51 protein-coding genes, 4 tRNA genes and 1 riboswitch (2 of these 56 cut by a window edge) are annotated in these 57671 nt (G+C 59.3%); of the genes, 17 read left to right on the top strand and 38 right to left on the bottom strand.

What is annotated here, in order from left to right; translation table 11 throughout:
• The 3 genes from AC1RP7_RS11165 to AC1RP7_RS11155 form a co-directional block, all read right to left on the bottom strand.
• Positions 1-710, bottom strand: partial view of an ATP-binding protein gene (locus AC1RP7_RS11165; RefSeq protein WP_493181146.1) — the 5' portion only. Its footprint begins 637 nt before the window's first position; 710 of the gene's 1347 nt are visible here — the first part of the coding sequence; it begins with the start codon at positions 708-710; its stop codon lies off the left edge, out of view.
• Positions 707-1384 carry a response regulator transcription factor gene (locus AC1RP7_RS11160; protein ID WP_057713638.1) on the bottom strand — a complete coding sequence of 226 codons (678 nt, stop codon included), beginning with the start codon at positions 1382-1384 and terminating at the stop codon, positions 707-709. Before AC1RP7_RS11160 ends, AC1RP7_RS11165 begins: the two co-directional genes overlap by 4 nt.
• Before the next feature lie 120 nt (positions 1385-1504).
• Positions 1505-2107, bottom strand: a complete 603-nt coding sequence (locus AC1RP7_RS11155; protein ID WP_057713637.1) for a hypothetical protein — start codon at positions 2105-2107, stop codon at positions 1505-1507.
• 233 nt (positions 2108-2340) lie between these two features.
• Here AC1RP7_RS11155 and AC1RP7_RS11150 point away from each other — a divergent pair, with 233 nt between their 5' ends.
• Positions 2341-3066, top strand: coding sequence for a 4'-phosphopantetheinyl transferase family protein (locus AC1RP7_RS11150; RefSeq protein WP_198530231.1), 726 nt, complete (start codon positions 2341-2343; stop codon positions 3064-3066).
• Between the two features lie 108 nt (positions 3067-3174).
• Here the strand turns inward: AC1RP7_RS11150 and AC1RP7_RS11145 are convergent, their stop codons facing one another.
• Entirely contained in the window at positions 3175-4785 is a 1611-nt protein-coding gene (locus tag AC1RP7_RS11145) for an ATP-binding protein (RefSeq protein ID WP_057713636.1), read from the bottom strand.
• Positions 4782-5504, bottom strand: coding sequence for a response regulator (locus AC1RP7_RS11140; protein WP_008051517.1), 723 nt, complete (start codon positions 5502-5504; stop codon positions 4782-4784). Before AC1RP7_RS11140 ends, AC1RP7_RS11145 begins: the two co-directional genes overlap by 4 nt.
• A gap of 738 nt (positions 5505-6242) precedes the next feature.
• On the opposite strand from AC1RP7_RS11140, the gene AC1RP7_RS11135 reads away from it, so the two are divergent.
• Positions 6243-9137, top strand: a complete 2895-nt coding sequence (locus AC1RP7_RS11135) for a ribonucleoside-diphosphate reductase subunit alpha (RefSeq protein WP_057713635.1) — start codon at positions 6243-6245, stop codon at positions 9135-9137.
• 181 nt (positions 9138-9318) lie between these two features.
• On the opposite strand, the gene flgE is transcribed toward AC1RP7_RS11135, so the two are convergent.
• The 6 genes from flgE to AC1RP7_RS11105 all read right to left on the bottom strand — a co-directional run bounded on the left by flgE (position 9319) and on the right by AC1RP7_RS11105 (position 14443).
• Positions 9319-10650, bottom strand: a complete 1332-nt coding sequence (gene flgE, locus AC1RP7_RS11130) for a flagellar hook protein FlgE (RefSeq protein WP_057713634.1) — start codon at positions 10648-10650, stop codon at positions 9319-9321.
• A 31-nt stretch (positions 10651-10681) separates the two neighbouring features.
• Positions 10682-11404, bottom strand: coding sequence for a flagellar hook assembly protein FlgD (flgD, locus tag AC1RP7_RS11125; protein WP_057713633.1), 723 nt, complete (start codon positions 11402-11404; stop codon positions 10682-10684).
• Positions 11405-11419: 15 nt separating this feature from the next.
• Positions 11420-11863, bottom strand: a complete 444-nt coding sequence (flgC, locus tag AC1RP7_RS11120; protein WP_057713632.1) for a flagellar basal body rod protein FlgC — start codon at positions 11861-11863, stop codon at positions 11420-11422.
• A 3-nt stretch (positions 11864-11866) separates the two neighbouring features.
• A complete protein-coding gene (flgB, locus tag AC1RP7_RS11115; RefSeq protein WP_008051530.1) occupies positions 11867-12274 on the bottom strand; it encodes a flagellar basal body rod protein FlgB in 408 nt (135 codons plus the stop codon).
• A gap of 363 nt (positions 12275-12637) precedes the next feature.
• Positions 12638-13465, bottom strand: coding sequence for a protein-glutamate O-methyltransferase CheR (gene cheR, locus AC1RP7_RS11110; protein ID WP_057713631.1), 828 nt, complete (start codon positions 13463-13465; stop codon positions 12638-12640).
• A gap of 45 nt (positions 13466-13510) precedes the next feature.
• Positions 13511-14443, bottom strand: a complete 933-nt coding sequence (locus AC1RP7_RS11105; protein WP_090457304.1) for a chemotaxis protein CheV — start codon at positions 14441-14443, stop codon at positions 13511-13513.
• 82 nt (positions 14444-14525) lie between these two features.
• Between AC1RP7_RS11105 and flgA the strand changes: the two genes are divergently transcribed.
• From flgA to AC1RP7_RS11085, 4 genes are all read left to right on the top strand, one after another.
• On the top strand, positions 14526-15284 hold the full coding sequence (gene flgA, locus AC1RP7_RS11100) for a flagellar basal body P-ring formation chaperone FlgA (RefSeq protein WP_493181148.1): 759 nt from the start codon (positions 14526-14528) through the stop codon (positions 15282-15284).
• A gap of 167 nt (positions 15285-15451) precedes the next feature.
• Positions 15452-15778: a flagellar biosynthesis anti-sigma factor FlgM gene (gene flgM / locus AC1RP7_RS11095; RefSeq protein ID WP_057713629.1), complete on the top strand. Its 327-nt coding sequence runs from the start codon at positions 15452-15454 to the stop codon at positions 15776-15778.
• 48 nt (positions 15779-15826) lie between these two features.
• Positions 15827-16294, top strand: coding sequence for a flagella synthesis protein FlgN (locus AC1RP7_RS11090; RefSeq protein WP_057713628.1), 468 nt, complete (start codon positions 15827-15829; stop codon positions 16292-16294).
• Positions 16295-16386: 92 nt separating this feature from the next.
• On the top strand, positions 16387-17133 hold the full coding sequence (locus AC1RP7_RS11085; RefSeq protein ID WP_057713627.1) for a flagellar brake protein: 747 nt from the start codon (positions 16387-16389) through the stop codon (positions 17131-17133).
• Positions 17134-17196: 63 nt separating this feature from the next.
• Here the strand turns inward: AC1RP7_RS11085 and AC1RP7_RS11080 are convergent, their stop codons facing one another.
• The 4 genes from AC1RP7_RS11080 to AC1RP7_RS11065 all read right to left on the bottom strand — a co-directional run bounded on the left by AC1RP7_RS11080 (position 17197) and on the right by AC1RP7_RS11065 (position 22389).
• Positions 17197-18579 carry an MFS transporter gene (locus AC1RP7_RS11080; protein WP_493181149.1) on the bottom strand — a complete coding sequence of 461 codons (1383 nt, stop codon included), beginning with the start codon at positions 18577-18579 and terminating at the stop codon, positions 17197-17199.
• A 70-nt stretch (positions 18580-18649) separates the two neighbouring features.
• Positions 18650-19894, bottom strand: a complete 1245-nt coding sequence (locus AC1RP7_RS11075; RefSeq protein ID WP_493181321.1) for a glutamine synthetase family protein — start codon at positions 19892-19894, stop codon at positions 18650-18652.
• 201 nt (positions 19895-20095) lie between these two features.
• The gene (locus tag AC1RP7_RS11070) at positions 20096-20788 is read right to left on the bottom strand and encodes a sensor histidine kinase (RefSeq protein WP_150812138.1); all 693 of its coding nucleotides are present in this window, start codon (positions 20786-20788) and stop codon (positions 20096-20098) included.
• Positions 20785-22389 (bottom strand): tetratricopeptide repeat-containing response regulator, encoded by a 1605-nt coding sequence (locus AC1RP7_RS11065; protein ID WP_218494343.1) that lies wholly within the window; start codon positions 22387-22389, stop codon positions 20785-20787. Before AC1RP7_RS11065 ends, AC1RP7_RS11070 begins: the two co-directional genes overlap by 4 nt.
• Before the next feature lie 609 nt (positions 22390-22998).
• On the opposite strand from AC1RP7_RS11065, the gene AC1RP7_RS11060 reads away from it, so the two are divergent.
• Together AC1RP7_RS11060 and AC1RP7_RS11055 are read left to right on the top strand one after the other, a co-directional pair.
• Positions 22999-23265 carry a hypothetical protein gene (locus AC1RP7_RS11060; RefSeq protein WP_218494342.1) on the top strand — a complete coding sequence of 89 codons (267 nt, stop codon included), beginning with the start codon at positions 22999-23001 and terminating at the stop codon, positions 23263-23265.
• Positions 23262-23975, top strand: a complete 714-nt coding sequence (locus AC1RP7_RS11055; protein WP_218494341.1) for a response regulator transcription factor — start codon at positions 23262-23264, stop codon at positions 23973-23975. Before AC1RP7_RS11060 ends, AC1RP7_RS11055 begins: the two co-directional genes overlap by 4 nt.
• A gap of 318 nt (positions 23976-24293) precedes the next feature.
• Here AC1RP7_RS11055 and AC1RP7_RS11050 read toward each other — a convergent pair.
• Positions 24294-24370, bottom strand: a tRNA-Arg gene (locus AC1RP7_RS11050).
• A 290-nt stretch (positions 24371-24660) separates the two neighbouring features.
• On the opposite strand from AC1RP7_RS11050, the gene AC1RP7_RS11045 reads away from it, so the two are divergent.
• Both AC1RP7_RS11045 and AC1RP7_RS11040 read left to right on the top strand, forming a co-directional pair.
• Positions 24661-24894, top strand: coding sequence for a hypothetical protein (locus tag AC1RP7_RS11045; protein ID WP_218494340.1), 234 nt, complete (start codon positions 24661-24663; stop codon positions 24892-24894).
• A 23-nt stretch (positions 24895-24917) separates the two neighbouring features.
• Positions 24918-25097: a PA3371 family protein gene (locus tag AC1RP7_RS11040; protein WP_057713619.1), complete on the top strand. Its 180-nt coding sequence runs from the start codon at positions 24918-24920 to the stop codon at positions 25095-25097.
• 97 nt (positions 25098-25194) lie between these two features.
• On the opposite strand, the gene AC1RP7_RS11035 is transcribed toward AC1RP7_RS11040, so the two are convergent.
• Entirely contained in the window at positions 25195-25401 is a 207-nt protein-coding gene (locus AC1RP7_RS11035) for a hypothetical protein (protein WP_079246716.1), read from the bottom strand.
• 110 nt (positions 25402-25511) lie between these two features.
• On the opposite strand from AC1RP7_RS11035, the gene AC1RP7_RS11030 reads away from it, so the two are divergent.
• Complete coding sequence (locus tag AC1RP7_RS11030; RefSeq protein WP_008066583.1) at positions 25512-25838, top strand: Arc family DNA-binding protein; 327 nt, start codon at positions 25512-25514, stop codon at positions 25836-25838.
• A gap of 101 nt (positions 25839-25939) precedes the next feature.
• On the opposite strand, the gene mgtE is transcribed toward AC1RP7_RS11030, so the two are convergent.
• Complete coding sequence (gene mgtE, locus AC1RP7_RS11025; protein WP_007971042.1) at positions 25940-27382, bottom strand: magnesium transporter; 1443 nt, start codon at positions 27380-27382, stop codon at positions 25940-25942.
• Between the two features lie 321 nt (positions 27383-27703).
• Here mgtE and AC1RP7_RS11020 point away from each other — a divergent pair, with 321 nt between their 5' ends.
• The gene (locus AC1RP7_RS11020; RefSeq protein WP_493181150.1) at positions 27704-28222 is read left to right on the top strand and encodes a cell envelope protein SmpA; all 519 of its coding nucleotides are present in this window, start codon (positions 27704-27706) and stop codon (positions 28220-28222) included.
• Positions 28223-28246: 24 nt separating this feature from the next.
• Here AC1RP7_RS11020 and AC1RP7_RS11015 read toward each other — a convergent pair.
• From AC1RP7_RS11015 to ltaE, 7 genes are all read right to left on the bottom strand, one after another.
• Positions 28247-28323, bottom strand: a tRNA-Arg gene (locus tag AC1RP7_RS11015).
• Between the two features lie 72 nt (positions 28324-28395).
• A tRNA-Arg gene (locus AC1RP7_RS11010) sits at positions 28396-28472 on the bottom strand.
• A 107-nt stretch (positions 28473-28579) separates the two neighbouring features.
• Positions 28580-28670: transfer RNA gene (locus tag AC1RP7_RS11005), tRNA-Ser, on the bottom strand.
• A 62-nt stretch (positions 28671-28732) separates the two neighbouring features.
• Complete coding sequence (gene csrA / locus AC1RP7_RS11000) at positions 28733-28921, bottom strand: carbon storage regulator CsrA (RefSeq protein WP_002554426.1); 189 nt, start codon at positions 28919-28921, stop codon at positions 28733-28735.
• A 188-nt stretch (positions 28922-29109) separates the two neighbouring features.
• Positions 29110-30351 carry an aspartate kinase gene (locus tag AC1RP7_RS10995; protein ID WP_007971040.1) on the bottom strand — a complete coding sequence of 414 codons (1242 nt, stop codon included), beginning with the start codon at positions 30349-30351 and terminating at the stop codon, positions 29110-29112.
• A 91-nt stretch (positions 30352-30442) separates the two neighbouring features.
• Positions 30443-33064, bottom strand: a complete 2622-nt coding sequence (alaS, locus tag AC1RP7_RS10990; protein ID WP_057713617.1) for an alanine--tRNA ligase — start codon at positions 33062-33064, stop codon at positions 30443-30445.
• A 146-nt stretch (positions 33065-33210) separates the two neighbouring features.
• Complete coding sequence (ltaE, locus tag AC1RP7_RS10985; RefSeq protein WP_218494338.1) at positions 33211-34215, bottom strand: low-specificity L-threonine aldolase; 1005 nt, start codon at positions 34213-34215, stop codon at positions 33211-33213.
• Between the two features lie 196 nt (positions 34216-34411).
• A riboswitch (FMN riboswitch) is annotated at positions 34412-34582 on the top strand.
• Positions 34583-34685: 103 nt separating this feature from the next.
• Between ltaE and AC1RP7_RS10980 the strand changes: the two genes are divergently transcribed.
• A complete protein-coding gene (locus AC1RP7_RS10980; protein WP_057713615.1) occupies positions 34686-35195 on the top strand; it encodes a 6,7-dimethyl-8-ribityllumazine synthase in 510 nt (169 codons plus the stop codon).
• A gap of 130 nt (positions 35196-35325) precedes the next feature.
• On the opposite strand, the gene astE is transcribed toward AC1RP7_RS10980, so the two are convergent.
• From astE to AC1RP7_RS10945, 7 genes are all read right to left on the bottom strand, one after another.
• Entirely contained in the window at positions 35326-36336 is a 1011-nt protein-coding gene (astE, locus tag AC1RP7_RS10975; RefSeq protein WP_489339095.1) for a succinylglutamate desuccinylase, read from the bottom strand.
• 12 nt (positions 36337-36348) lie between these two features.
• The gene (locus tag AC1RP7_RS10970; protein WP_090457332.1) at positions 36349-36639 is read right to left on the bottom strand and encodes a topoisomerase II; all 291 of its coding nucleotides are present in this window, start codon (positions 36637-36639) and stop codon (positions 36349-36351) included.
• A 61-nt stretch (positions 36640-36700) separates the two neighbouring features.
• Complete coding sequence (gene astB / locus AC1RP7_RS10965; protein WP_057713613.1) at positions 36701-38047, bottom strand: N-succinylarginine dihydrolase; 1347 nt, start codon at positions 38045-38047, stop codon at positions 36701-36703.
• A 162-nt stretch (positions 38048-38209) separates the two neighbouring features.
• Entirely contained in the window at positions 38210-39679 is a 1470-nt protein-coding gene (gene astD / locus AC1RP7_RS10960) for a succinylglutamate-semialdehyde dehydrogenase (protein WP_198530256.1), read from the bottom strand.
• Entirely contained in the window at positions 39676-40701 is a 1026-nt protein-coding gene (astA, locus tag AC1RP7_RS10955) for an arginine N-succinyltransferase (RefSeq protein WP_057713611.1), read from the bottom strand. The genes astD and astA overlap by 4 nt, the downstream gene beginning before the upstream one ends.
• Positions 40702-40780: 79 nt before the next feature.
• The gene (gene aruF / locus AC1RP7_RS10950) at positions 40781-41800 is read right to left on the bottom strand and encodes an arginine/ornithine succinyltransferase subunit alpha (protein ID WP_046042322.1); all 1020 of its coding nucleotides are present in this window, start codon (positions 41798-41800) and stop codon (positions 40781-40783) included.
• A 206-nt stretch (positions 41801-42006) separates the two neighbouring features.
• Positions 42007-43227, bottom strand: coding sequence for an aspartate aminotransferase family protein (locus AC1RP7_RS10945; protein WP_057713610.1), 1221 nt, complete (start codon positions 43225-43227; stop codon positions 42007-42009).
• Between the two features lie 313 nt (positions 43228-43540).
• Between AC1RP7_RS10945 and AC1RP7_RS10940 the strand changes: the two genes are divergently transcribed.
• Positions 43541-48568 (top strand): dermonecrotic toxin domain-containing protein, encoded by a 5028-nt coding sequence (locus tag AC1RP7_RS10940; protein WP_493181154.1) that lies wholly within the window; start codon positions 43541-43543, stop codon positions 48566-48568.
• Between the two features lie 17 nt (positions 48569-48585).
• Here AC1RP7_RS10940 and argR read toward each other — a convergent pair whose 3' ends face one another.
• From argR to acs, 6 genes are all read right to left on the bottom strand, one after another.
• Positions 48586-49566, bottom strand: coding sequence for a transcriptional regulator ArgR (gene argR, locus AC1RP7_RS10935; protein WP_057713608.1), 981 nt, complete (start codon positions 49564-49566; stop codon positions 48586-48588).
• A 248-nt stretch (positions 49567-49814) separates the two neighbouring features.
• Positions 49815-50579, bottom strand: coding sequence for an ABC transporter ATP-binding protein (locus tag AC1RP7_RS10930; protein WP_057713607.1), 765 nt, complete (start codon positions 50577-50579; stop codon positions 49815-49817).
• A 36-nt stretch (positions 50580-50615) separates the two neighbouring features.
• Positions 50616-51314 (bottom strand): ABC transporter permease, encoded by a 699-nt coding sequence (locus AC1RP7_RS10925; protein WP_056724135.1) that lies wholly within the window; start codon positions 51312-51314, stop codon positions 50616-50618.
• Positions 51311-52000, bottom strand: coding sequence for an ABC transporter permease (locus tag AC1RP7_RS10920; RefSeq protein ID WP_015096506.1), 690 nt, complete (start codon positions 51998-52000; stop codon positions 51311-51313). Before AC1RP7_RS10920 ends, AC1RP7_RS10925 begins: the two co-directional genes overlap by 4 nt.
• A 91-nt stretch (positions 52001-52091) precedes the next feature.
• Positions 52092-52868, bottom strand: a complete 777-nt coding sequence (locus tag AC1RP7_RS10915; protein WP_056724133.1) for an ABC transporter substrate-binding protein — start codon at positions 52866-52868, stop codon at positions 52092-52094.
• A gap of 703 nt (positions 52869-53571) precedes the next feature.
• A complete protein-coding gene (gene acs / locus AC1RP7_RS10910; protein ID WP_057713605.1) occupies positions 53572-55527 on the bottom strand; it encodes an acetate--CoA ligase in 1956 nt (651 codons plus the stop codon).
• Between the two features lie 454 nt (positions 55528-55981).
• Here acs and AC1RP7_RS10905 point away from each other — a divergent pair, with 454 nt between their 5' ends.
• The 3 genes from AC1RP7_RS10905 to AC1RP7_RS10895 all read left to right on the top strand — a co-directional run.
• Positions 55982-56245, top strand: coding sequence for a DUF2790 domain-containing protein (locus AC1RP7_RS10905; RefSeq protein ID WP_057713604.1), 264 nt, complete (start codon positions 55982-55984; stop codon positions 56243-56245).
• Between the two features lie 189 nt (positions 56246-56434).
• Positions 56435-56788 (top strand): hypothetical protein, encoded by a 354-nt coding sequence (locus AC1RP7_RS10900; protein WP_154947570.1) that lies wholly within the window; start codon positions 56435-56437, stop codon positions 56786-56788.
• A gap of 526 nt (positions 56789-57314) precedes the next feature.
• Positions 57315-57671, top strand: the 5' portion of a protein-coding gene (locus AC1RP7_RS10895; protein ID WP_057713602.1) for a ribonucleotide-diphosphate reductase subunit beta. Its footprint extends 891 nt past the window's final position; only the first 357 of its 1248 coding nucleotides appear in the window; it begins with the start codon at positions 57315-57317; its stop codon lies beyond the right edge, outside the window.

Here is a 57671-nt window from a genome sequence, read left to right as displayed (position 1 = left end):
CTGCGCTGCTCACGCTCACTATGCAGCAAACGGTTGAGGGAACCGGTCAGGCGCAGCAACTCCCGGGGATGTTCCTCACTGAGGCTTTCGCGGGTGCCACCTTCGATCTGGTCCAGTTCCTGGCTCAAGCGCCGCAATGCCTGCAAGCCCCAGGTCAGGCCGATCCACAGCAACGCCAGCAGCACCAGCAGTGCCGCGCCAAAACCCAGATAGAGATTTTCCCGCAGACCTTCGAGGGTCAGTTCGTACTCGCGAACCGGCTGCAACGCCACGATGCTGAAGGCTGCACTTTTGCCACCGAGCAACTTGACCTCGACGTCGTAGACGAAGAACTCCTGGCCATTGGCTTCGCGGATCCGCGCAAACTCGCTGCCACGTCCGTCGTAGCGCGGCTTGTAGTTGATGCGTTCTTCCTGGGTCGCCTTCGAACGCCAGACCAGTTGCCCTTCACGGTCATAGATATAGCCGAGCAATCGGCTGTCGGTGAGATTGAAGCGCTCGTCGGGCAATTGCGCTGGCATCTGCAGGCTGTTGTTCTCCACCCGGGCGGCCGAGATCAGCGTGGTCACGTCGGATGCCAGACGCTGCTCGATGGAGTCCTGCAGCGCCAGGCTGAAGGCACCCTGCATCGCAGGCAGCAACGCCAGCATGAACAACACCGCCAACAGCGTGGCGGCGAGCATCAAGCGTATGCGCAGCGAACGGATCAAGTGCAACGCTCGTTGAACAGGTAGCCCAGGCCGCGCACGGTGTCGATCGGTTTGAACCCGCCCGGCCCCTCCAGTTTGCGGCGCAGACGGCCGACCAGCACCTCGATCACATTCGGATCACGCTCGTCGTCATCCGGGTAGAGCTGTTCCATCAAGCGATCCTTGGGCACCACTTGCTGATGGTGACGCATCAGGTATTCGAGAATGCGGTACTCATACGCAGTCAGTGCCAACGGCTGATCGTCGAGGGACGCCTGCTTGCGGTTCAGATCCAGCAGTAACGGGCCAGCGACGATGGTCGACTGGGTGAAACCGCTGGAGCGTCGCAGCAAGGCATTCAGGCGGGCCTCCAGTTCTTCGAACTGAAACGGCTTGACCAGATAATCATCGGCGCCGGCGGCCAGGCCTTCGACCTTGTCCTGCCAGTTACCGCGCGCGGTGAGGATCAGGATCGGGAAGGTTTTGCCACTTGAGCGCAACTGCCGGATCAGGTCGAGCCCGCTAATGCCCGGCAGACCGAGGTCGATCACCGCCAGGTCAAAGTTGAACTGGGCTGTCTGGTACAGCGCCTCCTCGGCGTTGGCCACGGACTCGACCACGTGGCCGCTCTCCGTCAGGCGGGTTTGCAGGTGATGACGCAGCAGCGCTTCATCTTCGACGACCAGCAATTTCATATTGCTCTCCCGGGCAAATCAACATCTCCATAGGCGCAACGTCGCACCTCAAGAGCTAACATGGCAACGCCGGATCAGTCACTCGGGCTGATCCGGCGCAGGCCGTTCACGAAACGCTTGTCAGAAAGCGTAGTTGGCGGACAGGTAAGTCTGGGCACTGCTGGTCAGGTCCAGCGAACCCTGCTTGCTGCCGCCGCGCTCACTCATCTCGGTGCTGGCGTTGCTGCGCAGGTAACGGTAACCCAGTTCAACCGAGGTGTTTTGCGAAACCTGTTGCAGCACCCCCACCTGGCCACCGATGGCGTAGCCGATATCACTGTCGCGGCTGAAGCCTGGCGACTCCTGAGTCATTTTGGTCAGGCCGGCCGTGGCGCCACCGAACAGCCTGGTGCTAGCGCCCACCGGGTAGAACAGATCGTAGCTACCCAGGAGATTTTCCTGACGCAGTTTAATGCCGTTGTGCGAGCCCGACACATTGTCGTAAGTGGCGTAGTAGCGGCCCTTGGTGTTTTGCTGGCCCAGACGAACACCCCAGGTGGTGTCCTTGCCGATTACGCCATCGGCGTTCGGGTGATTGAGGTTGTCGTTCAGGGCGTGGGATTTTTTAACCTTGTCGCTGGTCTGTCCAAGAGTAAGGCTGGCGAAGTTGTCGTCGGACGCGAAAGCTGCGGTGCTTGCGCTCAGAACCGTGAATGCCAGAAGCAGTTTTTTGAATCCAGTCATTGGGGAGTTTCCTCATGTGCCGATTGTTTTTTGGGTACGAGGCAAGGTTACGCACCGCGCCCTGAACTCCCCCTGAACGCACCCTGAACCTGGGCTGAACCGACCCGCCCCGAATATTTCGACACGTTTCAGCAGCAGATCCGACCATGCAATGGAAAAGGCGGGCACCGACTACCAACTCGTCAGAAGCTTTGCACTACCCAGCCTCAGGCCAACCCGGCAAAATGCCAGATATGAACTCAACCCCCGCCCTGCCCGTCTGCTGCACGCCCCTCGATGACCATTGGCCGCTGCCGTTTGCGCTGCCCGATACGGTCCTGCTGAGTACTCATTTCGATAGCGCCCGACTGGACAGCGATGACTTCCAGCGCAGCGCTGTCGAAGCGCCGGCGAGCATCCAGCGCTCGGTGGCCAAACGGCAGGCGGAATTTCTCGCCGGGCGAGTGTGTGCCCGGGCCGCGTTACAGCGACTGGAAGGCTTGAGTTTCATTCCGGCCATCGGTGAAGACCGGGCACCGGTCTGGCCTGCTCATATCACTGGTTCGATCACCCACAGCACTGGCCGGGCCGCAGCGATCGTGGCGAACAAAAGCCATTGGCGCGGCTTGGGCATGGACCTGGAAAACCTGCTCAATGCCGAACGGGCCGAACGCCTGGCCGGGGAAATCCTCAATCCGCCGGAACTACAGCGCATGGCGGCCGGTGATCACGATCAACGGGCATTGCTGGTCACCCTGACGTTCTCGGTCAAGGAAAGCCTGTTCAAGGCGCTCTATCCGATCGTTCAGCAACGCTTTTATTTCGAACACGCCGAAGTGCTGGAGTGGCGTGAGTCGGGTGAGGTGCGGTTGCGATTGCTCACTGATCTGTCCAGCGAATGGCGCAATGGCACCGAGCTGGATGCGCAGTTCGGGGTCAAGGACGGGCAGTTGCTGAGTCTGGTCAGCATCAAGGCATGAAGTATTTGGTGCCTGTCAGGCCGCCATCGCGAGCAAGCTCGCTCCCATAGGGGATCCAGTGTGGGAGCGAGCTTGTTCGCGATGGGGCCGCAACAGACAACACAAGGCTCAACGCTTCTCCTGATTGCGCGGCCAGCTCAGACTGAAGCACGCCCCGCCCAGGCTCTTGCTCTTGCCGATCAACGCGCGCCCGCCATGCCAATGGATGATGCGCCGCACAATGGACAGGCCTAACCCATGGCCTCCAGACGCGCGGGTACGGCTGTCGTCGAGACGCAGGAACGGCGTAAAGATCTTCTCCCACGCCGACTCCGGCACACCCGGCCCGTCATCCTCGATATCCACTCGGCATCGCTGCTGCCCCACTTGATAGCTGATGGTTACCCGTGATTGCGCGTGGCGCATGGCATTAGTCACCAGATTCTGGATCGCCCGATGCAGATAGCGCGGTTCAGCCTCGACCCAGGCGTCGTCGTTATCGGCAGCCGATAGACACAAGCCCCGTTGCACCGTGACGTCGGCGCGCAACGGCGCCAGTTCTTCGATCACCTGATCGACCAAGGCATCCAGATCGATCCGCTGAAAGTTCAGTGCCGGCGAGCCCTGCTCCAACCGCGCGTAAGTCAGCATCTCGTCCACCAGCCGGTCGAGGTCCTCGATGTCGTGGTCCATGCCTTGGCAGTATTTTTCCAGGGCTTGCGGTGTGGTGGCCGAGCCGATCATCTCCAGGCCAAAGCGCAGGCGTGCCACCGGCGTGCGCAATTCGTGGGACACCGCACGCACCAGTTCGCGTTGGATCGCCAGCAACTGCTGCAAGTGTTCGGCCATGCCGTTGAACGCCGAGGCCAGCCGTCCCACCGAGTCCGCGCCGCGCGCCGGCACACGGGTTTCCAGGCTGCCTTTGGCAATGCGCGTGGCGGCGGCTTCCAGTCCACGCAAGCGTCGCTCCAGCTGACGCACCAACAGATAGACGATCAAACCGATCAGCGTCAGGCCCAGCGCGGCGATCAACACCAACCACTCCGGCGGATAAGGATTCATCTGATACAAAGGGCCGATTTCCAGGACCCACGGCGTGCCCACCATACCGGCAAATACCCGGATCGAATCCCCCCCCTTGCCCAGCGCCATCACCGTATCGCCCTCGGATACCCGACGGCTCTGGTCTTCATCCATGTCCGCCTCGTCAACCGTGACCAGGCGCAGATCGAAGCCGAAACCCTTGCTTTCCTTCAATTGCGCCAGGCGCAAGGGTTGGTCGGCGACCGGGGTGCGCACCAGTTCATCGGTCAACAGGTAGATGGTCGCCCGGGCCAGTTGCTCGCTGATCTGCTGCACTTCCCCGGTGAGCATCAACTGTTCCTTGTCGCTGACCAGCTTGTAGACCTTCGCTGCGTGCGGCCCGGTCTGTTCCACCAGTGCCTGACCGCGCAACACACGGGTGCGCTGGGTCAGGTCGAGATCGGTCTCGGCAAAAGTTTTCAGCGCCAGTGGAATCCCCAGCAGCCGCTCCCACACCAACAAGGCCCGATGTCGTTCGGTCTGGTTCATCGGTTGCAGGTTGTCGGCCATCAGCGAGAACGTGCCGTGGGCCAGGCGCTCGCGGTATTGCTCGCTGCGCACCTCATTCAGCAGGTGCAACGCCAGCACACCGAGCACCGCCACCAGAATCAGCGCGGCGCACATGCCGCCATAGATACGCAGGAAGATCGAGTTCACAGGGACGGATCTACGCAAGCCTCGGGAACGAACAGATAGCCTTTGCTGCGCACGGTCTTGATCAGCCGTGGATGCTCCGGGTCATCGCCGATCTTCGGGCGGATGCGCGAGATGCGCACATCGATGGAGCGGTCCTGACCGTCATAGCCAATGCCCCGCAGCGCGGTGAAGATCTCTTCCCGGGAGAGGATACGCCCGGCATTGGCCACCAGTAGCCAGAGCAGGTCGAATTCGGCGCTGGTCAGCTCGATGCCGTTGCCCTGCAGCCAGGCTTCGCGCAAGGCGTTATCGACGATCAGCGGGCCGAACTGTAGACGCCGCTGTTTTTCCGGGGCGACTTCGGGCGTTTCGCTACGGCGCAGCAGCGCCTGGATGCGCGCCAGCAGCAGGCGCGGGCGTACCGGTTTGCAGACGTAGTCGTCAGCCCCCAGGTCCAGGCCGAGAATCTGGTCAGTGTCATCGGTGCGGGCAGTGAGCATCAGGATCGGGCCGTCATATCGGGCGCGGACCTTGCGGCAAATGCTCAGGCCATCTTCACCGGGGAGCATCAGGTCGAGGATCACCAGGTCCGGTTGTTCCTTGATGATGCGATTCGCAGCGAGCGCACCATTGCCTTCGATCGATACACGCAAGCCATTGGCTTCCAGGTAATCGCGGGTCAGTTCGGCCAGTCGCTGGTCGTCCTCCACAATCAATACCTGCCAGGCTTCTTGCTCCACGGGTGACCTCTGCTTGCCAAAAACACTAATAAGGAAGGATCCGCCCCTCTTTTTGTAATGATTCGGGGGGATAAATATGTATACACACTGGGCCGATTGTATAAACGCCGCCCGTCGAGAACACAAGCGGGTAAATGCGTTCGGACAACAGGGTTTTTTGTGATAGGGTTCGCGCCCTTAAAAATCCGCCCGAGCGTTTTCGATGGTTGAAAATCGCTGAAAAAAGGTCCGGTCCAGCAGCGTCGCGGCCTACACGCCGGTTACCTCTTTCACACACAATTTACGCACAGGTTTATCCACAGGCAGTACGTTGCAATCGCCCCCCAAAACGCATTATCTTGTACCCCGGCGCTAAAAAACCCCTAGATGTAGGGTTTTGCGCGAAAAACCAAACACAAACCAGACACCAATTTCAAGCGCTTTTATTGCCTCTGTCCGGTTGAACCATACGTATTTTTGAAAGACCAAACCGCGCGTGCGGATGGCTACTGTATTTCGGCCCCGAGTGGTCAAAACGGTACGGGTGTTGCAGTCCCAACTGTCACCCTCAAAGGACTCCGGTCTCAGGCCCAAGGCGTGAGACCAAAGACTTCGGCATGGAAGCGGCGCCCTATAGCCCCCTTCCTACTGTCCCGAAGTTGTTATGCCCGGCGCTCGCCGGTTGTAGTGCTTCAGGACGGAACGGTGGGCACCGTGATGGTGCCCAAACAAACATAGAGAATGTGGAGACACCCCCCCATGCAAACCGACACAACTCGCGAGAACCCGCAGGGCACCTTGCCGCAGGCCGCTGATTCGAATTCGGATCTGTCCGCCACCGCGCCAGGCCAACTGCGTGTGATCAAGCGTAACGGCACTGTCGTTCCCTACACCGATGACAAAATCACCGTCGCCATCACCAAAGCGTTTCTCGCAGTTGAAGGCGGCACCGCCGCTGCCTCGTCGCGAATCCACGACACCGTTGCCCGCCTGACCGAACAGGTCACCGCGACCTTCAAGCGTCGCATGCCATCGGGCGGCACCATCCACATCGAAGAAATCCAGGACCAGGTCGAACTGGCCCTGATGCGTGCCGGCGAGCAGAAAGTCGCCCGCGACTACGTAATCTACCGTGACGGTCGTTCGAAAGAACGCGCTGCCCACGCCCCGGCCGAGGAAGCGGTCAACGCTCACCCGTCGATCCGCATCACCCGCGCCGACGGCAGCCTGGCGCCACTGGACATGGGTCGCCTGAACACCATCGTCACCGAAGCGTGCGAAGGCCTGGAAGAAGTCGACGGCGACCTGATCCAGCGCGAAACCCTGAAGAACCTGTACGACGGCGTGGCCCTGACCGACGTCAACACCGCCCTGGTAATGACTGCCCGCACCCTGGTTGAACGCGAGCCGAACTACTCGTTCGTGACCGCGCGCCTGCTGATGGACACCCTGCGTGCCGAAGGCCTGGGCTTCCTCGGTGTAGCCGAGAGCGCCACTCACCACGAGATGGTCGACCTGTACGCCAAGGCGCTGCCGGCCTACATCGCCAAAGGTATCGAATACGAGCTGCTGAACCCTGAGCTGGCCAATTTCGACCTGGAAAAACTCGGCAAGGCGATCAACCACGAGCGCGACCAGCAGTTCACCTACCTGGGCCTGCAAACCCTGTACGACCGTTACTTCATCCACAAGGACGGTATCCGTTTCGAACTGCCGCAGGTGTTCTTCATGCGCGTGGCCATGGGCCTGGCGATCGAAGAGAAAGACCGCGAAGCCCGTGCCATCGAGTTCTACAACCTGTTGTCGTCCTTCGACTACATGTCGTCGACCCCGACCCTGTTCAACGCCGGCACCCTGCGTCCACAGCTGTCGAGCTGCTACCTGACCACCGTGCCGGATGACCTGTCGGGCATCTACCACGCGATCCACGACAACGCCATGCTGTCCAAATTCGCCGGCGGCCTGGGCAACGACTGGACGCCAGTCCGTGCACTGGGTTCGTACATCAAGGGCACCAACGGCAAGTCCCAGGGCGTTGTACCGTTCCTCAAAGTAGTGAACGACACCGCCGTCGCCGTTAACCAGGGTGGCAAGCGCAAAGGCGCTGTCTGTGCCTACCTGGAAACCTGGCACATGGACATCGAAGAGTTCATCGAACTGCGCAAGAACACCGGTGATGATCGTCGTCGTACCCACGACATGAACACCGCCAACTGGATCCCTGACCTGTTCATGAAGCGTGTCTTCGATGACGGCAAGTGGACCCTGTTCTCGCCATCCGAAGTGCCGGATCTGCACGACCTGACCGGCAAGGCCTTCGAAGAGCGTTACGAGTACTACGAAGCCCTGACCGAGTACCCGGGCAAGGTCAAGCTGTTCAAGACCATCCAGGCCAAAGACCTGTGGCGCAAGATGCTGTCCATGCTGTTCGAAACCGGCCACCCATGGCTGACCTTCAAGGACCCGTGCAACCTGCGCAGCCCGCAGCAGCACGTGGGCGTGGTCCACAGCTCGAACCTGTGCACCGAGATCACCTTGAACACCAACAAGGACGAGATCGCCGTTTGCAACCTGGGCTCGATCAACCTGCCGAACCACATCGTCGACGGCAAGCTGGACACCGCCAAGCTGGAACGCACCGTGAACACTGCCGTGCGCATGCTAGATAACGTTATCGACATCAACTACTACTCGGTGCCGCAAGCGAAGAACTCCAACTTCAAGCACCGTCCGGTCGGCCTGGGCATCATGGGCTTCCAGGATGCGCTGTACCTGCAGCACATTCCTTACGGTTCCGACGCTGCCGTCGAGTTCGCCGACAAGTCGATGGAAGCGGTCAGCTACTACGCGATCCAGGCTTCCTGCGACCTGGCTGATGAGCGTGGCGCCTACGAGACCTTCCAGGGTTCGCTGTGGTCCAAAGGCATCCTGCCGCTGGATTCGCAACAAATCCTGATCGAAGCCCGTGGCCAGAAGTACATCGATGTCGACCTGAAGGAATCCCTGGACTGGGCACCGGTTCGCGCCCGTGTGCAGAAAGGTATCCGTAACTCCAACATCATGGCCATCGCACCGACCGCAACCATCGCCAACATTACTGGCGTATCGCAGTCGATCGAGCCGACCTACCAGAACCTGTATGTGAAATCGAACCTGTCGGGCGAATTCACCGTGATCAACCCGTACCTGGTTCGCGACCTGAAGGCTCGCGGTCTGTGGGACTCGGTCATGATCAACGACCTGAAGTACTACGACGGTTCGGTGCAGCAGATCGAGCGCATCCCGCAAGAACTCAAAGAGCTCTACGCGACTGCCTTCGAAGTGGACACCAAGTGGATCGTTGACGCCGCCAGCCGTCGTCAGAAGTGGATCGACCAGGCTCAGTCGCTGAACCTGTACATCGCTGGCGCTTCGGGCAAGAAACTGGACGTGACCTACCGCATGGCCTGGTACCGTGGCCTGAAAACCACTTACTACCTCCGTGCCCTGGCTGCGACCAGCACCGAGAAGTCGACCATCAACACCGGCAAGCTGAACGCGGTTTCCAGCGGCGGCAACCACGGTGACGACTCGGTCCTGGCGGCGCCTGCAGGTCCCGCTCCAGTGCCAAAGGCTTGCGCCATCGACGAGCCGGATTGCGAAGCTTGCCAATAAGCTGAGCCAGCAAGCACCCAAAGGTGCTTGCTCGAAACCCCCGATCAGCCTCTGGCGGGTCGGGGGTTTTCTTTTGCCTGCCTGTAGGAGCGTCGACCGGCTGCTCCTACAGGCTTTCGGCGAGCACAAAAAAGCCCTTCTTGCGAAGGGCTCCTTGTGCAGCATGTTCAGCCAACCGGCATCAAGTCATCTGAATGATGGTCTGCATGATGGTGCTCTGGGTGGAAATGGTCTTGGCGTTCGCCTGGTAGTTGCTCTGCGCCTTGATCAGGTCGACCAATTCGTTGGTCAGATTGACGTTGGACTCTTCCAGGGAGTTGGAAACGATCGAACCCAGGGTGCCGGTCTCCGGCGCATCGTAGCCCGGGATACCCGACGCGTAGGTTTCTTTCCAGCTGGTACCGCCTACCGGCTGCAGGCCTTGCTCGTTGGTGAAGCTGGCCAGGGAAATCTGGCCGATCGGCTTGGTCTGGTTGTTGCTGAAGTTGGCCAGCAGCACACCGCTGCCATCGATGGTCAGGTTGGTGATCTGGCCGGTGGCGTAACCGTTCTGCGCCGGAATCGAACGCGCGGTGTCGGCATTGAACTGGGTAGTGTTGGCCATGGCGATGGTCAACCCTGCTGGATCGGCTGCGGCACCGTTGGCTGTCCAGACGCCATTGGTGACACTGCCCGGGGTCCAGTTGGTGATTTTCAGGTCACTGCTGATCACCGAAGTCGGTGGCGTGGTTGGTGGCGTCACTGGCGTGCTGACCGAAGTCAGTTTGCCGGTGGAATCGAACGACATGGTCGAAGCAACCGGCGCGGTAACAGTAGGATCACTGCCATCCGGATTGCGGCCATCGATCAGTGTGTAGGTGTCCCACGTGTTCGCTCCAGTCTTGACCATGTATTGATCCATGGTGTGCTGGTTACCCTGCGTATCGTAGATCGGGGTACTGAACGATTTGGTAAAAGTCTCGGTTTTGGACGGGTTGAACTTGTTCGCCGCAACCGTCTGGTCGATCACTGCCGACGTCGAGTTCAGGTTGATCGTCGACGACACGGTGCTGGTGGACTTCGGTGCCAGGTTGGACGTGTCGATCCGCAGGTCCGTCAGCACGCCATTGACGATCTTGCCGTTGGAGTCCACACCGTAACCTTGCAGGCGGGCAGTACCGTCGCTGTTGGTGACGTAGCCTTCCTTGTCGGTCTTGAACGTACCGGCACGGGTATAGGTCAGCGAGCCGTTGTTGCTCAGGACAAAGAAACCGTTGCCCTGGATACCCATATCGAGCACGTTGCCGGTGTTGCTCACGTCACCCTGGCCGAACTGCTGGGAAACGTTGGCCAGGCGCACGCCGTTGCCGACGGTCTTGCTGCCGGTACCCAGGCGGGTCGCCGAGTACACGTCTTCGAATTCTGCACGGGACGATTTGAAACCGGTGGTCGCGACGTTGGCGATGTTGTTGCCGGTCACGTCCAGTTGTTTGTTGGCTGCATAGAGACCGCTAAGGCCGATATTAAAAGACATCATCCACTCCTTTATGCCGTGTTAGTCGGCTCTACATACCAATGGTTTGTACTTTGGACAGAGCAACGCTGCCCAGCCCGGCCAGATTGAGCATCAACTCACCGCCGGTCTGGCTGATGGTCACGCTGTTGACGGTCGCGGGCAGGTTGGTGATCAACGCAACGGACTGACCATCGATCGTGGTCGTGGCGCCGAAGGTATAGGTGCCTGCAGGTACGGTCTCACCCGCATCGTTCTTGCCGTCCCAGATGAAGCTGGCGTTGCCGGCCTTCTGTGAACCGAGGTCGATGGTGCGCACTGTCTTGCCGGCTGCGTCGGTGATCTTCAGGGTGGCAGACGCCACCGAAGACGGAACGACCACCGTGCCGCTGAGGCTCTTGGTGGTATCGACCACGGCCTTGTCGCCAGGAGCGATGACCGAACGCCCCACCAGCGACGATGCCTGCAAGGCTTGGGACGAGTTGTAGTTGCTGGCCAGGCCGGTCACCGTATCGTTGAGCGTGGTGATGCCTTCCAGGCTGCTGAATTGCGCCAGCTGGGCCACGAATTCGCCGTTGTCCTGGGGTTCCAGCGGGTTCTGGTTTTTCAACTGAGTAACCAGCAATTTCAGGAATGCATCCTTGCCCAGGGCCTTGTTGCCCGTGGCGCTGCCGGTTGCCGACGCGAGGCCGTCAGTCGTGGTGCTGGTCTTGATCGAGGAGTTGGCCAGGATATCGTTGAGGCTCAAACCACTGGTGGAATCGGTAACACTCATCTGAGTCGCCCCTTATCACTGACCGAGGGTCAGGACCTTCTGCATCATGGTTTTGGCGGTGTTCATCATTTCGGCGTTGGTCTGGAACGAACGGCTCGCGGAAATCATGTCGGCCATTTCCTCCACCACGTTGACGTTCGGGTAATAGACGTAACCCTTGGCATCGGCCGCCGGATGGTTCGGCTCGTAGCGCGCGTCAAGATTGCTCTGGTCTTCGACCACACCCAGCACCTGAACACCCTGACCGGCGGCGTCCTGGCTCTGGAACAGCGAATCGCTGCCGCCGCTCTGCCCGCCCTGGAACATGGTGGCGAATACCGGGTGACGCGCACGGTAGGTCTGGTCGATGCTCGACGAGACCGTTTCGGCGTTGGCGATGTTCGAAGCGACGGTGTTCAAACGCGTGGTCTGCGCACTCATGCCGCTACCGGCAATGTTGAAAACACTGGATAGAGACATGGCTTACTCTCCGCGCAGAGCTGACACCAGCCCTTTGAATTTGCTGTTGAGCAGGGTGAAGCTGGCCTGGAAGCCGATCGCGTTTTCCGCGTAGTTCGACTGCTCCAGCTGGGCGTCCACGGTGTTCTGGTCAATCGACGGTTGCATCGGCGTGCGATACAGCAACGACTCGTCGCCATTGCCCAGGCCTTCAGCCTCGATATGACGGCTGTTGGTCATGTTCAAGGCGAAAGTGCCGCTTTTGGTTTTCTCGTTCTGCTCGGCAAGCACTTTCGAGAAGTCCAGGTCCCGAGCCTTGTAGTTCGGGGTATCGGCGTTGGCGATGTTGTTGGCCAGGACTTCGGCACGCTGGGCTCGGAAGCCCAGGGCTTGTTCGTGGATACCGAGCGCTTTATCGAAGCTGATGCTCATGTCGGGAAACCTTCGGGTGACCTGATTTTTCGTAGAATCAACTTAGCAAGCCCCATGCCAATTCAAAAACCCCCGGAAACCGGGGCCTTGCAGGCCATGGCAACATGGCAATGCCAGAAAAGCGGCAACGGTTTTCCGCCGGATGCCGCTTTTCTGCCGCCTCCTCACCCTTTTCAGAACACCGCCGCCCCTGTGGGAGCGAGCTTGCTCGCGATTGCGGTGTGTCAGGGAAAGTTGAACTCGACTGTCAGGACGCTATCGCGAGCAAGCTCGCTCCCACAGGGGTCAGCAGCGTTTGCAAGAAATCAGCACACAAAAAACGGGAGCCTATAAGGACTCCCGTTTTCGATGACGCCGGCAAATTCACTTCGCCTGGTAAATGATCCCCGGGCTGCACTGGACCATCTGGTAATGATCCGGCAAACCGTTCAACGCTTCGGAAGCACCGAGAAACAGGTAACCGCCTGGCTTCAATGTGCTGTGGATACGCAGCAGGATGTCCTTCTTCACCTCGGCGGAGAAGTAGATCAACACATTGCGGCAAAACACGATGTCGAACTTGCCGAGGCTCGCGTAGCTGTCCAGCAGGTTGAAGGAACGGAATTCCACCCGGCTCTTGATCGGCGCCTTGATCGCCCAGCGCCCCGCCCCTTTCGGGTCGAAATAACGCTGCAAGCGCTCAGGCGACAGGCCGCGCCCGATGGCCAGGCTGTCGTACTCGCCGGTCTTGCAGTTGTTCAGCATGGTACCGGACAGGTCGGTGGCAACAATCTGTACGCCCATCCTCAACTGGCCCATGTTGACCCGCTCGAACTCGTCGATGGACATCGACAACGAATACGGCTCCTGGCCCGACGAGCATGCTGCCGACCAGATGCGCAGGCGCTGACCGGGACTGGCCTTGATCGCTTCGGGCAGTACCTTGTTCTTCAAGACTTCAAACGGGTAGGTGTCACGAAACCACAGGGTTTCGTTAGTGGTCATGGCATCCACCACCTGCTCGCGCAAACCGCTGCGCGGCTGGGTCTGCATGCGCTGAACCAGTTCCCCCAAAGACTTGATGCCTTGCTGTTCCATCAGTTTGTTGAGACGGCTGGAGACCAGGTACTGCTTGTTTTCACCGAGCAAAATGCCACAGGCTTTTTCCAGAAATACCCGGAACTGTTCGAAATCCAAATTACCCGTAGACAATGATGCCGCCTCTTAAATCGTGTTGACTGCCAGGGGTGCGAACCCCTAGCTGATATCTGCTGCTTTGATCCGGTCGACTACCCGGGATGCCAGGTCATCAGGACGGAACTTGGCCAGGAAGTCATCGGCACCGACCTTCTTGACCATCGCCTGATTGAATACCCCCGACAACGAAGTATGCAGGATGATATGAAGCTTTTGCATGCGCGGGTCGTTGCGGATCTCCGCCGTCAGGGTGTACCCGTCCATCTCCGGCATCTCGATGTCGGAGATCATCATCAGGAACTCTTCTTCCGGCTTCTTGCCCTCGTCGACCAGTTTGCGCAGGTAGTCCAGCGCTTGCCGACCGTCGTTCAACGCCACCACTTCCACGCCGACCGTTTGCAGGCAGCGCGTGACCTGCTTGCGCGCCACCGACGAGTCGTCGACCGTCAGCACGCGCAACGAAAGCGCCTTGTGCTGGGTTTCGACATCCACCACACCCACGGAAATCGCTTCCGGCGTCGGCGCCACTTCCGCCAGCACCTTCTCGACGTCGATGATTTCGACCAACTGATTGTCGACCCGCGTCACCGCCGTCAGGTAGTGATCGCGCCCGGTGCCCTTGGGCGGCGGATGGATCTCCTCCCAGTTCATGTTGACGATGCGTTCCACCGAGCGGACCAGGAAACCCTGGGTCTTGGTGTTGTACTCCGTGATGATCACGAAGGGGCTGTTCTTGTCTTTCAACGCGCCGGAACCAGTCGCCATCGCCAGATCAAGGATCGGAATGGTCGCCCCCCGGATGTTCGCCACGCCGCACACGACAGGACTGGATTTGGGCATCAGCGTCAGTTTGGGGCATTGCAGCACCTCCCGAACCTTGAACACGTTGATCCCGTACAGTTGCTGGCCGTCGAGACGGAACAACAACAGTTCAAGGCGATTCTGCCCCACCAGTTGCGTGCGCTGGTTTACCGAATCCATTACACCAGCCATGCCAGACTCCTACGCCAACGCCAAGTGTTGTTGCGACGCGCCTTCATCACTAAACGGCACGGCGCTTGCTTTTTTAATCGTTATGAACACAAAACCGACATTTTTTCGACGCCTGACCACACCGTACCGCAAATTGCTCGGCGTGCTGGCGGCTGTTTGCCTGTTCAACGCTGGCAGCCCTGCCCTTGCTGACGCGGTTACCTTGCCTGACATGCTTATCGGCGTCACTCAGGGCTTTCTTGAATTCACCGTAGAAGACTATCTGGCGACCAGTCAAACGGAGGGTCGCTACGAGATCCAGGTCAACCAGCTCGATCCGCGCATGCACATGCCCATGTGCGACAGGGAATTGACAGCAACACTCGAGAGTCCCAAGCCGCTGGGACGGGTTACGGTCAAGGTTCACTGCGAGGGCGCTTCCCCCTGGACGGTGTTCGTACCCGCTCAAGTCCGCCTGTTTCGCGATGTCGTGACCAGCGCCCGGCCACTGCGCCGTGCCGCCATTGTCGAGCCTGGGGATGTGGTCCTGCGCGAGCGCGATATCAGCCTCATCGGCCAGGGCTACCTGACCGCCCTCGATCAGGCGATCGGGCAGCGACTGACCCGACCAATGGTCGCCGACCAGGTGATTACCCTGGTGCATATCGAACAGGCCGAAGTCATCCGCAAGGGTGATCAGGTGGTGATAACCGCCCGCAGCGGTACCCTCAGCGTGCGCATGCCGGGCGAAGCCCTGTCAAACGGCAGTCTGAGCGAGCAGATCCGGGTGAAAAACCTCAACTCCCAACGAGTCATCAAGGCGCAGGTCATGGCGCCGGGGCAGGTGGAAGTGTCCATGTAATTCGCTCTGTTCATCAGAATGTGGCGCTTGCCGCGGCTGTTCCCTAGACTGTGCTCCATGCAGGGCATGCGCTGACGCGCGCAAGGTTCATTGATAAATGAGCCTAAAGTTTTCCAGGGAATGGCCGAAACCATGGCAAGCGTCCAAATTCCCAGAGGTTTTTTATCATGGTCATCGATTTCAGCCGTTTGAACAGCTCCTCGTCACTGACGGGCAGTACACGTACCAGCGCCAGCAAGGAAAGTGCCGAGGCCGGCAAATCCGCGCCGCTGGAATCCGCGGCCGAACAGGCCGGTACCGTCAAAAGCGGGGAATCGGTACATCTCAGCGATGAGGCTCAACAGTTGCAGAAGGTCACTGAACAGCTGCGCGATCAGCCTGCCGTCGACAAAGCCCGCGTGGCCGAATTGAAAGCAGCGATTGCCGATGGCAGCTATAAAGTCGACAGCAACCGTGTAGCCAGCAAACTGCTCAACTTCGAAGCCCAGCGCTAGGCCACCGCCGGCGCCAGGCTTTTGGACGCTTAAAACCCAAGGCCAGCCATGCACGACACTCATTTACTGCAACTGATCACCGACGACTTTGCCCCAGCGCAACACCTGCTGGAGTTACTGCAGACCGAATCCCTCGCATTGCATGGCCGCGACATGCCATTGCTCGAGAACATCCTGGCGCAGAAACAGGCATTGGTCGTTTTGCTCGAACAGCATGGCCGCAAGCGCAGTGAAATCCTTGCCAATCTCAACCTGCCGACCAACCGTGGCGGTCTGGAGCAATTGGCCAGCCAGTCGAGCATTGGCGAGCAGTTGCTGGCGCAAAGTGACGTGCTGACCGATCTCCTGGCCCAGTGCCAGGCCATCAACGCCAACAACGGCCAGTCGATCCTCACTCAACAGGCCGCTACAGCCACCCAGCTGAAAATCCTCAACGGCGGTGAAACCCCGGCGCTTTACGATGCCAGCGGAACATTCTCCAAGCTTGCCAAGCCGCGCCCGCTCAGTCAGGCATGAGCCGGTCAATGCCCCTGCTCTATCAAGACGCGCAACATACTGGCAAACTGATAGCCAGTCGTAGTCAAATTTTGTCTGGAGATTGATTAAACGTGTCCAATGCCTTATCCGTGGATGATGCTCCGCAGCCACCCAAGGTGCTCTCCACGCCCTTGGAAATCTCCAGCAACCTGCGCCAGTTGCTCGAAAGCCATGACCCGCTGATCATCACGTTCCACGAGCGCAGCCAGCGCTTCCAGAGCTACCTGGTGGACCTGGACCGTGACAGCAACATGATTGCCCTGGACGAAATGATTCCCCGTGACGGCGAGCGCTACCTGCTGGCGGGCGAGTCGTTCAGGGTCGAAGGCTTCCACGAAGGCGTACGCATTGCCTGGGAAAGCAACGGCCAGTTGAACATCGACGAATCCGGTGGCAGCCGCTGCTATCGCGGCCCCCTGCCCGATGAAGTGGTGTACCACCAGCGCCGCAATGCCTTCCGCGCCGCGCTGAAGCTGGCACAATTGGTCAACGTCAACCTCGACGGCGAAAAACTCAAGGCGCCCATCAGCGGCAAGCTGCTGGATATTTCCGCCACCGGGTGCAAACTGCGCTTCGACGGCGACATCACCGGCAGCCTGCAACTGGGTCAGGTTTACGACCGTTTCAACGCCGACCTGCCCTTCGGCAAGATGACCGCGCCGGTCGAGTTGCGTTATCTGCACTTCGAAGAAAGGATTTCCACCACCTTCGCCGGCGTTCGCTTCCACAACATGAGCGGGCTGGTGCAACGTCAGGTCGAACGCTTCGTCTACCAGTTGCAACGCGAAGCGCGTCGCTTCGACAAAGACGACATCTGATAGCGCATCAACAAAAAACGGGCAGTCCCTTGCGGTGACTGCCCGTTTTTTTGTGCCCCGGTTTTAAGGCCTGGCCTCGCTGAAGTTAGGGTCCCGCCCTGTATCAGGGTCTTGCGGCGGCTGATCGGTTTCAGTTTCGGTGACAGCTACAGGTTCTGATTCAGGCTCTGGCCCGGTACTCACCGGACTGTGCATCTGATCCTGCACCACTTGCTCGTCAACACGCGGGTCGAGGCAGGCCACCAGTGGCGAACTCGTCATATTGTCCGGCATGGCCACGTGATGCAGCGGTGCGTCATCGACCTGATGCAGGTTGGTCACTGCTTTCGGGCGAATCCGCCATACCAGCACCAACGCAAAGAAACTGAAGAACGCATAGAGCATCTGGCTGCCGAACAGTTTCATCAGCACACCTGCCACCAGCGGCCCGATACTCGCACCCACGCCATAGGTGACCAGCAACATCGCCGTCAGGGACACCCGGCGATCACCTTCGACGTGGTCATTAGAGAACGCCACCGCCAACGGATACAGGCAGAACTGCACCAGCGAACAGAGGAACCCGGCGATGAACAATACCTCCAGCGGCACCTGCGGCATGATCGCCAGCGGCAGCGCAGCCAGTGCCAGGCTGAACGCGAAACTGCGGATCAGCACGGCCCGATCGTAGCGGTCGGACAACCAGCCCAACGGCCACTGCACCAGCAGCCCGGCAAAAATGCAGCTACCCATGAACAGACCGACCTGCTCGGTGGACAACCCTTGCTGCGAGGCATACAGCGGCGCCAGACCGTAGAACGAACCGACGATCAGGCCCGCTCCGAGCACCGTGCTCAGTGACTGCGGCACGCGCTTGATAAAGAACCGTGGCTCCATCGGTGCCGGGTGCAAGGGTGCCGGGTGAATGCGCCGGGTCAGGGCCACGGGTACCAGGCACAGCGCGAAGCACAGGGCGACCAACATCAGCAATTCAAGCCCCAGCCCTGGGTGCATGACCAGAATCAACTGCCCCAGCACCAACCCCAGGTACGAAGCGATCATGTAGCCGCTGAAGACCATGCCACGCTGATTGGCATCGGCCTGTTCATTGAGCCAGCTCTCGATCACCATGTACTGGCACATCATGCCGAGGCCGACGATCACCCGCAAAAACAGCCAGGCCGGCAACCAGTCCACCAGGCCATGGCCGAGCACCGCCGCGCCAACGATCCCGGCACACGCCGAATAGGCCCGGATATGCCCGACCCGGGCAATCAACCGGTGACCGATCTTGCCCCCCAGCACCAGGCCGAAATAGTTGGCAGCCATCAGCGCACCGACCCACAGACTGTCGACATGGTCGGCAGCCAGGCGCAACGCCAGGTAAGTACTCAACAGACCCGAGCCGATCAACATCATCAGCGAGGCGAAATACAATGCTCGAAAGGATTTCCAGATTTGGCGCATCGGCGTTCCGAGCGGCTCCTTGCAGTGAGAATCGGCTATCGCTAAACGATAGCCGGATGTCGACGGAACGTCAGGCCTGGGCTGCTAAAACACGCCTTTCCCAGGGAGTAATTTCATCATGGAAACTGGTCAGTTCCAGGGTCTTCGAAGCGATGTAGCCTTCGATGAATTCCGCGCCGAACAGTTCCTTGGCCAACTGGCTACGTTTCAGACGCTCGAGTGCCGCATGCAAGGTACACGGCAACGAAAGATTCTCCGGCACCTCGAACTCACCCTGGATCGGCGCGCTCGGCTCCAATGTCTTCTCGATGCCATGCAACCCCGCCGCCAGGCTTGCGGCAATCGCCAGATACGGGTTGGCATCGGCCCCCGGCAAGCGGTTCTCGACCCGACGGGCCACCGGCAAACTGGCCGGAATGCGCAGGCCGGCCGCCCGGTTGTCGTAGGACCAACAGGCATTATTCGGTGAGGCGTAAGGGTGGCACAAGCGCTGATAGGAGTTCACGTTCGGCGCAAACAACGCAGTGAAATCGGCCATGCACGCTTGCTGACCGGCAATGAAGTGGCGGAAGGTGGCCGTCTCCTGCCCCGCCTCGTCGCTGAACACGTTACGCCCGGAATCGATCTCGACCACGCTCTGATGGATATGCATCGAACTGCCCGGCGTATGCGCCAACGGCTTGGCCATGCACACCACGCTCAGGCCGTGCTTGAGGGCCACTTCCTTGAGCAGGTGCTTGAACAGGAATGTCTGGTCGGCCAGCAGCAGCGGATCACCGTGCAGCAGATTGATCTCGAACTGGCTGACACCCATTTCGTGCATGAACGTATCGCGAGGCAACCCCAACGCAGCCATGCACTCGTAGACTTCATTGAAGAACGGCCGCAAGCCGTTGTTGGAACTGACGCTGAACGCCGACTGACCATCCTCGCGGCGACCGTCCAGCCCCAGTGGCGGTTGAAAAGCCAGGGTCGGATCGGTGTTGGGTGCGAAGACGAAAAACTCGAGCTCGGTCGCCACCACAGGCGCCAGGCCGCGGGCCGCGTAACGGGCAATCACCGCCTTGAGCTGACCACGGGTCGACAGCTTGGAGCTGGTGGTGGTGCCCAGTTCATCCGCATCGCAAATGGCCAAGGCCCGCGGTGGATGGCTCCAGGGCAAGCGATGGATTTGTGCAGGGTCCGGGATCAGCGCCAGGTCGCCATCATCGCTGCCGTAAAACCGTGCCGGCGGATATCCGCCCATGATGCATTGCAGCAGCACGCCCCGCGCCATCTGCAAACGTCGACCGTCGAGAAACCCCTCGGAGGTCATCACTTTGCCCCGTGGTACGCCATTCAAATCCGGCGTGACACATTCAACTTCATCAATGCCCGTCAATCGCTGCGCGAGTGAACTCAGGCCAACGGTGGTCATGACACTATCCTTGTTATTGTGCGGGCCGCGAACGGCGACCGTACAAAATAGGCTCCACGTGTTCGGAATTTCAAGCAGCGTCGAAAAAAATGCTGCCTGTCAGGGCAGGTAAAGGCGGAACACCCCACCGCCCAACGGCCCGCCATTGCTGATTTCGGTACGTCCACCCACACCGTTGCGTTGATGCAGCGCGGCAATTCGCCCGGCAAAGTACAGGCCCAGCCCGGTGCTGCCAGTGCTTTGATTGATACCCTGCACGTAATCGGCCTGACGCTCGATCATCTGCGCCGGATACCCCTCGCCATCGTCATTGATGGTCAACACCAGTTGCCCGGCTTCGTCGCTGACGCTGATCAAAACGGCATGCCGTGCAAAGCGAATGGCGTTGTTGATGCAGTTGGCCAATACCGACGCGATCAACTCACGGTCGAAGAAACCCAGCGGGCTCAGCGGGTCCACTTCATAGGTGGCCATGATCCCGCGGCTGGCGAACACCTCCTGATGACAGGCCAGTTGCGCTTCGATGAAGTCGTCCAGTTCATGGTAGGCCGGTTGCAGCGGCATCTGGTTGACGCCGAGCTTGTACAGCCCCAGCAACTGCACCAGCATGCCGTTGAGGTGGGCGAATTCGAAGTCGATCACGCCCTGCTCCGGCGCCTGCCGCGCCGACTCCGGCAATCGCCCCAGCCACTGGCTGTGGGCCTGCATCAGCATGGCCAGCGAGTTCTTCATGTCGTGCACGGTCGAGGCGATCACCGTGGAGAAATCCAGTGCCGGTTCGTTGTCGTTCATTGGCCAAACGCCTTGCTTTTCAGCTTCTGGTAACGCGGATAGCGCGCGTCGGTGTCGGGCATCAGGCCGACCATTTTCAGGCAAACCTGGCACTCCTCCAGCTCTGCCGAGGGAACGCTGGTATCGGTGCCATGCAACAACGACTGCGCCATGTTCAGGGCGATACTGATGTTCTTCGGTTGCAACGCCAGGGCCCTGCGAAATACCTGCCGGGCCTCCACCAGGTTGCCGGTCTTGTACACGCGCACGCCCTGACGGTTGAGTTCCGCGGCGGCGTTGCCGGAATTGAGGATGCTCGGGTCGTCGGTCTGCTTGGCGATGTCCTTCATGACCACCGGATCGTCACCGTAGATTTCCACGCAGTTTTTCAGCATCGCGGTACCGGCCTCTGTCTGCCCGAGCAGTTTCAGTTGCTTGGCCACCAGCAACGCCGCTTCGGCGCTCATGAATTGCTCCATGCCGTCCAGACGCAGCAAGGCTTGCTCGGTAAGCTTGTCGGCCGTCTCGGCGTCGTTGAGCAACAGGCTGGTGGCCTTCATCAGGCGCGCGCGGATTTGCAGGCCCGGATCGGAAGGGTTTTCCTTGGCCACGGCACTCAATGTGGTGTTGATTTCCAGACGGGTCCGCGTGTCCAGGCCCCGTTCGCTGCCCTTGCTGATCAATGCATGGGCCAGGCCGAGGTTGCTCTCGGCATCCTTGAACCGCGACTGGGCGCCCTGGCTCACGGCCTGGCGATAGGCCTTGGCCGCCGTGTCGAAGTCCTCGTTGGTCATCGCCAGCTTACCGAGCAACGCCTGGCGACGCACCGCCAGCGGCGACAGGCGAATCGCCTCTTCCAGGACGCGCTGCGCCCCCTTGGTGTCCCCTTCGGCGACCAATACATCCGCCATGCCGTCATACAGCGACGGCATCATCGGGAAGACTTTCAGGGCTTTCTCATAAATGCCCTTGGCCTGCCCGACCTGACCGCGCTTGAACAGCAACTTGCCCAACCCGGCAAACGCCCATGGCAACGGGCGGTCGGCGATGATGCTGTCATAGAGGCGCTCCAGCGCTTCATTCTGATTCAGATCGCGCAGGGCATCGGCGCGATAGCGCAGGCACAACGGCGAGTAACGAATATCTTGTTTGCACAGGGCGATACAGGCGTTGAGCACCTCCATCGGCTTGCCCCGGTCGAGGGCCTGCAGGATCGGCTTGAGCAGAGTCTTGCGCTGCTCCAGGCGCTCCAGGCGCTGAGCCAGGCTGGAACGGTTGAACGGCTTGGTCAGGTAGGCATCGGGCTCATGCTCCAACGCACTGAGCACCATGGCCTGGCTGGTTTCGGCGGTGACCATGACGAACACCGCCTCATGGCTGATCAGCTTTTCTTCCATCAGGTCTTCGAGCACCTGCTGGCCGTTCTTCTTGCCGTCACCCAGGTGAAAATCCTGCAGGATGAAGTCGTAGGCCTTCTGCGAGCACATTTTCAGCGCCTGCTCACCGGTATCGGCAGTGTCCACTTCCTTGACGCCCAGTTCGCGCAACATCGACCTGACCGAACTGCGGAAGTCCGAGAAATCATCGACGATCAGAAAACGCTTTTGGTGATACGACAGCATCGAAGATTTCCAGGCAATTTAAGAAGAACCCAAAGGCAAATACACGGACGGACTCAGCTTCGCAGCCCCTGTTTTGGCGCGCAGATGATAACGGGTGGCACTAGGCTATCAAACACCTTCTCATAGACAGTGCGCCCCATGCCGACCGGAAGAGACGAACAAGTCCCTGACTGCCCGTGTTATCGGCCAGCCATGGCATTCCCTTGAGAACCTTCCCCCAACGCCCGTTCTGAATAGGTGTAGGCCTTACTGAAAACGAGACCTCGCGCACAAAAAAGTGCTGATACATGAACACCAGCGATACATGAACACCCGCAAATGCCGGTGGCTGACCAGCAGGCATCGCCGATAAATTGACTAAGCTGACATTAGCACTCCTAAGTGAACACCACTCGTCGATTAATTGACGAAGGCAATCAGGATCAGACCTTGGCAATTGGCCACCCATGGCGAGCCTAATACCTTGATTTTCGAGGCTTACTCCCTTCCTTGAGTACATCGCTCAGGCCTGTGCGCACCGGGCTTGTATCGAGGACTGACGGATGGACAGGTTGGCAGCGCTCCGGGCTGACCTAGAATCAGTTGAGAGGCGGGAGGGAGCACATCATCATGCGTAAACCACTGATAATTATTTGTATTGAACTTCTCTCCCGGGCTTTGCCTGCCTTCTGGAAAAGTTCGCCCCACGTGCCAGTGCTGTTGATGGAAACGGCCCCGGGGTCGGTGGTTGCCAATGCCTGGGCGGGCATCATCACGGCCTCCCGGCGTTCGAATCCATCCTTCAATCGCTGCGCCCCGGTGAGCAAGTTGTTGACCCGGGAAGGCCAGCGGGTGGAGGCCATCATTGGTTTTTCAAGGAGGTCAGGAAGATCATGACTGACCAAAAAGAGCCAATTGGTGTGATGTTGATCGATTGTCGCCCCCTCGTACTCAAGGGCCTTCACGACTTGATCAATGCCAGAATGCCCTGCATGGAAGTGACAGGACAGGCCACCACCTATACCCAGGCGCTGGATCTTGCCGATCAGCTGCGGCCCGATGTCATTTTTTTCAGTTTCTTTCCGGATGCGCTGAACCCTCTGGATGTCGTCGCGGGACTCACCCGTAGCGCAGAAATGAAATTGCTGCTGCTCAAGGGCCTGTACGAAGTCGTCCCCGCTGCCCAGGCGATAGAGGCTGGCGCTCGCGGCATCGTGCTGGCGGAAGACCCGACGGAATCGATCATCCAGGCCATCCTCAAGGTCCACCATAGCGACATCGCAATGGATAGAGCCTGGGCTGGCGGCCTTTCCGGCTATGCCGCATCCAGACATACACCCATGAAATGCAATCTGGAGCGGGCGAAACAGGCGCGGTTGACGCTGCGCGAGAGAGAACTGATTCGCGCCATCGTGGGCGAACCGTCCGCCAAATATGTGAGCATCGCCGGGCGCCTGGGGATCAGCGAGCACACCGTGCACAACCACCTCAGCAACATCTATCAAAAGCTGGATCTCATCAACCGCATCGACTTGTTGATGTATGCGCTCAAACACGGGCTCACCAACGAAGCACCAACCGAGTCCGCCTGGGTAGAACTGGATTGAATTTCAAGTCGATGCAAGACGGCCTCCCCCCACTTTAAGGGTTAGGCCGTCACCGTTTCGCCGTCCTTTTCGGTGGCCAGGGACAGGGCTCTCGCAATACTGATGTCGTTTCCGGTAAATCCTGCCGCACCAACCTGTACCTACTCCCCCGCGCACTCCCAGACGGGATGGGAGATTCAGACTACGTGGGAGAGGAGACGGAAAGGCGCGAAGGTAGAGTTGAAGTCTTCGATGAATCCAAGGCGCCTGAACTTGCAGAACTTTATCTACAAGTCGTGAAAAGGAAGCGTTGAAACAGGCGGGGGGAGCTGAAAAATATGGTGTCCCAGGGCAGGTTCGAACTGCCAACCTTCCCCTTAGGAGGGGGATGCTCTATCCAATTGAGCTACTGAGACACAGGTTGACCGCGACGATACGCGGTGCGATGGACGGCGTGCATGTTAACGGCCGGGCTGGCTTTTGTCATGTCGTCCGTAGGCTTTTTAAGTGTAGGCAGACGCCTCGGCCGGGCGCGGACTTGTTTACCATGCAAATTGCATCACTGCAAAAAGCCATCATTGCAAAATGCAATATGGCGCTTTACCAAAAATAACTTAATTCATTGTTTTTAAAGAATTTAATTGTCGATAGACTCTGGCATGCGAGCTGCTTCTGCTGTTTTCACAGAACAACCGAGGTACGCCCCATGAAGAGCGCCCTTTCACTCTTGTCTGCAATCGCACTGGTGGTTTTAGCAGGCGTTCATTTTGTTCCCCAGAGCAGCGCTACGCAGGTTGCCCAACGTATGCCGCATTACCTTCAGTTGCAGAAGGCACCGCAGCTGGCAGTGACGAGCGACCGGCACAGCCTTGTCAGTCAGGAGATCGACCAGGAAAACATCCTGGTGCCGGCTCCGTCTGCCGAACGTTTGGTATTTTGAATGACCTTTACCAGGAGCACAGCATGTCCAGATCAGCCGCGAGTTTCTTCACCCTCGCCTTGTTGAGCGGCATTTTCCATCTGTCATTGACCCAGGACATGGTCGTCACTCTCCCCCTGATCGCCTGTGGCGTATTCAGCACGCTGTTCGTGCTCGCATTGATCGCCGGGCGCAAGATCAAGTTTGATCCGGTACTGCGTTGATCCTGACATGGCAGACCCGCTGCAAGGGCCTGCCATCCATCCTGAATTCACCCCCGCTATACGACTTCCCCTAGTAAATCGGCAATTTGCCACTATCCTATAAAAGACAAGGAACAGGGTCCGAGTTCACTTTTTCCTGCCCGCCGGCAACCTTTCGTCGGGTGGAGAAAGCGATAAGCGATGCGGCCTGGTCGAACTTTTCAAACCAGTCCGCGTTTCTGATAATTGGTGCTGGCAGAACGCCTTTATTCGGTTCAATATTTGTCACATAATTGGCGCCAAGGATCTGGCTGCTTTGAGGCATGATGCGCGCCTCTATCAATTCAGGTTGAACATTTGGTCAGAGCGCTTGTCCTACCAGACATCCTGCGGCCAATCCCGAAAACCGCTCCCCTGAACTAACCGGTTAAATATATGCGCCCATTGAAACAGGCAATTTATTCCAGCCGTACGGCTGACAAGTTCGTCGTACGTCTGCCAGACGGAATGCGTGAACGCATTGCCGAGGTGGCTCGCAATCATCATCGCAGCATGAACTCCGAAATCATTGCGCGCCTTGAGCAGAGTCTTATTCAGGAAGGCGCACTGGGAGAAGAGTTGAGCATGCGCCTGGACAGCCCGGAGCTTTCCTTGCACGAACGGGAGTTGCTGCAGCGCTTCCGCCAGCTCTCCCATCGACAGCAGAACGCCCTTGTTTCGCTGATCGCCCATGACGCTGAAATGACCGCCGACGCTTCCTGATTCTGCCAGTAAGCCCAAGCCAGCCTGATCGCTGGCTTTTTTTTGCCTGAAATCCGGGCACAAAAAAACCCGCCAAAGACGGGTTTTCGATGAACAAGGCTTCAGAGCAGGAAGATTGTCGCCAGCCCCAGGAAGATGAAGAAGCCGCCGCTGTCGGTCATGGCCGTGATCATCACGCTGGCCCCCATCGCCGGGTCGCGCCCCATCTTCGCCAGGGTCATCGGGATCAAAACCCCCATCAACGCCGCCAGTAGCAAGTTAAGCGTCATCGCGGCGGTCATCACCACGCCCAAAGACCAACTGCCATAGAGCAGGTAGGCAACCACACCGATCACCCCGCCCCAGATCACGCCGTTGATCAGCGCTACCGCCAATTCCTTGCGCATCAGGCGCGAGGTATTGCCGGTGCTCACCTGGTCCAGCGCCATGGCCCGAACAATCATGGTGATGGTCTGGTTACCCGAGTTACCACCGATCCCCGCCACGATCGGCATCAACGCCGCAAGCGCCACGAGCTTCTCGATCGAACCCTCAAACAAACCGATGACCCGAGAAGCCACGAACGCGGTAATCAGGTTGATCGCCAGCCAGGCCCAACGGTTACGCAGGGATTTCCAGACCGATGCAAAAATGTCTTCTTCTTCACGCAGACCCGCCATGTTGAGAACTTCGCTTTCGCTCTCTTCACGGATCAGGTCGACCATTTCATCGATGGTCAGACGGCCGATCAGCTTGCCGTTCTTGTCGACCACGGGTGCGGAGATCAAGTCATAACGCTCGAATGCCTGGGCGGCATCGTAGGCGTCTTCGTCCGGGTGGAAACTCACCGGATCGCTGGCCATCACCTCGGAAACCTGTTTGTCCGGATCGTTGACCAGCAAACGCTTGATCGGCAACACGCCCTTAAGCACGCCGTCATAATCGACCACGAACAGCTTGTCGGTGTGGCCCGGCAACTCCTTGAGACGGCGCAGATAACGCAAGACCACTTCAAGGCTGACATCCTCGCGGATGGTCACCATCTCGAAGTCCATCAACGCACCGACCTGCTCCTCGTCATAGGACAGAGCCGAACGCACGCGCTCGCGTTGTTGCTGGTCGAGGGTCTCCATGAGCTCATGGACGACGTCTCGCGGCAGCTCGGAGGCCAAGTCAGCGAGTTCGTCGGCATCCATGTCCTTGGCGGCTGCCAGGAGCTCGTGATCGTCCATGTCGGCGATCAGTGATTCACGGACCGAATCGGATACTTCAAGAAGGATGTCGCCGTCGCGATCGGCCTTGACCAGTTGCCAGAGCGTCAGACGATCGTCCAGCGGCAAGGCTTCAAGGATGTAGGCGACGTCGGCGGAGTGCAGGTCATCGAGCTTGCGTTGCAACTCGACGAGGTTCTGCCGGTGGACCAGGTTCTCGACCCGGTCATGATGCGGGCCTTCCTGGCGGTGAGTCAGGTCTTCTACAACTCGCTGGCGCTGCAGCAACTCAACCACCTGAGCCAGGCGATCCTGCAAGCTTTCCTGCGTTTTCTTTACTTCAACTTCGGACATAGGCGAACTCCACTCCCAGCAGCGGGGCACGCCGGAAGGATCAATCAGTCAATTCATGATTGGTGAAACGGGGTACTGAGTAACTACTGGGTAAGTCCATGGAGGTATTCCACAAGCCCCGGCGGGGCTGACGGGCGCAATGATACACCGCCTGACGGTTTTAAACGTTAAAAAATCTCGGCTGAAACAAGCGCTTGCACAACAAACCTGAGCATCGGCCTGATCCATGAAAATGCGACGACGTATTCCGAAAAGAAAACACACACCCCTTCGAAAATTGTAGCCGCTACCCTTGAAAAGGAACGTCACGGAGGACGCCTGATGCCATCAGTTGCTCAATTCTTTTTGGTTTTCACCCTGCTCAGCCACCTGCCCTTGGCGGTCGCCACCACCGTTCAGCGCTGTGAGGCCGCCAATGGGCGCATTACCTTCACCACACTGGGTTGTGCCGCGGGAGAGAATGTTTCACTTCAGGACGCCCGTGCCTTTACACCTGGCAGCACGATGGCGCTTATGCCGCCAGCCGAGCCCCGCGAAACATCAGGTATGAAAATTCGAAGCAGAGAGCCGACCGTGGTCGGTCAGGCGCAGGACAAGTGTGGAAACCTGATCAATGCCAGGGAGCGCCGGGAGGCGATCATCAATCAGCGAGTGATCGCCGGCATGAGCCAGCAAGACGTCGAAAGCGCCCTCGGCAAGCCAGACAGGATCAGTATTCGAAATTCAGCCACGAGCTACCGCTACGACACCCTGCGAGGTCGTAGTGCACAGGTGGAGTTCGACGAGAGGGGATGCACGAAAGGAAAAGCCAAATCCCGGACGGCAAAAAGCCCGCATTAAATGCGGGCTTTCTGTTGTATGGGTTGGTGCACTCGACAGGATTCGAACCTGTGACCGCTCGGTTCGTAGCCGAGTACTCTATCCAGCTGAGCTACGAGTGCAATTTGTGTTTTTATACCAGATCACAACTGGTTGAAACCAAGTTACTTACATTGCTGTAACTAACTCTTAAATGGTGCACTCGACAGGATTCGAACCTGTGACCGCTCGGTTCGTAGCCGAGTACTCTATCCAGCTGAGCTACGAGTGCATTTGTTGCCGCGCATTATAGGCCGTCTAATCTCTATGTCAAGCACTTTTTCTAGTAATTTCAACAACTTACCGAAAAAGCCAGATTACAACGTACTACGCAAATAATGGCGGAGAACGGGGGATTCGAACCCCCGACACCCTTTTGAGGTGTACTCCCTTAGCAGGGGAGCGCCTTCGGCCACTCGGCCAGCTCTCCGCAACACGGGGCGTATATTAACCAGCTTCTTCCCCGTTTGCAAACATAAAAAACGATAAAAATTAATGGCTTGGTTCTTCGTCCTTCTCTTTCTTGATACGCAGGTAAATTTCTTCCCGGTGAACAGCTACCTCTTTGGGGGCATTAACACCGATGCGCACTTGATTTCCTTTGACGCCGAGCACGGTCACGGTGATTTCGCCATCACCGATAATCAGGCTTTCTGCACACCGACGAGTCAGAATCAGCATACCTTTCTCCTCACGCATTACATTTCAGGGACAACAGTCTGCAAAAAAAAGGCACTCGACCCACAACCGGAGCGGTCGCAGCCCTACATGCCTGAGTATTGACTAGCGCGAGCAAAAGAACAGTCTCGGGGGTCACGCCATTCAAAAAAACAAAAGGCGCGGTCAGACCGCGCCTTTTGGCAAACGCATCACTCGCCCTGGCGGGCCGGTGCGTCCAGTTCGAAAGCCGTGTGCAGAGCGCGCACAGCCAGTTCCAGATACTTCTCTTCGATCACTACGGAGACTTTGATTTCCGAAGTCGAGATCATCTGGATGTTGATGCTTTCCTTGGCCAGGGATTCGAACATGCGGCTGGCCACGCCTGCGTGAGAGCGCATGCCAACGCCGACGATCGACACCTTGGCGATCTTGGTGTCGCCCACGACTTCACGGGCACCCAGCTCGCCAGCGGTTTTTTCCAGCACGGCTTGCGCCGCCTGGTAGTCGTTGCGGTGCACGGTGAAGGTGAAGTCGGTGGTGTTATCGTGCGCGACGTTCTGCACGATCATGTCGACTTCGATGTTCGCGGCACTGATCGGGCCGAGAATCTTGAAGGCAACGCCCGGGATGTCTGGCACGCCACGGATGGTCAGCTTGGCTTCATCGCGGTTGAAAGCGATACCGGAAATGATCGGCTGTTCCATGGTTTCCTCTTCATCAATAGTAATGAGGGTGCCCGGACCCTCCTTGAAGCTGTGCAGTACGCGCAGCGGAACGTTGTACTTGCCGGCGAACTCGACCGCGCGGATCTGCAACACCTTGGAACCGAGGCTGGCCATTTCCAGCATCTCTTCGAAGGTGATCTTGTCCAGGCGCTGAGCCACGGACACCACACGCGGGTCGGTGGTGTAGACGCCGTCGACGTCGGTGTAGATCTGGCATTCGTCAGCCTTCAGGGCTGCCGCCAGCGCCACGCCGGTGGTGTCGGAACCGCCACGACCGAGGGTGGTGATGTTGCCGTGCTCGTCGACGCCCTGGAAACCGGCGACAACCACCACACGACCTGCCTTCAGGTCACCGCGAATCTTCTGGTCATCAATCTGCAAGATACGCGCTTTATTGTGCGCGCTATCCGTCAGAATCCGCACCTGGTTGCCGGTGTACGACACCGCCGGCACGCCGCGCTTGATCAGCGCCATGGCCAACAGGGCAATCGTCACCTGCTCACCGGTGGAAACGATCACGTCCAGCTCGCGCGGAACCGGTTGGCCGTCGCCACTGATTTGCTTGGCCAGATCGATCAGACGGTTGGTTTCGCCGCTCATTGCAGACAGCACAACCACCAGGTCATCGCCGGCATCGCGGAATTTCTTAACCTTGTCGGCGACCTGCTCGATTCTCTCGACAGTGCCGACCGAGGTGCCTCCAAATTTCTGTACGATCAAAGCCATTTCAAAGCCGCCTCTGCCCATGAAGGGCGCCCAAATAATCACTCAAACAGCGTTGCGGCCCACCACTAGACTGCGGGCCGCAAGTACTGCCTTATAGACCCTGCTCTACAAACGGAACGGTCAGGGCCAGTGCCGCATCCAGTGCGCCAGCGTCGGTACCGCCGCCTTGCGCCATGTCTGGACGACCACCACCCTTCCCGCCCACTGCCGCAGCGGCTTGCTTCATCAAATCACCGGCTTTGAGTTGGCCAGTCAGGTCTTTGGTTACGCCTGCAACCAGAACGACCTTTTCCTCATGGACACTGCCGAGCAGGATCACTGCGCGGCCGAGTTTGTTTTTCAGTTGATCGACCAGCGCCAGCAGCGCCTTGCCATCCTGACCGTCCAGACGCACGGCCAGCACTTTCACATCCTTGACGTCCAGCGCCTGGGCCGACAGATCGTCGCCCGCGGCACTGGCAGCCTTGGCTTGCAACTGCTCGAGTTGCTTCTCCAGCAGACGGTTGCGCTCCAGCACAGCCGACAGCTTGTCGATCAGGTTATCGCGGCTGCCCTTGACCAGGCTGGCCGCTTCCTTGAGTTGTTCTTCCGCCGCGTTCAAGTAAGCCAGCGCTTGCGCACCGGTGACTGCCTCGATACGACGCACGCCCGATGCCACACCGCCTTCGCTGATGATTTTCAGCAGGCCGATGTCGCCGGTACGGTTCGCGTGGATACCGCCGCACAGCTCGACGGAGAAATCGCCCATGCTCAGTACGCGTACGTTGTCGCCGTATTTTTCGCCGAACAGCGCCATGGCGCCTTTCTGCTTGGCGGTTTCGATATCGGTTTCTTCGGTTTCAACTTCGGAGTTCTTGCGAATCTCGGCGTTGACGATGTCTTCCAGCGCTTTCAGTTGTTCAGGCTTGATGGCTTCGAAGTGGCTGAAGTCGAAGCGCAGGCGCTGACTGTCGACCAGCGAGCCTTTCTGCTGAACGTGATCGCCCAGCACCTGACGCAATGCTGCGTGCAGCAAGTGAGTCGCGGAATGGTTCAGCGAAGTGGCGTGACGCACCTCGGCATCCACCTGCGCCTGAACTGGCGAGCCAACGATCAGGCTGCCCGAATCCAGCACACCGTGGTGCAGGAACGCACCGCCGGTCTTGGTGGTGTCGCGCACGTCGAAACGCGCAGCGCCAGCCTGGAGGAAGCCGCAATCACCAATCTGACCACCGGATTCCGCATAGAACGGCGTCTGATCGAGAACGACCACGCCCTCTTCGCCTTCGCTCAACACGTCGACCGATTGCCCGTCCTTATAGAGAGCAACGATTTTGGCGGAACCGCTGTGAGCGGTGTAACCGGTGAATTCGGTGTCCACATCAACCTTGACCAGGCTGTTGTAGTCCATGCCGAAGGAACTGGCGGAACGGGCACGAACGCGCTGGGCTTCCATCTCGCGCTCGAAACCTTCTTCGTCGATGGTCAGGCTGCGCTCGCGAGCGATGTCGCCGGTCAGGTCCATCGGGAAGCCATAGGTGTCGTAGAGTTTGAACACCACGTCGCCCGGCACCACGTCGCCCTTGAGCTCGGCCAGATCCTGCTCGAGGATCTTCAGGCCCTGCTCCAGGGTCTTGGCGAATTGCTCTTCTTCGGCCTTCAACACGCGCTCGATGTGCGCCTGCTGGGATTTCAGTTCCGGGAAGGCTTCGCCCATCTCGGCGACCAGGGCCGCGACGATCTGATAGAAGAAGCTGCCCTTGGCGCCCAGCTTGTTGCCGTGACGGCAGGCGCGACGGATGATCCGGCGCAGCACGTAGCCACGACCTTCGTTGGACGGCAGCACGCCGTCGGCGATCAGGAAACCGCAGGAACGGATGTGGTCAGCCACGACTTTCAGCGAAGCCTGGGCGTCGTTGGTGCAGCCGATGGCCTTGGCCGAAGCGCTCAGCAGGCTCTGGAACAGGTCGATTTCATAGTTCGAGTGAACGTGCTGCAGCACGGCACTGATCCGCTCCAGGCCCATGCCGGTGTCGACCGACGGCGCTGGCAGCGGGTGCAACACGCCATCGGCGGTGCGGTTGAACTGCATGAACACGTTGTTCCAGATTTCAATGTAACGGTCGCCGTCTTCTTCCGGCGAGCCCGGCGGGCCACCCCAGATGTCGGCGCCGTGATCGTAGAAAATCTCGGTGCAAGGACCGCACGGGCCGGTATCGCCCATGGTCCAGAAGTTGTCGGAGGCGTACGGTGCGCCCTTGTTGTCGCCGATGCGCACCATGCGCTCGGCCGGAACCCCGATTTCCTTGGTCCAGATGTCGTACGCCTCGTCATCGCTGGCGTAGACGGTGACCCAGAGCTTTTCCTTCGGCAGGTTCAACCACTTGTCGGAAGTCAGGAAGTTCCAGGCGTAGCTGATGGCATCACGCTTGAAATAATCACCGAAGCTGAAGTTACCCAGCATTTCGAAGAAGGTGTGGTGACGAGCGGTATAACCGACGTTTTCCAGGTCGTTGTGCTTGCCGCCGGCGCGCACGCATTTCTGGCTGCTGACAGCGCGGGTGTACGCGCGCTTTTCCTGGCCCAGGAAGCAGTCCTTGAACTGGTTCATCCCCGCGTTGGTGAACAGCAGGGTTGGGTCGTTGCCCGGAATCAAAGAGCTGGAGGCTACACGGGTGTGGCCTTGCTCTTCGAAGAAGCGAAGGAAGGCTTCACGGATTTCTGCGCTTTTCATTAGGTTCTTCCACGGAGGCTGCGGCCAAAGGCCTGTTCGAAACGTCAACAGACGAAGCGACTGCAAAGGGCCGCATTATATCGGCCCTGCGCGCGGGGTACAGCGTGTTTATACGATAGAAACGGTCAATTGGAGTGCTAACGCTATCACTTGCGCGAAAAGTCGACGAATGTCGCGACGACCTGCTCGATTTGCGCACGGCTGACGTCCATGTGCGTGACCATGCGCAGACGCGCGGCGGCACTGAGTTTGATCCCGCGCTTGGCGGCAAAGGCCTTGATGGCCTCGGCCTGGTCGCCCATCTGCACATAAACCATGTTGGTCTGCACCGGTTCGACCTCGAACCCCGCCCCGCGCAGGCCTTCGGCCAGCAACTGCGCGTTGGCATGGTCATCGGCCAGGCGCTCTACGTTGTTATCCAGCGCATACAGGCCTGCCGCCGCGAGAACCCCGGCCTGACGCATGCCGCCACCGACCATCTTGCGCAGGCGCCGGGCCTTGCCGATCAACTCGGCCGAGCCGCAGAGCACCGAACCGACCGGTGCGCCCAGGCCTTTGGACAGGCACACCGAGACGGAATCGAAATACTGGGTGATTTCCCGGGCATCCACACCCAGCTTCACTGCCGCGTTGTACAGACGTGCGCCGTCCAGGTGCAGTTGCAAGCCATGCTCGCGGGTAAAACTGCGCGCCCGTGCCAGGTATTCCAGTGGCAGGACCTTGCCTTGCATGGTGTTTTCCAGCGCCAGCAAACGGGTGCGGGCAAAATGGAAGTCGTCCGGTTTGATCGCAGCTGCGACCTGTGCCAGGTCCAGCGAACCATCGGCCTGCACTTCCAGCGGTTGCGGCTGGATCGAGCCAAGCACCGCCGCGCCACCCCCTTCGTACTTATAAGTGTGGGCCTGCTGGCCGACGATGTATTCGTCACCGCGCTCGCAATGGGCCATCAACCCCAGCAGGTTGCTCATGGTGCCGGTCGGCACGAACAGTGCTGCGGCGAAACCCAGGCGCCTGGCCAGTTCGGCTTCCAGGTGATTGACCGTCGGATCTTCGCCATACACGTCATCGCCGGTGGCGGCCTTGGTCATTGCCTCAAGCATGCCGGCGCAAGGTTGGGTGACGGTGTCGCTGCGAAGATCGATAACACTCATGAATCTGGCCTCGGTAAGCAGGGGAAATCCCTTTCAGGAAAGAATTACTGCGGGCATGGCGACGATTAATCAACCCTTGCGTAGGAAAAGGCCGATTAAACCAACGGAAAAGTCGATGACAATCATCCAAAAGGGGTCATGCGCATACCGCAAATATGTGATAAAAACGCTGCGCCGCCAAACATTTGGGCGGCAAAAACGTTCTCAGGGCGGGGTGCAACTCCCCACCGGCGGTAATTGCGCGCAATGCGCATAGCCCGCGAGCGCTTGGTGACAGCACGGCTTCGGCGGTGCCTGACAGCAAGGTCAGCAGACCCGGTGTGATCCCGGGGCCGACGGTCATAGTCCGGATGAAGAGAGAACGGGATTGACAACAAAGGGCCGTCCGCCGGCATTCGTGCGAGCGTGCGTACCCTCAGATCCCCTTCGATTCATAACGCCCTGTTTTTCACACAAACAGGAGTCAGAACATGCAACCCACCGCAATCGACAGCAAAAGCAAACACCATCAGGGCGAGCGCGTAGCGTTCATCCAGGCCTGCTGGCACAAGGACATTGTCGATCAGAGCCGTAAAGGCTTCGTCGCCGAAATGATTACCCAGGGTTATCAGGAATCCGACATCGATTTCTTCGAAGTCGGCGGCGCCTTTGAAATGCCCCTGCACGCCAAGTTGCTGGCCAAGACGGGGCGTTATGCCGGCATCGTCGCCGCAGCCCTGGTGGTGGACGGCGGGATCTACCGTCACGAGTTCGTCGCCCAGTCGGTGGTCAGCGGCCTGATGCAGGTTCAACTGGAAACCGAAGTGCCGGTGTTCTCGGTGTCCCTGACCCCGCACCACTTCCATGCCGGCGAAGAACACCAGAAGTTCTTCTTCGAGCATTTCCTGCATAAAGGCCAGGAAGCGGCGAAGACCTGTGCGGATACGCTGTTGAAAATCCGTTCGCTGCGCCGCACTGAACCGCGCGCGGTAGCTGTCTAAAAGCCGAAAACCTTGTAGGAGCGAGCTTGCTCGCGATAGTCGTCAACGATAACGCGGGAAGCCTGGCACCCCGCGGCGTTTTCAGATTCATCGCGAGCAAGCTCGCTCCTACAGAGGTTAAATGCCGTAATCAGGCGAGGTTTTCGTCGGTGGTCGGCACGACCAGGATGCCGGCACGCAAACCATTCTTCACCCTGGGGTTCGGGAAGATGATCCGGGCGCCCTCTTCCTCGATGATCCAGCGGGTGTTGGCGATATCTTCCGCCAGCAGGTAACCCACTTCCAGCTCCGAAAAGTTCTCGATGTCCGCCGGCAGGTTCAGGCGGAAGCTGTCGCTGTGCTTGATGATTTCTCGCGCCACGCTGTACAGCTGCAAACCGTCCAGCGCGTCCTCAGTCAGTTCTGGTTCGGTGCCCTCGATGATCTGCTTGAGACGCCTCTCCAGCAGCGAGACGTTGACACCGTCGTTCTGACCGAACGGCCGCGCCTTGCCCAACTCCAGGGTAAAAGCCTCGGCACCCAGCTTGTCGTAGGTATAGGAGCTGAACACGATGGACGGCTTGTTCTGCAGCAACACCGCTTCCATGCCGGCAGCACGCAGGCGCGCCAGTTCCTGACGCGAATGCTGGCGGTCTTCCTTCCACGGGTACAAGGCGAACTGCTCGATTTTCGAACCACGAATCGCCGTGTGCAGGTCGTAGTGCAGGCGCTGGCGATCCGGCAGGCTGAAGAAGCTGGCAGCCAAACGCTCCAGCTCACAGGCGCGCAGGGCTTCGCAACCGCTGCTTTGTTCGTGACGGCCATTGAACAGCCGATTGACGTCCTGCTCGACGAAACGCTCGCCCTTGCGAATCGCTTCCGGGTTACCGAACAGGAACAGAATACGTGCGCGCGGCTTCAGATCGCCACGGGCAATGTCGTGCAACAGGCGATCGAGCAACTCGATCGGCGCTGTTTCGTTGCCATGGATCCCCGCCGAAAGCAGCAGGTCCAGGCCGTTGTCACGGGCTTCAGGTGGCCGGACTTCCAGCGCACCTTCGCTCAACCAGCGCATGCGCACGCCTTCGACAGTCAGTTGAGTCTTCTCCGCCGGTTCGCGGCCGGCGAGGGTCAGTTCAAGCAGTTTGCCGAGGGCGAGCATAGAGCGGTTTCCTTAGTGATCGTGGTTGCAGTCCGGGCCGTGGACGTGTTCCTCGTCGTCACCGAGGTCAGCCGGTTCCATTTCCAGTTGCAGACTTACCAGATTAGTCGCCAATGGGCGCAACAGCAGGTTGGCGTACTCGGCGTCGCCTTCTTCGACGTCCACGCCGATCAGCAACTGGCCACGGCCGTCCTGCTGGATCCACAGCTCTTTACCTTGCCACAGGACCGCGACGCGGGTGCAGGACGTTTCCAGTTGCGTGCCGTCGGTGTCTTCAAGGATCAGCTGCAGGGTATCGCTCATGTCTTTACGCTCTCGTTTGAGATGAATCAGCGCGCTGCCGTAGAAAGCGGCGCGCCGTCGATCAATTGATCTGGAATGGATAAACCGCGCCCAGTTTAAGGATTTGCGTCAGTTCATCCAGTGCCGTCCGGCACTCAAGCAGCAATTGCGGGTCCGCCAGATCGTTTTCGGTCATGCGGTCGCGGTAGTGCTTCTCGACCCATTCGGTCAGTGTGCCGTACAACGGTGCCGTCATGATAACCCCTGGGTTGACGGCCGCCAGTTCGGTTTCGTTGAGCGCGACACGCAGTCGAAGGCAAGCAGGGCCACCGCCGTTCTGCATGCTCTGCTTGAGATCGAAGACTTTCACTTCGCGGATCAGGCCGCCGGAGCTGGTCAAACCCTGCAGGTACTGCCAGACACGCTCGTTGCCACGGCATTCTTCCGGCACGATCAACAGCATGGAGCCGTCAGGACGCGACAGCAGTTGGCTGTTGAACAGGTAGGAACGAACCGCGTCTTCCACGCTGACGGCGGAACGTGGCACACACACAGACTGAAATTTCCCACCGACCTTGGCGAGTTTGCTCTGCAATTCAGCGAGCATTTTCTCGGTCTCGAGGAACGCGTCCTCGTGATAGAACAGCACTTCACCATTACCCACGGCGATCACGTCGTTGTGGAACACGCCCTGATCGATCACCGACGGGTTCTGCTGGGCGTAGACCACGCCGTCATCGCTCAAGCCGTGCAAACGGGCAACGGCCTGGGACGCTTCGAGGGTCTGGCGCGCCGGGTATTTCTGCGGTGCCGGGTAGCGGGTGTCGAACGCACTGCGGCCGAACACGAAGAACTCGACACCGGCTTCGCCGTATTCACGGCAGAAACGCGTGTGGTTGGCCGCGCCTTCGTCACCGAATTGCGCCACGGCCGGCAAGGCGGCGTGGTGGGCGAAGTGTTTCTGGTCAGCGAACATCGCCCCCAGCACGCGGCTGGTGGTCGGGTGTTCGATGCTGCGGTGGTATTTGCAGTTGAGGTTGGCGGCGGTGAAATGCACGCGGCCATCAGCGGTGTCGGCGCTCGGGCTGACGGTCGCGGCGTTGGCCACCCACATGCTCGACGCCGAGCAACTGGCCACCAGCAGCGGCATCGCCTCTTTGGCAGCGCGCTCGATCACTTGAGCGTCGGTGCCGCCAAAGCCCAGGCGACGCAGTGCAGCCACATCCGGGCGCTCTTGCGGTGCCAGTACGCCTTGCTGGAAACCCATTTCCATCAGCGCTTTCATCTTTGCCAGGCCTTGCAGCGCCGCTTCCTTGGGGTTGGAAGACTGCTGGCTGTTGCTCTGGGACGCGACGTTGCCGTAGGACAGGCCGCCGTAGTTATGGGTCGGCCCCACTAGACCGTCAAAATTGACTTCATAGGATTTCATCAGCGAGGCTCCACGAGAATCTGTTGTTATAGGCTTCAGTAACTGTTCTTTTAGACCGGGTCGCGGCCATCGCGAGCGAGCTCGCTCCTACAGTGATTGCGTCGTACACAAGATATGTGAACGCCACCGAACCTGTGGGAGCGGGCTTGCCCGCGATGGGCATCACGCCATCTTCACGCCAGGCGTAAGGGCCGACGGCAATACCAGGCTCGGCGTTTCCAGCGAGGCCACCGGGTACGCGCAGTAATCCGCCGCGTAGTAAGCGCTGGCGCGGTGGTTGCCCGAGGCCCCTACGCCGCCGAATGGCGCGCTGCTCGCGGCACCGGTCAGTTGCTTGTTCCAGTTGACGATACCGGCACGGCTTTCCAGCCAGAATTGCTGGTAACGCGCCTCGGAGTCCGACAGCAGGCCGGCGGCCAGACCGTAGGCGGTGTCGTTGGCTTCAGCGATCGCCGCTTCAAAATCAGCGTAGCGGATCACCTGCAGCAACGGGCCGAACAGCTCTTCGTCAGGACGATCGGCAACGGCGCTCACGTCCAGGATACCCGGGGTCAGCAGGGCCGATTGAGCCTGAGGCTGAGTCATTTCCAGCAGTGCCACGGCGCCGTTGGCCAGCAGATGTTCCTGCGCATCCATCAACGCTTTCGCAGCGCCAAGGGAAACCACCGAGCCCATGAACGGCGCCGGTTGCTGATCGAAGGCTCCGACTGAGAGGGTCGAGCTGACCGCCACCAGGCGCGCCAGCAACGAGTCGCCCCAGGCACCTTGCGGCACCAGCAAGCGACGGGCACAGGTGCAGCGCTGGCCGGCGGAAATGAACGCCGACTGAATGATGGTGTACACCGCGGCATCGAGGTCGGCGACCTGATCGACCACCAGCGGGTTGTTACCGCCCATTTCCAGCGCCAGGATCTTGTCCGGACGACCGGCAAATTGCTGGTGCAGGTGATTGCCGGTGCGGCTGGAACCGGTGAAGAACAGCCCGTCGATGCCCGGGTTCGCCGCCAGGGCGATGCCGGTTTCGCGAGCGCCTTGCAGCAGGTTCAATACGCCGGCCGGCAGGCCAGCCTCGATCCAGCACTTGACCGTCAGTTCAGCGACTTTCGGTGTCAGTTCGCTTGGCTTGAACAGCACGCTGTTACCGGCCAACAGTGCCGGCACGATATGGCCGTTCGGCAGGTGACCTGGGAAGTTGTAAGGGCCAAACACCGCCACCACACCGTGGGGTTTGTGGCGCAGCACAGCGGTGGCATCGCCCAGCGGCCCGCTCTTCTCGCCGGTACGTTCGCGGTAGCTCTGCACCGAGATGGCAATCTTGTTGACCATGCTGGTGACTTCGGTCGCCGCTTCCCACAGGGGTTTGCCGGTTTCTTCGCCGATGGTATGAGCCAATTCGTCAGCGTGATTCTTCAGCGCGGCGGCAAAGGCCTCCAGCACCGAGATACGCTCTTCCAGGGTGCGCCGCGCCCAGTCCGGGAACGCCTGACGCGCCGCTTGCACAGCCGACTCGACCTGACCGGCGGTGGCTCCGACGCCGGACCACAGCACCTGCTGGGTCACCGGGTTCAGCGACTCGAAGGCTTCGCCCCCACCTGCCAGCCATTCACCTGCGATGTAAAGCGACTTCATTATTTCGACTCCCGAGCTGCGGACAACGCCACGGCGCGCACTTGATCGCCCGCGTTGAGTTGAAGACGTTTGGCGGTCAGCGGGTCGACCACCAGGGTGCCGGCGGCCAGACGTGCAGGCGCGGCAGTGATCCGGCAGTCCTCGCGCTTGCGGTTGTGAATGATGAATGGCGTGGCATCGTCACCCGGTGTGCCGACGGCCAGCACCAGCGCCTGGCTGTCGCGCACGGCGCGGATCTTGCCGGTTTCGCACTCGATCGCCGGGCCTGCATCGAAGATATCGACGTAGCCCTGGTAGCTGAAACCTTCGCTCTTGAGCATGGCCAGCGCCGGCTCGGTGTCCGGATGAACCTGACCGATCACGTTGCGCGCATCCGGCGACAGGAAGCAGGTGTACAGCGGGAATTTCGGCATCAGTTCGGCGATGAACGCCTTGTTGCCCACGCCGGTCAGGTAGTCAGCCTGGCTGAATTCCATCTTGAAGAAGTGCCGGCCCAGGCTTTCCCAGAACGGCGAACGCCCGGCCTCGTCTGAAACACCGCGCATTTCGGCAATGATCTTGTTGCCGAACAGTTGCGGGAATTCGGCGATGAACAGCATCCGCGCCTTGGACAGCATGCGACCGTTGAGGCCACTGCGGTAATCGGCGTGCAGGAACAGCGAGCACAGCTCGGAGTTGCCGGTCAGGTCGTTGGCCAGGAACAGCGTCGGGATTTCACGATAGATGTTCAGCTCTTGCGAGGCGCTGACCGTCAGACCGACCCGGAAGTTGTACCAGGGCTCACGCAGGCCAACGGCGCCGGCAATGGCGGAAATGCCCACCACGCGCCCGTCGTCATCTTCGAGCACGAACAGGTAGTCCGCGTCGCCCCGCCCGGCTTCGCCGCGAAAGGTCTTCTCGGCCCAGCCGACCCGATGGGCCAGCCGCTCTTCGTTGGCCGGCAAGGTGGTCAGGCCGGTGCCGGTGCTGCGGGCCAGGTCGATCAGAGCGGGTAAATCGCTGCTGCGTACGGGACGAACAATCATGCTATCTCCTCAAACGGGCCGCTTGCGCCACCCGTGAAACTTCGCTGCTTTCTAAACGAGCAATCAGGCCAGGTCGCTGTTAAACCGCGACCAGGCGCACGCTGGCACCCTCGCCGACACCCAGGGCTTCGGCCGCCTCCAGGTCCAGGGTCACCGGTTTGCCCGGCGCGTAATCGAGCTCGAGCATGACCGCGCGGTAATCCTGCAACTGGGCATTGGCAACCAGGTACTGGCGACCGACGCCTTTGACCGGCTCACCGATCTTCACCGGCACCACACGGCTCTGGGCGATCGAACGGATCCCCGAGACACGGGCATGCAGGGTCGGGCCACCGTCGAAGATGTCGATGTAGTGATCGGTCTCGAAACCTTCGCGCATCAGAATGTCGAAGGTGATCTGCGCGCGGGGGTGCACCTGGCCCATGGCTTCTTGAGCGGAGTCCGGCAGCAGTGGCACGTAGATCGGGTAATGCGGCATCAGTTCGGCAAGGAACGTACGGCTTTTCAGCCCGCACAGACGCTCGGCTTCGGCGTAGTTGAGGTCGAAGAAGTTGCGGCCGATGGCATCCCAGAACGGCGAGTCGCCGTTTTCATCGCTGTAACCGACAATTTCGGTCACCACGGAATCGGCAAAACGCTCCGGATGGCTGGCCACGAACAGCAAACGGCCACGGGAGTTGAGCTCCGACCAAGGCGACCCCACCAACTCGCGCTGCACATAGAAGCTGGTCAGCAAGCTGTTGCCGGTCAGGTCGTGGCACTGGGAGAGCACGTGGATCTTGTTGTGAATCTTCAGCTCGCGGGAAGCGTGCACGAAGGTTTCGTTGCGAAAGCTGTAGAACGGCTCGGAGTAACCGGCCGACGCCACGATGGCCGAGCAACCGACCAGCTTGCCGGTAGCGGAGTCTTCGAGGACGAAGAAATAGCTTTCCTCACCGTTGAAACTCACTTCGGCGGCGAACGAGGCTTCGCTTGCCGCGATCTTGTCGCTCAGGCGCTCAACGTCATCCGGCAAGGAAGTGACACCAATCGGACTGTCCGCAGCCAGACGCTGTACCTCGCCCAGATCAGCCATTTGCGCGGGGCGCATCACCAGCATGGTGTCACTCCTTTCTAAAACTCTTTTGAGGGAAATAAGCCGGGGCCGCCTTGGAACTCCTGTGGGAGCGAGCTTGCTCGCGATGGAGTGTCAGTCGACACCAATGTGGCTGATCCACCATCGCGAGCAAGCTCGCTCCTACAGTAAAGCGGGCCCGGCATAAAAATTGGGTTCGACGCCTGAAAGATCAGGCGTCGAAGGGTCTATCAGGCTTGCGTCAGTTTTGCCGCGGCACGTTCGAAGCGGTCCAGACCGGCATCGATATCGGCGTCTTCCACCACCAGGCTCGGGGCGAAACGCACCACGTCCGGGCCGGCTTGCAGAATCATCAGGCCTTCTTGTTCAGCGGCGTTGAAGATGTCCTTGGCCTTGCCTTTCCAGGCATCGCTCAGCACACAGCCGATCAACAGACCCAGGCCACGGACCTGGGTGAACAGGCCGTATTTCTCGCCGATCTGCTCAAGGCGTGCCTTGAACTTGTCGTGCTTGGCATTGACGCCAGCCAGCACCTCTGGGGTGTTGATCACGTCGATCACCGCACCTGCGACAGCGCACGCCAGCGGGTTGCCGCCGTAAGTGGTGCCGTGGGTGCCGACGACCAGGTGCTTGGCCAGGTCTTCGGTGGTCAGCATGGCGGCGATCGGGAAACCACCGCCCAGGCTCTTGGCGCTGGTCAGGATGTCCGGGATCACGCCGTAATGCTGGTAGGCGAACAGGTGGCCGGTACGGCCCATGCCGGTTTGCACTTCGTCGAACACCAGCAGCGCGTTGTGCTCGTTGCACAGTTCGCGGGCGCCTTGCAGGTAGGCCAGTTCGGCCGGCAGTACGCCGCCCTCACCTTGAATAGGCTCCAGGACCACGGCGCAGGTCTTGTCGGAAACAGCAGCTTTCAACGCAGCCAGATCGTTGTATGGCACGTGGGTGATGCCGGTGATCTTCGGACCGAAGCCATCGGAATACTTCGACTGGCCACCGACATTCACGGTGAACAGGGTACGGCCGTGGAAGCTGTTGAGCGCGGCGATGATCTCGTACTTCTCGCTGCCATAACGGTCGAACGCGACACGACGGGCCAGCTTGAAGGCGGCCTCGTTGGCTTCGGCGCCGGAGTTGCAGAAGAAGGCGCGCTCGGCAAAGGTGGCGTCGACCAGCTTGTGCGCCAGGCGCAGGGCCGGCTCATTGGTGAACACGTTGGACACGTGCCACAGCTTGTTCGCCTGCTCGGTCAAGGCACCGACCAGCGCCGGATGCGCGTGACCCAATACGTTGACGGCAATCCCGCCGGCGAAGTCGATCAGCTCGCGACCGGACTGGTCCCAAACGCGGGAACCGGCGCCACGCACAGGAATGAATGCGGCAGGCGCATAGTTGGGAACCATTACCTGATCGAAATCGGCGCGTTGTACCGCAGCGTGCTCAACGGACATCGGAGTCTCCTGAAGAGAAAACACTCGCCTGAAACTGGCGAGCTTGGTGAGGATTGTAAGGACAGTTTTCAGCCCGGCCTTGCCGCCAAGCGACAACTTCTTATAGCGCAAACCCCGGATTTTCCCGGGTTTACGGCAATGCGACATATAGGGTCGCAAAGGCGCAGTTTAACTGGCGGCGGACGTTTGCGGCAGGCTTGCTGCGTTGTAACTCATGGCAATGACCCGAGTGCGGTAAATATGTACCGCACAGCGTCCGGGTTCGCGCGGTTTCCTAAGGGCCTCATCCCACTTCGATGGTCACCTTAACCGCATGAATACCCAACATACCGACATTGCTAGCGACGCCTTCAGGCCAGACGCTCACTATCAGCACTTGAGCAACGTGATCCCCTCCTGGCTCCGCCAAGCAACGCCTCAACGGCGTGAGGCACTGCGCAACAGCGCGCCAGGCATTCCGGCCGGGCTCAAGGACGCTCCACCCCATCAGCATGCAGAACTGGGCAAACTCATTGCCCGTCATGTGACCAGCCAGAACCAGGTTGATCAAATGATGGCAAAGCTGCAGAGCCCCGCCGACTTCGCCGAACCACTTCTCGAAACGGCGCTCAAGACCCGATTCGGCCTGGAACTGGACGCTCGTAAAACGTTCCTTCGCCTTTACATCCCGGCTCACATCCCATGGCTTCGGCTGAAATCCGGCGCTGCGCGCACCTGGACGGTGTCCCTGCTGGATGCCGCACTGCACAATTTTGAAAGCACCGAAACCAAAGCAGACGCCTTCGAGCCCGCCTCGACTTACATCACGCCCCCCTCTGCTACCGGGCAATTCAATACATTGCCGCAGATACTGGAAAAGATGCCCATCACGGCTTTTACCAGCCTCTGCCGGGAACTGGACATTGGCCAGCGCTATAAAGAGTATCTGGACGACAACCTTGGCATCAGCAATCCCGTGGCCGCGGCAATACTGAAATCGAAAATTCACGACAGCCAGAAAACCGCACTCACCGCTGCCCTGCACATGGCGCAGATGCAAAAATTGCTGGGCAGTGACGTCCACCGACTGACTCTTGGCTTGCTCGACAACCTGCCTTCTTTACGTTTGCATGGTCTGCCCTGGGGCTACCATGAACTGACAATCATGAACGCTCGCCTGACCGGCATCGTTTTGTTTGCACCGGATCTGGAGCGCGCAACAGAAGTGGTCAGAGTGGTGGCCTACATTCCTGACGACCCCGAACACCCGATCAAGGAATACAGTTCAACCGCCGCATTCGCCGAGGAACTTGGTCAGCGCTTGCGTGCTCCCGAATACCAACAGTTTTTCAGTCGATTCATCAATCATGAGGATCGTGGGTACTTTTTCGCGCAGTTGAACAACGAGCTATCACCTTTAACCTGGCAGCCTGTTCCACCGGGCGATCCGCACCCGACCTGGCGAGAGCGCCCCAACCAACGTCCCGACTTGCACATTGCGGCCACACCGGTGAAAGACGATCTCTTGACCCACCTCTATCAGAGCAAGCTCAACAAGATCCTCAACGATGCGCGAGTGATCGCCGTGTCCACCGCAACAGTCGACCAGAGAGCCCGCTGGGCGTTATGGGACTCCTTTACGGAAATAGCTTCGACCCTGCTGAACATCGCGGCCTTTATTGCCCTGCCGTTCGTACCCTTCCTTGGCGAGTTGATGCTGGCCTACATGGCCTACCAGTTGCTCGACGAAACCTTCGAAAGCATTGTTGACTGGGCCGAGGGCCACACCACCGAGGCTTTCGAGCATTTCATGGGCGTTGTTGAATCCGCCGTACAACTGGGCACCTTTGCGGTGGGTGGCGTGATCGCGGCGGGAGAATTTCGCGCGATCCTGCCCAAGGAAATTGTGCAGTTCATCGACCGTTTCAATTCGGTGAAGCGGCCCAATGGCGAAACCCGCTATTGGAAACCCGACCTGACCGCCTACGAGCACCCCGCCACACTCCCGGCAGACTCAAAACCGGATTCACTCGGACTGCACAGGCATCAAGGTAAAACCCTGTTACCCCTGGAAGGCAAAAACTACGCCGTCAGCGAGGACTCCGTCATCGGCGAGTACCGCATCGACCACCCCTCCCGCCCTGACACCTACAAACCACAACTGCGGCACAACGGCACCGGCGCCTGGCAAACCGAACTCGACCAGCCGTTGAGCTGGGACCAGGCCACCGTGCTGCACCGTATCGGCCCGGACATGCAGCGATTTTCGGCCAGCACCCGCGAGCGCATCCTCAGCATCAGCGGCAGCCACGAAGATACCCTGCGCAAGATACACGTGCATGCCGGGCAGGTGCCGCCGTTACTGGCCGACACACTCAAACGCTTCAGGATCGATCAGGACATACAAACCTTTATTGATCAGATCGGCAGCGACCAGCCGGAGCACTTCCTCAAGGCGGATCCCGTGACACAGCTGGAACTGCTCAATGAAAACGGTTACTGGCCGGCAAACAAAGGCCTGCGACTGATCGACGAAAATGCGCAAACCCTTTGGCAAAGCCCGGCGCCCGATGTACCCGTGGTGGAAATCGACGCCACCCGCCTCACCGACGGCGACCTGCTGAAAACCTTTCTCCTGACCCTGTCGGACAGCGAAGCCAGAACGCTGATGGGCGAAGAATTCGGTCACCCCTCCCCTGGCCTGGAAAACCGGGCGCAGCGGTTGCGCAAGATACTCGCGCGGCTTGCCGAACAGAAACGGCAAGGCCTGTTCGATCAGCGTTATCGCAGACTCGAACGTGGCGCTCAAGGCCCCATACAAGCAGTCATGGATGCTGAGCCCGGACTACCAAGCAGCGTTGCAGAAGCGATTGTGAACACAGCAAACGAACAGGAACTGCAACAGCTGAAAAAACCAACCATTTCCCCTCGCCTGGTCGAGCTGAGCCAGGAGGCCAGATTACAAGTACGGGTGACACGCGCCTACGAGGGGCTTGATTTGCCATCGACCGAGAACAACCTCGACACCGACCGGCTGGCCTTGCACACCCTGGAAAAACTGCCAGGCTGGACGGGACAGCTACGACTGGAAGTCCGCCAGTACGCCCATGAAGGCCTCCTGATCGACAGCGTTGGCAGTGCCGACGCGCCCCTGCGTAAAGTGCTGGTGCTCAGAGTAGAAGGCGAGTATCAGGCGTTCGATCAAGACGGCGAAGAACTCAGCGGCATGGACTCGCTTTACGCATGCCTATTACAGGCCATGCCGGACAGTGAACGCACCGCCCTGAACCTTCATATCGGTGAAGGTGAACGACTCAAACAGTTAATTCGCAATCACGCCTTGAGCCGTGACGCATTAAGCTCGCTGCTGGCTCGACACCCCAACCTCAAACCCACCTACGACCCAAAGGTAATGCGCTTGCTCGGTGGCGGTGACGGGTATCGTCAAATGCCACGCAACACACCTACCTTGCAAGCTCGGGCTCAGACACTGTTCCCCCATCTATCCGCCGAAGAGCTCGACGCCTTCGTCGAACGCCTGCAACAGCACCCAAACGGACCGCGGGCAGAACTGAATCGGCTTATGGTTCAACACACGCAGCTCCAGGAAACGCTTTCTTCCTGGCGCGACGAAATTCCGCTGTTTATTCCAGACACACAACTCAGGGTCACTCCCGAGCAATTCGCTGCACAAAAGCAGGTCCGTCGACAGTTCACCATCGACCTGATGGACTGCTGGCGACAGCAATGGACCCTTCCCGAGACCGCGCTTGAAAGAGTCGACTTCAACTTCTTCCAACCGATCATCGGCGAATTGCCAGCCCTGAGCACCGACTTCAGCGGCGTCACAATGCTTACACTGGAAGGCAGCAGCGCCACGCGGGGCATGCATGAGTTTCTGCGCAGCTTTACCGGTTTACGCATCCTGAAACTGCGCGATTTCAACCTTGGCCACTTACCGGACACCCTTCCATCGTTGCAACTCGAAGAACTCATTCTGAGCAATTGCGCGATCACCCTCAGCCCCGAAAGCCAGGTCGGGCTCGCGGGCCTGCATCGGTTGACCACAATGGACCTGTACAAGAACCCCTTGGGCATGACACCCGATGTCGGCAGCATGCCCGATTTGAATTACATCGACTTATCGCAGACGGGCATTACTGAACTCCCGCGCGAATTATTGACTCGCCCACGCCTGCGCACCGCCCTGCTCAATAACAACCAGATCAAAGAGTTGCCCAGCGCATTGTTCACACTGCAACAACGCACCCAGGAGGGTTTCGACCTGGGCAACAATCCGCTTTCAAACGCAGCCCGCGAACGCCTCAAACAGCACTTCCAGCAGACCCGTCAGGACTTCGGTATCTTTGCCGAAGAAACAGATATCCACCGCGCGCAGGCACTGTACCCCTGGATGGACCAGGAAGATGCCAGCAAATTCGTCTACAAACTGCCCGGGACCCTGGATGAGGGTCGAGTCGAACTGACCCGCCTGGAAGTCGAACTCACCACCTTGGAGAACGACCTGTCGGCCTGGACCGGCAATATTCCCGCCGTCCACCCCCACAGCAATCAACCGTTCACTGCCCAGCAACTGCTGATCGAACATTCGACGCGGGACGCATTCAGAGAGTCCGTACTGCGCTGCTGGCGCCGGGAAAGCGACCCGGAGGACTTCGACGTTTCACTGCAAGCAACTACTTATGACCTGAGTCTGGAGACACGGATTACCGGTAACTTGCCGACACTGAGCGCAGACTTCAGCCATGTTTCTCTGGTTTACCTGAGTAGCGAGAGTGGCCTGACCACAGGCGTCACCGGATTCCTGGAGTGCTTCCCCAAACTCAAGACCCTCGTTATCAACGACTTCAGGCTAGGCGATATCCCGGAGGCGATCTTCCGGATGAGCGATTTGAGATCGCTCAATCTCCTCAACTGCAACATCACCCTGACCCCGCAGTCTGCCCTGAACCTGGCCGAGATGGCCCGCCTGGAATTCATCGACTTGAGGAACAATCCGCTGGGGCTGGCTCCGGATATCAGCCAGATGGCGGACCTGGCGACCCTGCAACTGGACAACTGCGGGCTCACCGAATTACCCGCTGGACTGTTGCAGCTCAAGAGCCTGGAAACCGTAGACCTGAGCGACAACGCAATCAGCCGGATACCCGCCGACGTCCTCGAACTGCCGCTGGAAGTCGCCGAAAGCATCAACTTGCGGGGCAATCCGTTCTCCGAAGACAGCCTGCAGACCCTGATCGAGTATTTCAGGCTGACCAGTGTCGACTTCGGCATTCAGGAAGTGATCGATCGGGCAGAATTGGAGGTGTCGACGTCCGAGGCGTCCGAACCGGAAGACTGATCGGGATCAGGTACTGATCAGCCGCGTTCCGGCGGCACCGATGACAATTCGAACGGGCTGCTGCTGCGCCGCTGGTTGCGATCTTCCCGCGGCGTGGCACCGAAGAAATTGCGGTAGGCGCTGGAGAAATGCGGCCCCGAGGAGAAGCCACAGGACAGGCCGATCTGGATGATCGACTTGCTGGTTTGCATCAACATCTGCCGGGCCTTGTTCAGGCGCAGTTCCAGGTAATACTGGCTCGGCACGCGGTTGAGGTATTGCTTGAAGATCCGCTCCAGCTGCCGACGGGATACGCACACGTGCTGGGCGATTTCGTCGGTGGTCAGCGGTTCTTCGATGTTGGCTTCCATGAGCAACACTGCTTGTGTGAGCTTCGGATGGCTGGAACCCAGGCGGTTCTGCAACGGAATGCGCTGGCGTTCGCCGCCCTCGCGGATGCGCTCGACCACCAGTTCTTCGGATACCGCACCGGCCAGTTCCGCACCGTGATCGCGGGCCAGCACGGCCAGCAACAAGTCGAGCACCGACATCCCGCCGCATGCGGTCAGGCGATCGCGATCCCAGTCGAACAAGTGACTGGTGGCGATGACCTTCGGAAAGCGCTCGGCGAAATCGTCCTGCCAGCGCCAATGCACAGCCGCGCGATAACCGTCGAGCAAACCCAACTGCGCCAGCGGGTAAACACCGGCCGACAGACCGCCGATCACGCAACCGGAACGCACCAGTTGCTTGAGCGCACTGCTGAGCGCCGGCGCCAGTGTGGTCGGTGGTTCGTCAGCGAGCAGGAACAGTTTCTGGAAGTTTTCGAGCTTGCCGGTCCACGCCTCACCCGGCAATTGCCAGGCGCTTTCGCTCGGCGCTTCGGCCTGCAGGAACGACAGCTCGTAAACCACGTCCGGATGCACACGCTGGGCAACACGCAAGGCCTCCTCAGCCAGCGCAAGCGTCAGTGCTTTAGTGCTGGGCCAAATCAGGAAACCAATTCGATGGGCAGTCATGGGCGAGCGATCCGAAGCGAAGAACAGTGATGAAGGCATGGGCCAATGCTAGCCCGTAAATGAACACAAATCGCAAAACCGGCAAAGATCAAATGTGGGAGCGGGCTTGCTCGCGAAAGCGGTGGTTCAGACAGCAATGATGTTGACTGACACCCCGCCTTCGCGAGCAAGCCCGCTCCCACAGGGGATCCGGGCCAGCCTTTAGACTGCGAAGCATGCACTATCGCAGTGCACAACGTCAGTTCTGATTACTTCAGGCTACCCGACAGGAATTGCTGCAGACGCTCGGATTGCGGGTTCACCAGCACTTCGCGCGGGTTACCGCTTTCTTCAACCACACCTTTGTGCAGGAACACCAACTGGTTCGACACTTCACGGGCGAAGCCCATTTCGTGGGTCACCACGACCATGGTCCGGCCTTCCTGGGCCAGAGCCTGCATGACTTTCAACACGTCGCCAACCAGCTCCGGGTCGAGGGCCGAGGTCGGTTCGTCGAACAGCATCACCTCAGGCTCCATCGCCAGCGCACGGGCAATCGCCACGCGCTGCTGCTCGCCGCCGGACATGTGCCCAGGGTAAGCATCCTTGCGATGGGCCACGCCTACCTTGTTCAGGTAGTGTTCGGCCTTCTCGCGCGCTTCAGCCTTGGACACGCCAAGCACATGCACCGGCGCTTCCATGATGTTTTCCAGCGCGGTCATGTGCGACCACAGGTTGAAATGCTGGAACACCATCGACAGGCGCGAACGCATGCGTTGCAGCTGCTTCGGGTCGGCGGCCTTCAGCGCGCCGTCCTTGTTCGCCACCAGCTTCAACTCTTCGTTGTTGAGCAGAATCCTGCCCGCGTGCGGCTGCTCCAGCAGGTTGATGCAACGCAGGAAAGTACTTTTGCCGGAGCCACTGGAACCGATGATGCTGATCACATCGCCGGCTGCCGCTTTCAGGGACACGCCCTTGAGCACTTCGTGACTGCCATAGCGTTTATGCAGGTCTTGGACTTCAAGTTTGTACATGCTGTCGGTTCTCACAAAAACAGTCAGTCAGTGGTATCAGTGCTTGCGCGGGGCCAGGTAGCCCAGCCAGCGGCGCTCGGCCATCTTGAACAGCTTCACCAGGATGAAGGTCAGGCACAGGTAGAACACGCCAGCGGTGATGTACGCCTCGAACGGCAGATAGAACTGGGCGTTGACCGTGCGCGCGGCACCCGTGATGTCGATCAGGGTCACGATGGACGCCAGACTGGTGGTCTGCAGCATCATGATCACTTCGTTGCTGTACTGCGGCAGCGCGCGACGCAGGGCCGACGGCAGCAGGATGCGCTTGTACATCTTGACCCGCGACATGCCCATGGCCTTGGCCGCTTCGATCTCGCCGTTCGGCGTGGCGCGCAGGCTGCCGGCAATGATTTCGGCAGTGTAGGCGCTGGTGTTGATCGCGAACGCCAGGCACGCACAGAACGTTGCGCTGGACAGCCACGGCCAGAGGAAACTTTCCCGCACCGCTTCGAACTGCGCCAGACCGTAGTAGATCAAGAACAGCTGCACCAGCATCGGCGTGCCGCGGATCACGTAGGTGTAGAGCCAGGCCGACATGTTGACGACCGAGTTCTTCGAGACGCGCATCAGGCCCAGCGGCAAGGCGCACAGCAAGCCGAAGAACAACGACAGCGCGAGCAGTTTGAGGGTGGTCACCAGGCCGCCAAGGTACAGCGGCATGGCCTCCCAAATGACGTTGTAGTCGAAGATCATAGATCAGCCGCCCTTACGCCTACCGAGTAGCGCTTCTCAAGGTGACGCAATGCCAGCAACGACACACTGGTGATCACCAGGTACATCGCGGCTACTGCGAGGAAGAAGGTGAAAGGCTCGCGGGTGGCATCGGCCGCCTGCTTGGCCTTGAACATCATGTCTTGTAGACCCACCACCGAAATCAGCGCGGTAGCCTTGGTCAATACCAGCCAGTTGTTGGTGAAACCCGGAATCGCCAGGCGAATCATCTGTGGCACCAACACCCGGAAGAACACCTGAAAACTGCTCATGCCGTAGGCCATGCCGGCTTCGGCCTGACCCTTGGGGATCGCCATGAAGGCGCCACGGAAGGTTTCCGACAGGTACGCACCGAAGATGAAGCCCAGGGTGCCGATACCGGCCGCCAACGGGTTCAGGTCGATGTACTCGTCAAAGCCGAGCAGCGGTGCGACGCGGTTGAGCAGGTCCTGGCCGCCGTAGAAAATCAGCAGGATCAGCACCAGGTCGGGAATACCGCGGATCACCGTGGAATACAGGTCGCCCAGCCAGGCCAGCCAGCGCACCGGCGACAGACGCAGTGCCACGCCGATCAGGCCCAGAACGATGGCCATGGCCATGGACGACAAGGCGAGCTGAAGCGTCAGCCAAGCGCCATCGAGGATGACAGCCCCGTAGCCTTTCAACATGATTCAGGTCCTCGAAAGTTGGGATGAAAAAATGGCGCAAACCTCAGAGATCCTGTTGCTTGCGCCATTTCGGACTTGTCGCTGGGACGTATTACTTGCCGTAGATATCGAAGGCGAAGTACTTGTCCTGGATTTGCTTGTACTTGCCGTTCGCACGAATGGCTGCGATGGCGTTGTTGAGCTTGTCCAGATCTTCCTTGTCGCCCTTGCGCACCGCGATGCCTACGCCGTCGCCGAAGTATTTGACGTCGGTGAACGCAGGGCCGACGAAGGCGAAGCCTTTACCGGCATCGGTTTTCAGGAAGCCGTCATCCAAAAGCGTAGCGTCTGCCACGGTGCCGTCGAGGCGGCCGGCGGCCACGTCGAGGTAAATTTCGTTCTGCGAACCGTAAGGCTTGATCTCGGCACCCAGCGGGGCCAGGACTTCGCGGGCGAAACGCTCGTGGATCGAACCACGCTGCACGCCGATGTTCTTGCCCTTGAGCTCGGTCAGGCCTTCGCTGACCTGAGTGCCGGCCTTCATGACCAGGCGAGCCGGGGTGTTGTAGTACTTGTTGGTGAAGTCCACGGACTTCTTGCGATCTTCAGTGATCGACATGGACGACAGGATCGCGTCGATCTTGCGCACTTTAAGCGCAGGGATCAGGCCGTCGAACTCTTGCTCGACCCACACGCACTTGACCTTCATTTCTTCGCACAGCGCGTTGCCGATGTCGTAGTCGAAACCAACGATGCTGCCATCCGGCGCCTTGGACGCGAACGGAGGGTAAGCCGCCTCGATACCGATTTTCAGAGGTTTTTCATCGGCGAAGGTTGGCAAGGACAGCACGGACAGTGCCAGGGCGCCAAGCAGCACGAGTTTCTTCATCTTGGGACTCCATCGGTAAAGGGCAAAAACGGCAGAGTGAGCGACAGCCCAATATGCGAATGAGTGGAACCAGAAAGCAGTGCTGCGTCCTGGGAAGCGGGTGTTGAAATTCAACACGAGCAACGACGAGCGAGTGATCGGCATTCTAACGACAGGCCCGAGGCCGATATTTCTTCAATGCGACAACTAATTACAGAAGCACCGAGAAAGCCGTTTTGGCACGTTGACAGCCCTGCAAAATCATGCAAGAGCAAAAGATAGTGAACCGATCTATGTTGCAAATTGCGGGCCTATTATTGGCAAACCCTTCTAATCCGGCAAGCGCAGTGTAGCGGCTAATTTTTTTGAGGCGCATTTCAGGCCCGGATTTAAGCCCCGGCGTTTCCCAATGCCCCGTATTGGCGCGATGCGGTTACACATTCAGTAACCTGAAAGAACGCAGGTAACAGTAGGAAAATGCCGACAGAGTATCCCGATAATTATTGGTAGATGTTGCTGTAGCGCCTGCTAAACCGCTATCGCGAGCAAGCTCGCTCCCACAATGGTTTTGTGTCGAACGCAAATATCGCATTCACCACAGATCCCCTGTGGGAGCGAGCTTGCTCGCGATGAGGCCAGCCCAACCAACACAAAAACCCAGGCACAAAAAAGCCCCGCCAGGCTCAACACCTGACAGGGCGTTTAAGTGACTCAGAACCGCCGCTTACGCGACATTCATGGTCTTGTGGGTATCAATCAAATGCTGCACCACACTCGGATCAGCCAGGGTGGAAATATCACCCAACCCCTCATATTCCGCCGTGGCAATCTTGCGCAGAATCCGGCGCATGATCTTGCCCGAACGGGTTTTCGGCAGCCCCGGCGCCCACTGGATCACATCCGGTGAAGCAATCGGGCCGATCTCCTTGCGCACCCAGTTTTTCAGTTCCAGGCGCAGTTGCTCGTTCGGCTCTTCACCGTTCTTAAGGGTGACATAGACATAAATGCCCTGCCCCTTGATGTCGTGCGGCACGCCAACTACAGCGGCTTCGGCGACTTTCGGGTGCGCGACCATCGCGCTTTCGATCTCGGCAGTGCCCATGCGGTGGCCGGACACGTTGAGCACGTCGTCCACGCGACCGGTGATCCAGTAGTAACCATCGGCATCGCGACGGGCGCCGTCACCGGTGAAGTACATGCCACGGAAGGTCTTGAAGTAAGTGTCGACGAAGCGGTCATGGTCGCCAAACAGCGTACGCGCCTGGCCTGGCCACGAATCGAGAATCACCAGGTTACCCTCGGCCTCGCCCTCGACGATGTTGCCCAGGTTGTCCACCAGTGCCGGTACCACGCCGAAGAACGGACGCGCCGCAGAGCCTGGCTTGAGCGCATGAGCGCCCGGCAGCGGGCTCATCATGTTGCCGCCGGTTTCGGTCTGCCACCAGGTGTCGACGATCGGACAACGGGACTTGCCGACATTCTTGTAGTACCAGTCCCAGGCTTCCGGGTTGATCGGCTCGCCCACCGAACCCAACAGGCGCAGGCTGCTGCCATCGGCGCCTTCAACGGCGGCAGTGCCCGAGGCCATCATGGCGCGGATCGCGGTCGGTGCGGTGTAGAGGATGTTGACCTTGTGCTTGTCGACGATCTTCGCCACCCGAGTGATGTCCGGGTAGTTCGGCACGCCTTCGAACAGCAGCGTGGTCGCGCCATTGGCCAGCGGGCCGTAGACGATGTAGCTGTGGCCGGTGACCCAGCCGACGTCGGCGGTGCACCAGTAGATTTCACCCGGGCGGTAGTCGAACACGCGCTCGTGGGTCATGGCCGCGTACAGCAAGTAGCCGCCGGTGGTGTGCTGCACGCCCTTCGGCTTGCCGGTGGAGCCGGAGGTGTAAAGGATGAACAGCGCTTCTTCGGCGCCCATTTCTTTCGGCGCACACACGGTGCCGGCCACTTTCATCAGGTCCTCGAACCAGATGTCGCGATGCTGGTTCCACTTGATGTCGCCACCGGTGCGCTTGCACACGATGACTTTCTGGATGCTGCTGGTTTCCGGGTTGGTCAGCGCGTCGTCGACGTTGGCCTTGAGCGGGATCTTCTTGCCGGCACGAATGCCTTCGTCGGCGGTGATCACCACTTTCGAGCGGCAGTCGATGATGCGACCGGCCAGGGCTTCCGGGGAGAAACCGCCGAACACCACCGAGTGAATCGCGCCGATCCGGGTACAGGCCAGCATGGCGACCACGGCTTCGGGGATCATCGGCATATAGATAGTCACCACGTCGCCGCGGTGCACGTCCTGACCACGCAGGGCGTTGGCGAACTTGCACACTTGCTCGTGCAGTTCGCGGTAAGTGATGTTGCGGCTTTCGGCAGGGTCATCGCCCTCCCAGATGATCGCGACCTGATCGCCGCGCTCGGCCAGATGACGGTCCAGGCAGTTGTAGGAAACGTTCAGGGTGCCGTCGGCGAACCATTTGATGTCGACATGGTGATCGTCGAAGGAAGTCTGCTTCACCGTGGTGAAAGGCTTGATCCAGTCGAGGCGCTTGGCTTGCTCGCGCCAGAAGCCGTCGGGGTTGACGACCGACTGCTGGTACATGGCCTTGTAGGTCGCCTCGTCGGTCAGCGTGTTAGCCAGAACCTCGGGACGAACGGGATACAGGGAAGCCGCACTCATCTTTCTTACCTCGGTGGAATAGTTGTTTTTGTATGACCCTGTTTTAGCCGGGCCGGGGCTATAGAACCATTCGACGATGGTAGTAACAAGTCCCTACAAAATGTCGTGAAAAACCGTCAACCCCACTACCGCCGCGGTACCTGTGGGAGCGAGCTTGCTCGCGATGGTCGTCAACGAAAACGCACCCAATCTGACACCCCGCAGTGCAAGTTCGCACCTACAAAAGAAGAGGTTTTTCAGGGATTGTTACAGGATCTGTCAAAAGTGTTTATCAAAACCACGCCTATATGGACGAAGCGTCGACGCCTAAAATCAGCCACGCCAACAAGGCAACCTGATTAACCAAGTTGCAGCCCCCACGAAGGCAGTTAATCAAACCCCTGATACCGAAGCTCCACACGCAATCCCAAAAAGATTGCGTGCCCCCTTTCGACCTCTAAAAGGTAAATTTCAAATGAAAGCTTTATTGGTTCTGGCCCTCAGCAGTCTGTGCGCAACCGCCATGGCAAACGAGGTCCCGACTGATGTCGCACAGCAACAACCAGCAATAGAGGAATACACCTACTCCACCCACCTGGACATCGCCAAAGTGATCTCCATGAGCGAAGCCCCGAACGTGTGTGAAGTTGTGCCGATGAAAATGGAATACGAAGACTCCCACGGCCAACGACATATCCTGCGCTACAGCATGATGGGCAATGGCTGCTCCAACGGCTGATCCCCTGCTTCACCCCTCCCCCAAAAGGTTCGACCCACCCGCCGCGATCAGACAGATGAAGCGCCGAACCTTAATGATCGATTAATTCGATTATTTTAAGCATTTATTTGCGCTTTTTAATCGAAATAGCAGGCGTAGAATCAACTGCAACCCAAGACAAACAACACCCACGAATCTGGAGCAACAACCATGAAAACCCAACTGATCCTCGCCCTGACCCTCTCCGTCCTGGCAGCCAACACCTTCGCCGCCGATGGTTACGACCGCACCGGCTCGGCTGCTTACACCACTGAAGCCGCTGTCGCTTCCGATGGTTCTGACCACACTGGCGCCGCCCGCCTCGCCGCCGATGGTGCCGATCACGTCGGTGCAGGCAAATTGGCCTCCGATGGCTCCGACCACACCGGTGCCGCCCGCCTCGCCGCCGATGGTGCCGATCACGTCGGTGCAGGCAAACTGGCCTCCGATGGCTCCGACCACACCGGCGCAGCCCGCCTCGCCGCCGATGGTGCCGATCACGTCGGTGCCGCTCGCCTGAGCTGATCCGCCAGCGTGACTTCACAGCCCGACTTCGGTCGGGCTTAGTTGTGTCTGGAGCCTGAGAAAACCCCACCGAAACACAAGATGTAGTGAAAAAAGCCTTTTTTGGTCATTTCTTGAACAAAAATAATCCGGGGCAAAAAATTAAGAAAAAAAATCTTCCCCCGCCAACATCGTTCAAAGCCCTGTAAACCCTCACTCCGACCGAAAAACGGCCCCCGTCGACCGTTCCGTGAGCCATTTCGCCGCACCACAGCACGCAAAACTTCCCTATAATGCGGCCTTAAACGGGCCTGCAATATTCCCTTACAGGGACGAAAAGCCAGTCTGAAGCCCCGCACAAGCGATCAACGCTTGCTGCGCCCATCAGTGGCTCTCGAAACCCGTACAAAATTCTGTTTGATGCCTGCGTATAGCTGCCGCAAAAAACGATTCCTTTAGATCCAACGCGGCCAGTTAGGCCGTGTGAAAAACCGACCTATCCAATTTCACACGGGCACACTGGCCCTCACGCAGGAGACGACACGTCATGCTGAGCTGGGACGAATTCGACAAAGAAGACACGGAAGTAGCAGTCAAGAGCGCCAACGCTGGCCACGCCACCGAAGCCAACATGGACCGTCTCGACAGCGCCGGCGGTGCCGCCGCCCTGGAAGCCCGTGCCGTGACCGCCACTGACTCCGCCGCCGTTGCCCGCGCCAAAGCTGCCCTGGATTCCCTCGACGTCGCCGAAGGCCTCGCCGAACTCGAAGGCGCCTCCGCCCGTGTCGCCGTTGACGAAAAGCGCATGATCAACTGCCGCGCCGACCTCAACCAACTCGTACCCTTCAAGTACGACTGGGCCTGGCAGAAGTACCTGGACGGCTGCGCAAACCACTGGATGCCG

It is taken from the genome of Pseudomonas sp. GW822-FHT01E03 (assembly GCF_058802985.1).
Note: the sequence above shows the minus strand (reverse complement) of the source record. Positions and strands in the feature narration are given on the sequence as shown.

Excerpts from the sequence above, each read along its gene's own strand:
- AC1RP7_RS11160 (WP_057713638.1), bottom strand. The coding sequence starts at position 1,384 with ATGAAATTGCTGGTCGTCGAAGATGAAGCGCTGCTGCGTCATCACCTG.
- AC1RP7_RS11155 (WP_057713637.1), bottom strand. The coding sequence starts at position 2,107 with ATGACTGGATTCAAAAAACTGCTTCTGGCATTCACGGTTCTGAGCGCA.
- AC1RP7_RS11150 (WP_198530231.1), top strand. The coding sequence starts at position 2,341 with ATGAACTCAACCCCCGCCCTGCCCGTCTGCTGCACGCCCCTCGATGAC.
- AC1RP7_RS11135 (WP_057713635.1), top strand. The coding sequence starts at position 6,243 with ATGCAAACCGACACAACTCGCGAGAACCCGCAGGGCACCTTGCCGCAG.
- flgE (WP_057713634.1), bottom strand. The coding sequence starts at position 10,650 with ATGTCTTTTAATATCGGCCTTAGCGGTCTCTATGCAGCCAACAAACAA.
- flgD (WP_057713633.1), bottom strand. The coding sequence starts at position 11,404 with ATGAGTGTTACCGATTCCACCAGTGGTTTGAGCCTCAACGATATCCTG.
- flgC (WP_057713632.1), bottom strand. The coding sequence starts at position 11,863 with ATGTCTCTATCCAGTGTTTTCAACATTGCCGGTAGCGGCATGAGTGCG.
- flgB (WP_008051530.1), bottom strand. The coding sequence starts at position 12,274 with ATGAGCATCAGCTTCGATAAAGCGCTCGGTATCCACGAACAAGCCCTG.
- AC1RP7_RS11105 (WP_090457304.1), bottom strand. The coding sequence starts at position 14,443 with ATGGCTGGTGTAATGGATTCGGTAAACCAGCGCACGCAACTGGTGGGG.
- flgA (WP_493181148.1), top strand. The coding sequence starts at position 14,526 with ATGAACACAAAACCGACATTTTTTCGACGCCTGACCACACCGTACCGC.
- flgM (WP_057713629.1), top strand. The coding sequence starts at position 15,452 with ATGGTCATCGATTTCAGCCGTTTGAACAGCTCCTCGTCACTGACGGGC.
- AC1RP7_RS11090 (WP_057713628.1), top strand. The coding sequence starts at position 15,827 with ATGCACGACACTCATTTACTGCAACTGATCACCGACGACTTTGCCCCA.
- AC1RP7_RS11080 (WP_493181149.1), bottom strand. The coding sequence starts at position 18,579 with ATGCGCCAAATCTGGAAATCCTTTCGAGCATTGTATTTCGCCTCGCTG.
- AC1RP7_RS11075 (WP_493181321.1), bottom strand. The coding sequence starts at position 19,894 with ATGACCTCCGAGGGGTTTCTCGACGGTCGACGTTTGCAGATGGCGCGG.
- AC1RP7_RS11070 (WP_150812138.1), bottom strand. The coding sequence starts at position 20,788 with ATGAACGACAACGAACCGGCACTGGATTTCTCCACGGTGATCGCCTCG.
- AC1RP7_RS11065 (WP_218494343.1), bottom strand. The coding sequence starts at position 22,389 with ATGCTGTCGTATCACCAAAAGCGTTTTCTGATCGTCGATGATTTCTCG.
- AC1RP7_RS11060 (WP_218494342.1), top strand. The coding sequence starts at position 22,999 with ATGCGTAAACCACTGATAATTATTTGTATTGAACTTCTCTCCCGGGCT.
- AC1RP7_RS11055 (WP_218494341.1), top strand. The coding sequence starts at position 23,262 with ATGACTGACCAAAAAGAGCCAATTGGTGTGATGTTGATCGATTGTCGC.
- AC1RP7_RS11045 (WP_218494340.1), top strand. The coding sequence starts at position 24,661 with ATGAAGAGCGCCCTTTCACTCTTGTCTGCAATCGCACTGGTGGTTTTA.
- AC1RP7_RS11040 (WP_057713619.1), top strand. The coding sequence starts at position 24,918 with ATGTCCAGATCAGCCGCGAGTTTCTTCACCCTCGCCTTGTTGAGCGGC.
- AC1RP7_RS11035 (WP_079246716.1), bottom strand. The coding sequence starts at position 25,401 with ATGCCTCAAAGCAGCCAGATCCTTGGCGCCAATTATGTGACAAATATT.
- AC1RP7_RS11030 (WP_008066583.1), top strand. The coding sequence starts at position 25,512 with ATGCGCCCATTGAAACAGGCAATTTATTCCAGCCGTACGGCTGACAAG.
- mgtE (WP_007971042.1), bottom strand. The coding sequence starts at position 27,382 with ATGTCCGAAGTTGAAGTAAAGAAAACGCAGGAAAGCTTGCAGGATCGC.
- AC1RP7_RS11020 (WP_493181150.1), top strand. The coding sequence starts at position 27,704 with ATGCCATCAGTTGCTCAATTCTTTTTGGTTTTCACCCTGCTCAGCCAC.
- csrA (WP_002554426.1), bottom strand. The coding sequence starts at position 28,921 with ATGCTGATTCTGACTCGTCGGTGTGCAGAAAGCCTGATTATCGGTGAT.
- AC1RP7_RS10995 (WP_007971040.1), bottom strand. The coding sequence starts at position 30,351 with ATGGCTTTGATCGTACAGAAATTTGGAGGCACCTCGGTCGGCACTGTC.
- alaS (WP_057713617.1), bottom strand. The coding sequence starts at position 33,064 with ATGAAAAGCGCAGAAATCCGTGAAGCCTTCCTTCGCTTCTTCGAAGAG.
- ltaE (WP_218494338.1), bottom strand. The coding sequence starts at position 34,215 with ATGAGTGTTATCGATCTTCGCAGCGACACCGTCACCCAACCTTGCGCC.
- AC1RP7_RS10980 (WP_057713615.1), top strand. The coding sequence starts at position 34,686 with ATGCAACCCACCGCAATCGACAGCAAAAGCAAACACCATCAGGGCGAG.
- astE (WP_489339095.1), bottom strand. The coding sequence starts at position 36,336 with ATGCTCGCCCTCGGCAAACTGCTTGAACTGACCCTCGCCGGCCGCGAA.
- AC1RP7_RS10970 (WP_090457332.1), bottom strand. The coding sequence starts at position 36,639 with ATGAGCGATACCCTGCAGCTGATCCTTGAAGACACCGACGGCACGCAA.
- astB (WP_057713613.1), bottom strand. The coding sequence starts at position 38,047 with ATGAAATCCTATGAAGTCAATTTTGACGGTCTAGTGGGGCCGACCCAT.
- astA (WP_057713611.1), bottom strand. The coding sequence starts at position 40,701 with ATGATTGTTCGTCCCGTACGCAGCAGCGATTTACCCGCTCTGATCGAC.
- aruF (WP_046042322.1), bottom strand. The coding sequence starts at position 41,800 with ATGCTGGTGATGCGCCCCGCGCAAATGGCTGATCTGGGCGAGGTACAG.
- AC1RP7_RS10945 (WP_057713610.1), bottom strand. The coding sequence starts at position 43,227 with ATGTCCGTTGAGCACGCTGCGGTACAACGCGCCGATTTCGATCAGGTA.
- AC1RP7_RS10940 (WP_493181154.1), top strand. The coding sequence starts at position 43,541 with ATGAATACCCAACATACCGACATTGCTAGCGACGCCTTCAGGCCAGAC.
- argR (WP_057713608.1), bottom strand. The coding sequence starts at position 49,566 with ATGACTGCCCATCGAATTGGTTTCCTGATTTGGCCCAGCACTAAAGCA.
- AC1RP7_RS10930 (WP_057713607.1), bottom strand. The coding sequence starts at position 50,579 with ATGTACAAACTTGAAGTCCAAGACCTGCATAAACGCTATGGCAGTCAC.
- AC1RP7_RS10925 (WP_056724135.1), bottom strand. The coding sequence starts at position 51,314 with ATGATCTTCGACTACAACGTCATTTGGGAGGCCATGCCGCTGTACCTT.
- AC1RP7_RS10920 (WP_015096506.1), bottom strand. The coding sequence starts at position 52,000 with ATGTTGAAAGGCTACGGGGCTGTCATCCTCGATGGCGCTTGGCTGACG.
- AC1RP7_RS10915 (WP_056724133.1), bottom strand. The coding sequence starts at position 52,868 with ATGAAGAAACTCGTGCTGCTTGGCGCCCTGGCACTGTCCGTGCTGTCC.
- acs (WP_057713605.1), bottom strand. The coding sequence starts at position 55,527 with ATGAGTGCGGCTTCCCTGTATCCCGTTCGTCCCGAGGTTCTGGCTAAC.
- AC1RP7_RS10905 (WP_057713604.1), top strand. The coding sequence starts at position 55,982 with ATGAAAGCTTTATTGGTTCTGGCCCTCAGCAGTCTGTGCGCAACCGCC.
- AC1RP7_RS10900 (WP_154947570.1), top strand. The coding sequence starts at position 56,435 with ATGAAAACCCAACTGATCCTCGCCCTGACCCTCTCCGTCCTGGCAGCC.